Genomic DNA, 57671 nt, shown 5'->3' on the forward strand with positions numbered 1-57671 from the left:
TGACCATTGCCATCATCTATCTGCTGCCGCGCCTGACCACTATGATTCCTTCCTCGCTGGGGGCGATTTTGCTGGTGGCCGGTCTGGTCGCTGCCTTCGGCATCGAAACCAAGACCGTGGGCGACATGGGCTCGATTGCCGGCGGGCTACCGATGTTGCACCTGCCGCAGGTGCCGCTGAACCTGGAAACCCTGTACATCATCTTTCCCTACGCGCTGATCCTCGCCGCCATCGGCCTGATCGAAACCCTGCTGACGCTGAACCTGATCGATGCCATGACCGATACCCGTGGCAAGCCCAATCGTGAGTGCATGGCCCAGGGTCTGGCCAACATCACCGGCGGTTTCTTCGCCACCATGGGCGGCTGCGCGATGATCGGCCAGAGCATGATCAACATCAACAACGGCGCGCGGCATCGCCTGTCCGGCATAGTCGCCGCGCTGTTCCTGCTCGGCTTCATCCTGTTCCTCTCGCAATGGATCGAGATGATTCCGCTGGCGGCACTGATCGGCCTGATGTTCGTGGTTTGCGAAAAAACCTTCGCCTGGGGCAGCCTGCAGACCCTGCGCAAGATCTCCCGCGAGGACGCGATCACCGTGATCGGCGTCACCGTGATCACCGTACTGACCGATCTGGCCGTGGCGGTACTGGCCGGCGTGGTTTTCGCCGCGCTGGTATTCGCCTGGCAGCACGCCAAGCAGATCATCGCCCACAGCCGGATCGACGCCAACGGCTGGAAGGTCTACGAACTGCAGGGCACGCTGTTCTTTGCATCGGCGGCCAATTTTGCCGGCCTGTTCGATCCCAAGGGCGACCCGCAACATGTGGTGATCGAATTCCGTCAGGCACGGGTGGTCGACCATTCCGCCGTCGAAGCCATCGACGCGCTGGCGGCGCGCTACCTGAGCGAGGGCAAGATCCTGCATCTGCGCCATCTGAGCCCGGACTGCCTGGAACTGCTGGGGCGGGCCAAGGACATGGTCGAGGTCAACGAGTTCGAAGATCCGCACTATCACATCGCCGACAACAAGCTCGGCTAATAAGCCAAGGCAAAGGCTATGTATCAGTTACGTGCTGCCAGCTCTGCAGACGCTTTTGTGGGAGCGGCCTTGGCCGCGACAGGGCCTCAAGCAATGCATCGCGGGCAAGCCCGCTCCTACATGATTTGCACTTCGTCCATTCTTGCTTGCCTGACGTAGTCAATGAAACCCTAGCGACGTTGCTGCTCCGCAAACGCCTGCAGCTGCGGATAGAACGCGCGAAAGTCGCCGAGCAGCGGTTCATACAGCTGCTCCAGCTCGGCCAGCGCACCGTCCAGCCCTTCGGGGCGACTGAGGCGCCGCTGCATACCGGCCAGCACCAGTTCCAGCGTGGCGAATTCGCTGTAGCTGCCCAGCCAGTCCTGGGCGGCCATGCGCGGCGCGATCTGTGCCAGATGGCCGGGCAGGTTCGGCTCGTCGAGCAACACCTGATAGACCCGGCCAGTGAACTGCGGCAACGGCTGCTCGGCATAATCCTGCCAGTAGCGTGCCAGGCAGTGATCGAAAAACAGATCGAGCAGGATGCCGGAATAGCGCCGCCGCTCCACCGGAAAACGCGCCCGGGCCCGCGCTACCAGGGCATGCGTATCGGTAAACACATCCACGCGCCGATGCAGGCGAATGGCCGCTTCGATGTCTGCCGGCCACTGGCCCCTGAGCCAGCCCTTGACGAAATCGCCATACAAACTGCCAAGCAGTTGCGCCGGCTGCTCGCCGCCCAGATGCAGATGGGCCAGATAGTTCATGGCAGATTCTGCTGCGGCGCTGTTTCATCCCGGCTGGCACGAAAGGCATTCGGCGGCATGCCCAGCCAGCGGCGGAAAGTCCGGCTGAAGTTGCTGGTGTCGCTGTAACCCAGGCGCTCGGCCACCGCTTCGATGCTCAGCTCGGTATGCACCAGCAGCCAGCAGGCCAGTTCCTGGCGCACCTGATCGAGCAGTTCCTGATACTGGCTGCCTTCTTCGCGCAGGCGGCGGATCAGCGTGCGCGTGGACATATGGAATTCTTCAGCCAGCTCGTCCAGGGTCGGATAGCGCCCTTCCGCCGTGAGCAGGCGCTGGCGCACCCGGCCGCTCCAGCCATCGGTCTGGTTCAGGTGCTGCAACTGGTATTCGCAATCGCGCAAGGCCAGTCGCGCCAGCTCGGCATCGGCGGTCAGGCACGGCCAGTCGAGCCATTCCAGCGGCATGCTGAAGCGGTACACCGCTGCGTCAAACTCGATATTCGGCCCCAGAAAGCGGTGGTACTCCGCGGCCCATTGCGGCCGGGCAAAGGGAAAGGCAAAACGCAGCTGTTGCAGGTCGAGGGTGCCACTGGCAGTTTCCAGCAGACGCAGGGAAATCGTCGCCAGATTGCCATAGATAAACTCACTGATACGGCGCATCTCGAAGCGCTCCAGCGCAAGCATTTCAAAACGCTCGCCAGTCTCCGCACCCTGCAGGTGCAGCCCGCTCAGGCGCAACGGACTATAGCGCTGGATCACCCCGATCAGGCTGCGCAGGTCGGCACTGGCGACCGCCGCATAACCGAGCTGACCATGGGCGGCCACCTGGGTCATGGCGCCCACTTCCAGGCCCAGCCAGGGACAGCCGCTGAGGGTTTCCGCCTGCAGCACCAGCCGGCCCATCTGCTCCAGACTGAGCAGGCGGTTCTCGCTGTGCAGCGCCTGCCAGTCCAGCCCGCTGCCGGCCAGAATCTGCTCCTGACTGAAGCCGCGCTTGCGCAGATCCATGCACAGCAAACGGGCATAGACCGGATGCATGGTCGGTTGCAGGTAATCGGCAGCGCGCGGCATGGAGATTCCAGATAATTATCCAGCTGTCACAATATGACGATAAATTGCCCAGCACAACGGTGCTGCTGCATTCACTTCCGCGTTCTACTCTGAAAACAAGCAGAGCATCAGGAGATGCCCGATGAGTGAACTGACTGCAAGCTCCGGGGTTGGCGCGCCGGCCTACCGCGACCGCAAACGCTACCTGTGGCTGTTTTCTGTCCTGTCACCGGCGCTGGCCTTGGCCGGCCCGGCACTCTATGTGCTGGTCAGTCCGGAAATCTTCTGGCTGTGGATGGGCCCCGGCTTCTTCTACCTGATCGTGCCGCTGCTCGACTACCTGCTCGGCGAGGACCTGAGCAATCCGCCGGAAGCGGCAGTCCCGGCACTGGAAGCCGATCCTTACTATCGCCGGATCACCTATGCACTGGTGCCGTTGCTGTGGCTGAATTTCATCGTCAGCGCGGCTTTTGTCGGCACCCACGACCTGCCCTGGTACGGCGTGCTGGCAGTAATCCTGAGTGCCGGCGGCACCCTGGGTTACGGCCTCAATCTGGGCCATGAACTGGGCCACAAGAAACCGCAACTGGAGCGCTGGCTGGCCAAGATCACCCTGGCGCTGGGCTTCTACGGACACTTCTTCATCGAGCACAACCGCGGCCATCACCGTGATGTGGCGACGCCGGCAGATCCGGCTTCATCGCACATGGGGGAAAGCATTTACCGCTTCGTCTTCCGTGAAATGCCCGGCGGCTTCTTCCGCGCCTGGGATCTGGAAAGCGAGCGGCTGCAGCGTGCCGGCAAATCGTTGTGGAGTCTGGACAACGAAATTCTGCAGCCGGCGCTGATCAGCGTTGTGCTGTATGGCACCCTGATCAGCCTGTTCGGCCTGCAATTGCTGCCGTTCCTGCTGATCACCGCTTTCTGGGGCGCCTTTCAGCTGACCTCGGCCAACTACATCGAGCACTACGGCCTGTTGCGCCAGAAGCTGCCCAACGGCCGCTACGAACAGTGCCAGCCACACCACTCCTGGAACAGCAACCACCTGTTCTCCAACTGGGCGACCCTGCACCTGCAGCGGCACTCCGACCACCATGCGCATCCGACCCGGCGCTACCAGTCGCTGCGCGACTTCCCCGACCTGCCGACACTGCCCAACGGCTACTTCGGCATGTTCCTGGTCGCCTATATTCCGCCGCTGTGGTTTCGCGTGATGAACCCGCGGGTCATCGCGGCCTGTGACGGTGATGTGCGCAGGATTCATTTCGAGGCGGCCAAGCGCAATCAGCTGATGCGCCAGTACGGTCTCAGCGAAGAGTCGCCACAAGCCAGCGCCGCCTGAAGCGGACGCTGGCACCGGGGCGGCTTACTGCTTGCCGCTGATCTGCTGTTGCAGGGTCTGGATCTGACTCTGCAGGGTACTCAGGCTGCGCGTCATCTGGGCACGGAAGGCATCGAATTCGGCCGTGTTGTTGCCCTTGGCCGCCTGGTTGTCGAGCTGACTGCTGAGCACCAGCAGATCCTGCTCGAGCCGCGTAATGCCCTTGGCCTGTTGCTTGAGTGTTTCGATATCCGCAGCCTGCGCCTTGCTGCGCGCATCCACGGCAGCCAGTGAGGCTTGCGCGGCCTGCAGCTGCTCCTGCGCGGTTGCGAGTGTCTGCAGCTTGTCCGCGGACAACTTCAGCGCGGCCTGCTGGCTTTGCAGATCGGCGACCACACCGCTTATCTGTTTGGCCTGCCCGCTCTGCTGACCCTGGACACTCTGCTGCTGCTTGCCCAGTTCGGCCAGCTGGTTTTCCAGTTGCCTGACGCGCAGTTTGAGTGATTCGGTCTCGGTGGTTGCCGTGGACTCGGTGGCGACCACCTTGCCGGAGATATCCTTGATCCGCCCGGCGGCCTCTTCACTGATCTGTGCGAAGCTCAACTGGGTGGCCACCAGTTGCTGGTTGAGCAGGGCAATCTGCCGGGAGCTCCACCAGGCCAGACTGCCGAAGGCAATCAGTACCGCCACCAGCAGCGCCCAGAGTGGCGCAGTGCTGGCCTTCTTCGCCGGTGCTGCCGGCTTGCTGCTTGCGGCTGCAGCACGCTGCGCTGGTTCCGGCTTGGTGGCATAGCCGAAGTCGGCGCGATCGCGCGCATCGGTGGTCAGACTGGGGACGACTTCCAGCTCGTCGAGAGCATCGTTACGCATGAATAAACCTTCGGCCCGGGCCGGCAATCAGAAAGGCGCGCAGTATAACGGGTTGCCGCTGCAGACTGGCAGCTGCGCTACGGGCAGATGACGAAGGGACAATTCTGCGCCAACCGCCTGCCTGCGTGCCGGCAAGCGCTGACGAACTTGACCTGCCGACGCCCTTCCGGTCACGCCATGCAGACGCGGCTCAGCCCTTGATACTGTCGAGAAACGCCTCGTAATGTGTAGCCGTTTCTTCCGGACGCTCGACCATCGGCGCATGCCCGCAGTCCTGCATGATCACCACGCTGGGCTGTTTCAGCAGGGGCTTCATCACTTCGATACTCGAAACGTCGAATACTTTGTCCTGAGCGCCCCAGAGCAATAGAACCGGTACCTTTATACGCGCCAGCACCGGCTCCAGCGGGATGTAATGCTCAAGCAGTTGCGCAAAGATCTCCTGATTGAACTCATGACTGGCAATCGCCTTATCGATCACCAGCTGTTTGAGCGGGCCGGGCACCTGCGGCGGCTTGACGAATATCAGCGGCATCAGCCGGTCGAAATCCTCCGGACTACTGATCAGCAGCGGATTCGCCTCCCCGCGCTCCAGAATCAGCTGAAACTCGCTGGGTTGCGGTGAAGTGATCCCGGCATTATCGAACAACGCGACACTGCTCACCTGATCTGGATAGCGCGCCGCATGCAGTGCCGCGATCCAGCCACCCATGGAACTGCCGACAATATTCGGCTGGTGGATGCCCAGCTGCCGGATGAATGCAGCCAGCCGCTCGGCCTGCGCCCCGACATCATAAGCGGCATCGGGATTCTTGCTGTTTTCGCCAAAGCCAGGCAAATCCAGCGCAAGGACATGGTATTGACTGCTCAGCTGAAGGACGAAGGGTAACCATTGATCCTTGTCTGCGGCAAAACCGTGGAGCAGCAATACCGTTGGGGCAGCCTGCGATCCGCCTTCCAGATAATGAATAGTGCTATCGCCCACCTGCACCTGCTTCGCGGTCAGCCCAGCCATCTCACGCTGGGCGAACTGAATGGTGGTCAGCAGAGTGGCCGGTGACAGGTAGAGGGTCGCGGCGATGGCGGCGAACAGCAGAACAACACCGATCAGTAGCTTTTTCATGACGATACCTTGCAGACAATTGATTGTGCAGCGGGGAAAGTTAGCACGCTGCGGCAGCAGCGGTTGCCCAAACGAAGATTTGATCGCGCGCTTTACACACTCGCAGACTGACGATCCGGCTCAGCTACTAAAGGGGAATCAGTTTGCTGCGCGTGGCCCGGAGCAAATGGCCGGTGAGGCTGTCGAGCAATTCGCCGCCCTGACGCCAGTGGTGCCAGTACAGCGGCACATCCACATGCTGACCCGGCAGCAACTCGACCAGTTCGCCTCGCGCCAGCTGTTCCTGCGCCTGCAACGCCGGCACCAGCCCCCAGCCAAGACCGGCCAGCGCCAACTGCACGAAACCTTCCGACGAAGGACACAGGTGATGCACAAAGCCCCCGGTCACACCCAGCGCTTCCAGATAGCGGTGTTGCAGGCGGTCATCGGCGCCAAACACGATCGCCGGCACCTGCGGCAAAGCCGCCAGGGCAAAGCCATCCGGAAAATACCGGCGCATGAACTGCGGGCTGGCCAGTGCCAGATAACGCATCGCCCCCAGTGGCTCGCAGCGCGCTCCGCTCACCGGCACCTCTGCAGCGCATACGCACGCCGCCACATCGCCGGCGCGCATGCGCTTGAGGCCAACCGCCTGATCCTCCACCACCAGTTCCAGCAGCAGATCATTGCTCGCACAAAAATCCTCAACGGCCGGCGCCCACCAGGTCGCCAGACTGTCCGCATTCAGGGCAACCCGCAGCCGCTCGGGCAGGGCCTGGCTATCCAGCCCCGGCACCTGACCATGCAGGTTGCGCTCGAGTAAACGCACCTGTTGCACATGGTTGAGCAGACGCCGGCCGACCTCGGTTGGCTGCGGTGGCGAGATACGCAACAGCAGCGGCTGGCCGAGGCGCGCTTCAAGCAGCTTGATGCGTTGCGACACCGCCGACTGCGAAAGCCCCAGCACCTGTGCCGCCCGTTCGAATCCGCCCTGCTCCACCACGGCCGCCAATGCGCTCAACAGTTTGTAATCGAGCAAATAAGTTTTCCTTATGCAGGATCAGTAATATTTGTTTTTCTTATACACTCCGGATGGCCAGAATGGCCAGCAATTCAAACCCGTTGATCAACCAGGGAATATCGCCATGTGGCAAAGCTATTTGAATGGACTGCTGGTCGCGATCGGCCTGATCATGGCAATCGGCGCACAAAACGCCTTCGTGCTGGCACAGAGCCTGCGCCGCGAGCATCACCTGCTGGTCGCCGGACTGTGTGTGCTGTGTGACGCCTTGCTGGTCGCCGCCGGGGTCTTCGGTCTGGCCAGTCTGCTGCTGCACAGCCCGCTGCTGCTGGCCATCGCGCGCTGGGGCGGGGCAGCATTTCTGCTCTGGTATGGCGCCCGCGCCCTGTTGCGCGCCCTGCGTCCGCAGGGCCTGAACGAAGACGGCAGCACACCGGCACGCTCACGCCAGGCGGTATTGATGAGCGCGCTGGCGGTGACCCTGCTCAATCCGCACGTCTACCTGGATACCGTGCTGCTGATCGGCTCGCTCGGTGCCCAGCAAGCCGCCCCTGCGGCCTATGCCGCCGGTGCGGCCAGTGCATCGCTGCTGTGGTTCTTCAGCCTGGCTCTTGGCGCTGCCTGGCTGGCGCCCTGGCTGGCGCGTCCGGCCACCTGGCGGATGCTGGATATTCTGGTCGCCTGCATGATGTTTGCAGTGGCCGCGCAATTGATACTGGACTAGTACCCACGCCTGCCCCGTGCCGCCAGATCAGGCGCGGGGTAGCGCTCGCCAAGGGCCTGCAGTAACCTGACTACACAGTTGTTACATGGATATAGCCCCTTGCCGGGTGTATGATCTTGCCCTCGCGGCGGTCGAGGTTGTCCTCATTACCCGCTGCATGTCCCCGCACATCCAGACCTGCTTAGGAGATCAACCATGGCTTTCGAATTGCCAGCGCTGCCTTACGAAAAAAACGCCCTTGAGCCACACCTGTCGGCCGAGACCCTGGAATATCACCATGGCAAGCACCACAACGCCTACGTGGTGAACCTGAACAATCTGGTTCCGGGCACCGAGTTCGAAGGCAAGAGCCTGGAAGACATCATCAAGACTTCCTCCGGTGGCGTATTCAACAATGCCGCGCAAATCTGGAACCACACCTTCTACTGGAACTGCCTGAGCCCCAACGGTGGCGGTGAACCAACCGGCGCCCTGGCGGATGCGATCAACGCGGCCTTCGGCTCGTTCGACAAGTTCAAGGAAGAGTTCACCAAGACTTCGGTCGGCACCTTCGGCTCCGGCTGGGGCTGGCTGGTGAAGAAAGCTGACGGCTCCCTGGCGCTGGCCAGCACCATCGGTGCCGGCTGCCCGCTGACTTCCGGCGACAAGCCGCTGCTGACCTGTGATGTCTGGGAGCACGCCTACTACATCGACTACCGCAACATGCGTCCGAAGTATGTCGAGGCTTTCTGGAACCTGGTCAACTGGGATTTCGTGGCGAAGAACTTCGCCGCCTGATTACAGATAGCGCGAACGAAAAAGCCCCGCCTGTCGGGGCTTTTTTTTGCAGCCGGCATTACCTGCCCCAAGGTATTTGCCCTTATCCCGGCTGAAGCACTTTGACGAGCCGCCTAGCAGTACCGATACTGATACGCATTGTGCGCTCAACGGCATGAGGAATTCCTTTATTGAAGATGAAGCTCAAGCACAGCCTGTCGCTGAAGCTATTGCGTGTGGTGCTTTTATCAGCGCTGGCCGTGGGCGTGGTCATCAGCTTCGGGCAGATATTCTTTGATATTACCCAGACCCGGCAGCAGATAACCGAAGATGCCCAGCGCATTCTCGGCATGTTTCGCGACCCTTCGACCCAGGCGGTTTACAGCCTGGACAAGGAGATGGGCATGCAGGTTGTCGAAGGACTGTTCCAGCACGAAGCCGTCACCTACGCCGGCATCGGCAACCCGGACGGTCCGGCGCTCGCCGAAAAACAGCGCCCGCTGCGCACGTCTTCAAGCCGCTGGATAACCGACCGCCTGTTCGGCGAGCAGCAGAGCTTCAGCACCGAACTTTCCGGCCGCGGCCCTTACAGCGAGCACTTCGGTGATCTGCGCATCACCCTGGATACCGAGCCCTATGGCCAGCGCTTCCTGAATAACGCCCTGATCATCTTTACCTCCGGCCTGCTGCGTTCGCTGGCCATGGGCCTCATGCTGTATCTGGTCTATCACCTGCTGCTGACGCGGCCGCTGACGCGGATCATCGAACACCTGACCAACATCAACCCGGACCGGCCGGGTGAGCATAAATTACCCATGCTCAAGGGCCACGACAAAAACGAGCTGGGCATCTGGATCAACACTGCCAACGAGCTGCTCACCTCGATCGAGCGCAATACCAACCTGCGCGCCGAAGCCGAGTCCGACCTGCAGCACATGTCGCGGCACGACATTCTTACCGGCCTGCCCAACCGCAGGCAATTGCATGAACTGCTCGACCAGATACTCGTCGATGCGGCTCGCCACAAGCAGCGGGTTGCCGTGCTGTGCATCGGCCTGGATGACTTCAAGGGCATCAACGAACAGTTCGGCTATCAGACCGGCGACGAACTGCTGATCGCCCTGGCGGGACGCCTGCGCAGCCATAACGGCCAACAGACTGCCCTGGCCCGCCTGGGTGGCGACCAGTTCGTCCTCGTACAGTCAAGAATCGACCAGCCCTACGAGGCAGCCGAACTGGCGCAGCTACTTATCGACGACCTGGAACAACCGGTTGTGCTCGAGCAGTACTCCATACGCCTGCATGCCACCATCGGCATCACCCTGTATCCCGAAGACGGTGACAACACCGAGCAATTGCTGCTCAAGGCCGAGCAGACCATGACCCTGGCCAAGACGCGCTCACGCAACCGCTACCAGTTTTTCATTGCCAGCCTGGATAACGAAGTACGCCGCCGCCGCGAACTGCAGAAGCACCTGCGCGAAGCGCTGGCACGCAATGAACTGCATCTGGTTTACCAGCCGCAGATCGACTATCACACCCAGCAGATCGCCGGTGTCGAAGCCCTGCTGCGCTGGCAACATCCCGAACACGGGGCGATCCCACCCGAAGTGTTCATACCGCTGGCAGAGCAGAACGAAACCATCATCGCCATCGGCGAATGGGTGCTGGAACAGGCCTGCCGGCAGTTGCGCGAATGGTATGACCAGGGTTTCAGCGGCCTGCGCATGGCGGTCAATATGTCCACCGTACAGTTACGTCACGCCGAGCTGCCGCGACTGGTCAGCAACCTGATGCAGGTCTACCGGCTACCAGCCCGCAGCCTCGAACTGGAGGTGACCGAAACCGGCCTGATGCAGGATGTCAGCACCTCGCTGCAGAACCTGAAAAGCCTGCGCGGGTCCGGCGCGCTGATCGCCATTGATGATTTCGGTACCGGCTATTCATCCCTGAGCTATCTGCAAACCCTGCCGCTGGACAGAATCAAGATCGACAAGAGCTTCATCAGCCAGCTCAACCCGCAGGATGACGATGTCAGCATTGTGCGGACCATCATTCAACTGGCGAAAAACATGCGCAAGCAGGTCACCGCCGAAGGGGTGGAGACTGCCGAGCAGGAAGCCTACATCATCAATGAGGGTTGCGATGAAGGTCAGGGTTACTTCTACAGCAAGCCACTGACCGCCCATGAAATGGGCCTGTTCATCAAAAAAGCCCGACGCCTTGCCGGGCCTCATCGGCTGGCCTGAAGCCGGCCGCTGGCGGTGCAGCAGGGCCTGTTACAACTGGTTGTTGACCAGCCAGGCGCTCGCCAGCGCACCGCCCAGACAGAAAAGCGCACCTGCCAGTGCCTGCCAGCGAAACCCTCTGGCCAGCTCATCCTCGCCCTTGCTCGAGAGAATGAAAGGTTGCGCTTCGCTCGGCTTGCGCAGCTCGTTGCGCGCTGGCGCGGCAGCGGCCTGCCGGTGGCGCACGGCTGCCTCTGTTGCAGCCGCCTGGCGTACCCGCTGCCATTCGGCATCTTCCAGCTGACCGCTGGCGTCCTGGTCAAAGCGCTGCAGCAAACCGGCAAAATCGCTTTTCCATTCACGAATCACCGCACCCTGGGCAGCCGCCGGATCAAAGCCCTGCTGGCTGGCACCCGTCGTCCGGAATTCACCGATGGCATACAGTGGCTCGCCGGCATGCAGGCGCTCTTCGGTATAGCGATAACGCCGCCCGCTGTTGAGCAAACCGAGCAGGCGATTCTGCTGTTGTACCCGCAGCGGATGCCGCTGCTTGCCACTCCAGACCTCGCGGGTTGACGGCCGCACTTCAGCCCCATGCGGGTTGATCAGGCAGGCGCCGGTAGCATCTTCCAGTTCCAGCCAGGCATCGCTGCTGCCGCTCTCCAGCGAACGCCACTCGCGCTGCTTGCCATCACTGCGCTGTTCTTCGATCTTGAAACGCCACCAGACGCAGGGCTTGCCGGTCAGCGGACCGCGCACCTGGCTTTGCGGCAGCTCGCGCAAGAGGCCATAGAGCTCGGTATAGCCCTGGGCCGCAGAACGGATTTTCGAAGTCGGCGTGTCCAGCAGGAAGCGCAGCTGGGTCAGACGCCGCAGGCACCACCAGCCGCCACCGACAAAAGCGCCGCCACTGAAGGCCAGACTGATGGCCAGTCCGGGAACATCCATCAGTTAGCCGAACAGCTGCTTGATATTCACATCGGCCTTTTCGGCTTCGCTGAATTGCAACAACTCCGCCGCCTTGAAGCCGAAATGACGCGCCAGCAGCACATCGGGAAACTGCTCGATACGCACGTTATTCAGGTTGACCGCTTCGTTGTACAGCTCGCGCCGATCGGCAATGCCGTTCTCCAGACCACTGATGCGCTGCTGCAGGAACTGGAAGCTCTCGTTGGCTTTCAGCTCCGGGTAGTTCTCGGCCAGCGCAAACAGTTGCCCGAGGCCGGCACGCAGTCCGCTCTCGGCCTTGCCCAGGGCGCCCACATCGTGCTTTTCCCGGGCGCTGGATACCGCATTGCGGGCACTGATCACCTGTTCCAGGGTGCTGCGTTCGTGCTGCATGTATTGCTTGCAGGTTTCCACCAGCTTGGGCAACTCGTCATGCCGTTGCTTGAGCAGCACATCGATATTCGACCAGGCCTTGCCAATCCCGTGCTTGAGGCGCACCAGCGCGTTATAGATGATCACGCCATAGGCGAGGCAGAACAACAGGGCAACTACTAGCGCAACACTGACCAGGCTCATGACTTAGGTTTCTCCGTAGGGCTTGGCGCATTCTAGCCAGACCAGCCCCGCAGGCAAAGGCGCAGGCAAAACGCCGACTTGTTAATAGAAATGTTTCGCATTAACATTATTGTTAACTACAAATCAGCATGAACCCGCCAATCAAGGAATTCACCGATGCCGCGCTTACCCTTTACCGCCAGCCTGCTCTCCATTGCCTTGTTGCTCAGTGGCTGCGGTGACGAACAATCCGCCACCGGCAACGCCGCCACCAGCACCTCTGCAGCTACCGCTGCCACCCCGAGCGCGATGCCCGGCCCTGCGCCGGAACAGGCCGCCGCCGTGGTCAAGCAGTATGCCAACCTCGCCTTTGCCGTGTTCACTGATGCCCTGACGAGCGCCGAAGCGCTGCAAAGCGCAATCAACCAGCTTCTCGCCGAGCCCAACGAGGCCAACCTGCAACTGGCTCGCGAAGCCTGGCTGGTGGCCCGCAAGCCGTATATGCAAAGCGAGGTATTCCGCTTCGGCAACCCGGTGGTCGACGACTGGGAAGGCCAGCTGAATGCCTGGCCGCTTGATGAAGGGCTGATCGATTACGTGGCGGCGGATTACCAGTTCGCTCTGGGCAACCCGGGCGCGCAGGCCAATATCATCGCCAATGCACAATTGCCGATAGGCGAAGAGCAGCTTGATCTGCGCGTCATCACCCCGGAACTGCTGGCCAGCCTCAACGAGCTGGGCGGCTCCGAAGCCAACGTCGCCACCGGTTACCATGCCATCGAGTTTCTGCTCTGGGGCCAGGACCTGCACGGCAGCAATCCCGGTGCCGGCGAGCGCCCGGCCAGCGACTTCGCGCTGGATGCCAGCTGTACGGGCGGTCACTGCGAGCGCCGTCGTGAATACCTCAAGGCCGCCACCACCCTGCTGGTCAGCGACCTGCGCTACATGGTCGGCCAATGGCAGGCCGGCGTCGCTGACAACTACCGCGCCCAACTTGAGGCCGAACCGGCCAATAGCGGTCTGCGCAAGATGCTCTTCGGCATGGGCAGCCTGTCTCTCGGCGAACTGGCCGGCGAGCGCATGAAGGTTGCCCTGGAAGCCAACTCCACCGAAGACGAGCAGGACTGCTTCAGCGACAACACGCACAACTCGCACTTCTATGATGCCAAGGGCATCCGCAACGTGTATCTGGGCGAGTACCGCAAACTCGACGGCACTACCCTCAGCGGCCCCAGCCTGTCGAGCCTGCTGGCAGCAGTGGATGCCCCGGCCGACCAGCAGCTGCAAGCCGAACTGGCCGCCAGTGAAGCCAGCCTGCAGAAGATCGTCGACAGCGCCGAGCAGGACAACCAGCACTTTGACCAGTTGATTGCCGCCGACAACCAGGCCGGTCAGCAGTTGATCCGCGACGCGATTGCCGCACTGGTCAAGCAGACCACCAGCATTGAAAAAGCCGCCGGCAAGCTGGGCATCAGCGATCTGCAAGCCGATAGCGCAGACCACCAGTTCTGATCTGCTCCAGCGGTACAGCGCAAGAGCTGAAACTTTGCGCTGTACCGCTGACGCTGGCCTACTTCCCGCACACCAAGGCAAACCCGATATGCGTGCCAACCTGCACCGGCTGGCCCCACTACTGATCCTGCTGCTCACTGCCTGTGAGCCAGCCAACGACTTCTCCCGCGCCGAACCTGGCGAAGCCCTGTCCGGCGGTGCCACCAGCGTGCACAAGCACGATGCGCAGGCGTTCTCCCTGCCCTCGGCCAACCTCACGCCCAGCCGCCGTCTGGATTTCAGCGTGGGCAACAGTTTCTTTCGCAACCCCTGGGTGATTGCACCTTCCACCACCACGGCCCGTGATGGTCTGGGGCCGTTGTTCAATACCAATGCCTGCCAGAACTGCCACATCAAGGATGGTCGCGGCCATCCGCCGGCGGCCAACGCTGAAAGTGCCGTATCCATGCTGTTGCGCCTGTCGATCCCGGCCCGGCCCGGCGACGAGGAAATCTTGCGCACACAAGGCGTGGTCGCCGAACCCGTCTATGGCAGCCAGTTGCAGGATATGGCCATCCCGGGGCACGCCGCCGAGGGCAGGATTCGCCTCGACTGGCACTACCAGCAGGTCACCCTGGCTGATGGCAGCCAGGTAGAGCTGCGCCGGCCGGAGCTTGTGTTGAGCCAGCTGGGCTATGGGCCGCTGCACCCGCAGACGCAATTTTCCCTGCGCACTGCGCCACCGATGATCGGCCTCGGCCTGCTCGAGGCCATCAGCGAGGCAGACCTGCTGGCCAATGCCGACCCGGAGGATCTGGATGGCGATGGCATCAGCGGGCGCGCCAACCGCGTATGGGATATCCAGCGCCAGCAAAGCGTACTGGGCCGCTTTGGCTGGAAGGCCGGCCAGCCCAGCCTGAACCAGCAGAATGCCGCAGCCTTTTCCGGCGACCTGGGCCTGACCAGCCAGCTGATAGCCGTTGATGACTGCAGTGACAACCAGCGCGCCTGCCGCCAGCAAGCCAATGGTGGCGAGCCCGAAGTCAGCCCTGAAATTCTCGCCAGCATACTGTTCTACAGCCGCAATCTGGCCGTGCCAGCGCGGCGCAAGGTTGACGACCCGCAGGTTCTGCAAGGCAAGGCGCTGTTTCATCAGGCCGGCTGTGCCGCCTGTCACGTGCCCGGCTTCACTACCCGGAGCAACGCTGCGGAAGCGGAACTTAGTCAGCAGAAAATCCGTCCATACAGCGACTTGCTGCTCCATGATATGGGCGACGGGCTGGCCGACAATCGGCCGGAGTTTCTCGCCACTGGCCGCGAGTGGCGCACCGCACCGCTGTGGGGTATCGGGATGACCGCCACGGTTAGCGGGCATACGCAATTTTTGCATGATGGCCGCGCACGCAACCTGCTGGAAGCGATACTCTGGCATGCCGGCGAGGCCGAAGCGTCCCGGCAACAGGTTGCAGCATTCAGCGCCGATCAGCGCCAGGCACTGCTGGCCTTTCTCAATTCACTCTAAGGAGCTGTGTATGCTGCATCCAGTTCGCCTAACCCTGCTGACCTTCAGTCTGCTGCTGGCCGCCTGTTCTGCGCCGGACCCGCAAACCCGCACCAGCAGCGCCCTGGCCCAGCATGTATTCAAGCCGGCCTATGCCGCCTGGGCCGTCAGCAGCCAGCAACTGACCGGTAGCGCCGAAGCCTTGTGCGCCGGCAGCATTGAACTGGATGCAGCACGCAAAAAACTGCTGGTCACGCAAACCGCCTGGGCGGCCCTGCAGCCACTGCAGCTGGGCCTGATCACCGAGGGCAACCGCAGCTGGCAAGTACAATTCTGGCCGGACAAGAAGAACCTGGTCGGGCGCCAGATCGAAGCCCTGCTGGACAAGACACCGCAGCCCGGGCAGAACGATCTGGAGCAGGCCAGCGTGGTGGTGCAGGGCCTGAGTGCCTATGAATACCTGTTGTTTGATCCGGCCATTGACCTGTCCCGCAAGGCCGACAAGGAGCGCTACTGCACGTTGCTGGTGGGCATCGCCCGCCACCAGAAACTGCTTGCCGACGAAGTCTTCGAAGACTGGGAAGCTGCAGACGGCATCGCCAGCAAGCTGGAAAGTTTTCCCAACACGCGCTACGCCGACGCCCATGAGGCTATCGCCGACCTGCTGCGGGCCCAGGTCACCGGCCTGGACGTGATGAAGAAAAAACTCGGCACGCCCCTCGGCGTACAGAGCAAGGGCACACCACAACCCTATCAGGCCGATGCCTGGCGCAGTGGCGGCTCGCTGGGCAACCTCGCAGCCGGTCTCGCCAGTGCCCAGCAGGTCTGGCAGGGTGAGCCGGACAACGGACTGCGCAGCCTGCTGGATGACAGCCAGCAGCCGTTGGCCAGACAAATCGACCAGGCCTATGCCGACACCCGGCAACAACTGGAGATGCTGCAACAATCGCTGACCGAACTATTCGCCAGTGACCGGGCACGCAGCCAGTTGCAGGCGCTGTACAGCAGTCTTGATCAATTGCATCGCCTGCACGAACGCGATCTGGCCAAGGCGCTCGACGTGCAACTGGGCTTCAACGCCCATGACGGCGACTGAGGGGCGTCAATGCAACGACGTACATTTCTCGGCCTGAGTGCTGCACTGCTGGCCGCAGGCGGTCTGGGCGGCTGGAGTCTGGCCCACCATAACGGGCAGCCGCTGTTGTTGTCGGCCCGCGATGACAGTGCCGGACAGCACTATGCGGTCGGCTACCGGCTGGACGGCCGCCTGCAGTTCAGCACTGCGGTGGCGCAACGCTGTCATGACATCAGCGTGCACCCTGCCCTGCCGCTGGCACTGTTCGTCGCGCGCCGGCCCGGTACCCAGAGCTACCTGCTCGACCTGCGCGATGGCCGGCTGCTGCAGACCCTCGAATCACCGGCCGGGCGGCACTTTTACGGCCACGCCCTGTTCGACCGCAGTGGCAACTGGCTGTACAGCACGGAAAACGACACCAGTGACCCCGGTCGCGGTGTGCTTGGCGTCTATCAGCTGCAGGGTCGTCGCCTGCAGCGCCAGCAGGAGCTGTCCAGCCATGGCATCGGCCCGCACCAGCTGGCCTGGATGCCGGATGGCCAGACCCTGGTCGTGGCCAATGGTGGCATTCGCACCGAGGCCGACAGCCGCACACCGCTCAATCCGCTGGAAATGGAATCCAGCCTGGTGCTGCTCGATCGCAACGGCACGCTGCTGGGCAAGGACCTTCTGCCGCAGCGGCTGAACAGCATCCGCCATCTGGCGGTGGCCAGTGACGGCACTATCGTCACCGCCCAGCAGTATCAGGGCGAGCTGACCGACAACGCCGCGCTGCTCGCCATCAAGCGCCCCGGACAACCCCTGCAGGCGTTTCCGCTGGCCGATGCACAGCGCCAGACCATGCAGCAGTACTGCGCCAGTGTGGCGATCCACAGCGAACTGCGCCTGATCGCGCTGAGCGCACCGCGCGGCAACCGCCTGTTCATCTGGAACATGGATAACGGCCGCCTGCTTCTGGAGGAGCATCTGCCTGACTGTGCCGGCGTGGCCAGTTGTGCCGACGGCTTTGTCGCCAGCTCCGGCGTCAGCGGTTGTCGGGCTTACGACTGCCGTGGCAGCAGCATCGCACGCCAGCCGCTGCAACTGCCGGCAGGACTCTGGGACAACCACCTGCGGCTGGCCTGAGTCCGCCCCGGCTGAACAGGGTCCAGACCGGCAAGGCAGTGGCCATACTGACGCAACAGATTGTTGCAGGAATGCACCCCGCCACGCGTTGCCTGTCCGCGCTGGTGCCGCCCGCTGCGCTCCGCCGGCAAAGCGCACCCCTTGCGGGACGCGGCCTGTAGCGCCGGTCCGGAGCAATTGCAGTCGGCGGCTGGCAGAATGCCCGGGGGCAAGGCCCGGCGCACCTGCGCCACGCACGCCGAACAGGCCCATGCAGATTGGCGTCTGGACGTTTATCATCCGCCACAGATCGGCGCAGCACACGGGTTAGCCGTGCATTTACGGCCTCAGCTGCCCCTACCCCATCTGCATTTCGCCTGTTAGCCAAGGAACCGGATCATGTTGCGACGCCGCATGCTGATCATGTTGGGCACCACACTGCTTGTTGTAGTGGCGCTCGGCTCGTACAAGGGTTACTCGATATACCAGCAGCTGCAAATGCTGGCCGCACCACCCAAGCCGGTGTATGTATCGGCAGTCGAGGCCAACAGCCAGCCCTGGCAATCACAGCTGGCCACCGTCGGCAGTCTGACCGCCTTTCAGGGCGTCGAACTGACCTCGGAAACCCGCGGCCAGGTCAAGCAGGTGCTGTTTGATTCCGGTCAGCGCGTCGAGCGCGGCCAGCCGCTGGTGCAGCTGAAAAATTCCGTCGAGAAGGCCGCACTGGCAACTGCCGAAGCGTCCCTCGGACTGGCCCGTATCGAGTTCAAGCGCGCCCAGGATCTGCTCAAGCGCCAGGTGCTGGCCAAGAGCGAGTTCGACCGGCTGGCGGCCGAGCTGGCTAAATCCGAAGCCGTGGTTGCCCAGCTCAAAGCGGTGCTGGCGAAGAAGGAAATCCGTGCGCCGTTCGCCGGCACCATCGGCATCCGCAAGGTCGATGTCGGCTCGCAACTGTCCTATGGCACCCCCTTCGCCACCCTGCAGAACCTCGACAAACTCTATCTGGACTTTTTCCTGCCGGAACAGAATCTGCCGTTACTGAAAGTCGGGCAGACCGTGCTGACAACCGTTTCGGCCTATCCGGGTGAAGTTTTCCAGGCGCAAATCGTTGCCATCAGCCCCAAGGTGGAAACCAACACGCGCAACGTGCAGATCCGCGCCAGCCTGGATAATCCCGGCGAACGGCTGCTGCCCGGCATGTTCGCCGGACTGGCAGTGCAATACGGCGAGCAGCAGGACGCCGTGGTGGTTCCGGAAACCGCCGTGACCTTCACCCTGTATGGCAATACCGTGTTTGTGGTGGCGCCCAGGCTGGATGCCGACGGCAAACCGCTGCTGGATGCCGATGGCCAGCCTGAACTGATTGCCCAGCGGCGCAACGTGGAAGCCGGCGAGCGCCGTGACGCCCGCGTTCACATACGCAGCGGCCTCAAGGCCGGCGAGCAGGTTGTCACCAATGGCCAGCTGAAGCTGGATGACGGCACCCTGATCAAGCTGACCAAAGACCCCGCACAGCGCAAAACCGCTGCCCAATGATTGCGACTGCAAGGACCTGATCCCGATGGCCTTTACCGATCCGTTTATCCGCCGTCCGGTGCTGGCTACCGTCATCAGCCTGCTGATCGTGCTGCTCGGTTTCCAGGCCTTCAAGAATCTGGCCGTGCGCGAGTTTCCGGAAATGGAAAACGCGCTGATCACGGTCACCACCGCGTACCCCGGCGCCAATGCCGAAACTATCCAGGGTTACATCACCCAGCCATTGCAGAACAGTCTGGCCAGTGCCGAAGGCATTGACTTCATGACCTCGCAGAGCCGCCAGAACGTTTCCGTGATTTCGGTCTATGCGCGCATGGGCAGCGACAGCGACAAGCTGCTCACCGAACTGCTGGCCAAGGCCAACGAAGTCAAAAGCAGCATGCCGCCCGCGGCGCAGGACCCGCTGCTGGAAAAGGAAAGTGACGGTCACGCGCTGATGTACCTGAGCTTTTCCAGCAAGGAAATGAGCCCGCAGCAAACCACCGACTACATCTACCGCGTGGTTCAACCCAAGCTCGCCACCCTGCCCGGCATGGCCAAGGCCGAGGTCATGGGCAACATGGTCTTTGCCATGCGCATCTGGCTGGAGCCGGCACGACTGTCGGCCTACGGCATCACCGCCAATGATGTGAACACCGCCATTCGCCAGTACAACTACCTGTCCACCGCCGGTGAAATCGAAGGCGAACTGGTGGTTACCAGCCTGAACGCGCAGACCGAGCTGAATAACGCCGAGGATTTTGCCAACATACCGATCAAGGTCAGTGGCGACAGCCGGATCCGCCTGGGTGATATCGCCCGCGTCGAGCTGGGCTCGGAAAGCTACGACATGGTGTCGTCGATGAACGGGGTGCCCTCGGTATACATCGGCATCAAGGGCACCCCCAGCTCCAACCCGCTGGAACTGATCAAGCATGTTCGTGACCAGCTGCCGGGAATTGAGGCCCAGTTACCGGAGAGCCTGCACCTCGATGTGGCCTACGATGCCACCAAGTTCATCCAGGCCTCGATCGACGAAGTCATCGGCACCCTCGCCGAAGCCGTGATCATCGTGATTGCCGTGGTGTTCCTGTTCCTCGGCTCGTTCCGCTCGGTGCTGATTCCGGTGATCACCATTCCGCTGTCGATGATCGGCGTACTGTTCTTCATGCAGCTGATGGGTTACTCGATCAACCTGCTGACCCTGCTGGCCATGGTGCTGGCGATCGGTCTGGTGGTGGATGATGCGATCGTGGTGGTGGAGAACATCCATCGGCACATCGATGAGGGCAAGACGCCCTTTGATGCCGCCATAGAAGGTGCCCGCGAGATTGCCGTACCGGTGATCTCGATGACCATCACCCTGGCCGCCGTATACGCTCCGATCGGTTTTCTCAGTGGCCTGACCGGCGCCCTGTTCAAGGAGTTCGCGCTGACCCTGGCCGGCTCGGTGATCATCTCCGGCATTGTCGCGCTGACCCTGTCACCAATGATGTGCAGCCAGCTGCTGGAGCCGAAAAGCACCGGTGACGGCGGCCTCGCGCACAAGCTGGACCAGATTTTCGAACGGCTCAAGCAGCGCTACCAGCGCGCCCTGCACAACAGCATGGAGACGCGCCCGGTGGTACTGGTGTTTGCCTTGCTGATCCTGCTGCTGATCCCGGTGCTGCTGACCTTCACCAAGAAGGAGCTGGCGCCGAGCGAAGACCAGAGCATGATCTATCTGTTTTCCAGCTCGCCACAGACCAACAACCTCGAATACCTGAATGCCAACACCGATGAGTTCATCGAGATATTCAAGAGCATTCCCGAGTACAGCCGCACCTTTCTGGTCAACGGATCGGATGGCGTGCATAGCAGCTTTGGCGGCTTTGGCCTGGTGCCCTGGAATGAACGCAGCCGCAGCCAGATGGAGGTGCTGCCGGAGCTGCAGGCCAAACTCAACACCATCCCCGGCATCAAGGCGTTTGCCATCAACCGGCCGTCACTGCCCGGCGGCGGCAGCGGCCTGCCCTTCCAGTTCGTGATCAATGCACCGGCGTCGTACGAGTCCCTGCTTGACGTGGCCGAACGCGTCAAGGCCAGGGTTGCTGCGAGCAACAAGTTTGCCTTTGTCGATACCGATCTGGACTTCGACAAACCGGAACTGGTGATCGATATCGACCGCGAGAAGGCCGCGCAGATGGGCGTCTCCATGCAGGACATCGGCCAGACCCTGGCCACCCTGCTCGGCGAAAGCGAGATCAACCGCTTCACCATCGAAGGCCGCAGCTACAAGGTAATCGCCCAGGCCGCGCCCGAGGCGCGCAATTCGCCGAACTGGATCGGCAACTACTCGGTACGCAACGCCAAGGGCCAGATGGTTTCGCTGGCAACCCTGGTGACGGTCAGCGAGCGGGCGCGTCCGGCCCAGCTCAGCCAGTTCCAGCAGCTCAACTCGGTGACCATCAAGGGCTTCCCGCTGGTCAGCATGGGCGAGGCGATTGACAGCGTCATGGCAATCGCCAAAGAGGAGTCCCCCAAAGGCTTCAGCTTTGACTATGCCGGCGCCTCGCGGCAGTTTGTCCAGGAAAGCGGCGCACTGGCCACTACCTTCGGCCTGGCCATGGCGGTCATTTACCTGCTGCTGGCCGCGCAATTCGAGAGCTTCCGCGATCCGCTGGTAATTCTGGTCACGGTGCCGCTGTCGATCTGTGGTGCTTTGATACCGCTGTTCCTCGGCTTCGCCACGCTGAACATCTACACCCAGGTCGGGCTGGTCACACTGATCGGCCTGATCAGCAAACACGGCATCCTGATCGTCGAATTCGCCAACCACCTGCGCCTGGAGAAAGGCCTGAGTGCGCGCGAGGCCGTCGAGGAAGCGGCGGCGATTCGTCTGCGTCCGGTACTGATGACCACCGCTGCGATGGTCTTCGGCATGCTGCCGCTGCTGGTCGCCAGCGGCGCCGGCGCCGTCAGCCGCTTCGACATCGGTCTGGTGATTGCCACCGGCATGTCGGTGGGCACGCTGTTCACCCTGTTCGTGCTGCCGAGCATTTACACCTTGCTGAGCAAGCGCGACATCCACAGCGTCGCCACTGCCAGCTGAAACCTGCGCAGGACAAGCGCCCAATAAAAAGCCCCGAAACCGGGGCTTTTTATTGGGGCAAGATTCGACCCTGATCAGGCGTCATCATGCCTGTGCAGCAGGTGGCTGACCTGTTCCTTGGCCGCGGTCATGACATTGCGTGCCTTCACCACCGCCATGGCCATATGGATATCAAACAGGACCCATGGCACCTGTTCTGCCGGAACGCCTTCCAGGGCCTTGTGTTCTATCGCCCGGGTGACTATGGCCTCAGCCTTGTGCAGGAAGTCCGGATGATGCTCATCACCCAGCTTGGTGAGCGCCTCCTTTTGCGCTTCGTCCCATAGTTCAACAATTACTTCATCCGGAAGGCCGGAGATAGTCGCAAGAATATGCGCATTGGAAGGCCGAGCTTTGGAAGGCATTGATTTCTCCTTGTATTGGTGACCGGTTGGCAGGGTATGCACAGGACAGCAACGCCTGCGCGGGGAGGCATTTTTCAGCCTGACAGGCATCAAAGAAAAGCCTATTTCAGGGCTCTTGGCAAGCCGCCAGACCCATCCGGCAGATCTTCACCGGCGCTGCCACGCAATACCCTGCCGGGTAAAAACAGGGGCACCCCATGAAAAGGCAGCCCCTGCTCTTCAACTGACCCGGCACCGACTAGCCAGCACGTCCTTGTTCAACCCTCAAACCAGCGACATCAGTGCTTCGCGGCTGAACGGCAGGATGTCCTGCTGATTGCCGTCACGTACTTTCACCGCCCAGTCCGGGTCAACCAGCAGCGCGCGACCCACGGCTACCAGATCGAATTCGCGGTTGTTCAGACGGGTCAGCAATGCGCCCAGATCGGCCGGCTTGGCCACCTTGTCGGTATTGACCATGAACTGCAGGAACTCGCCATCCAGCCCTACGCTGCCGACGGTAATGGTCGGCTTGCCGGTCAGCTGGCGCGTCCAGCCGGCCAGATTGAGATCGGAGCCTTCGAACTCGGCTTCCCAGAAGCGTCGGGTCGAGCAGTGGAAAATATCCACACCGGCATCCGACAACGGCTGCAGGAACTCACCCAGTTCTTCCGGAGTCTGCACCAGACGCGCGGTGTAGTCCTGCTGCTTCCACTGCGAGAAACGCAGGATGATCGGAAACTCCGGGCCGACTGCCGCACGCACAGCCTTGATCAACTCAATTCCAAAGCGCGAACGGTTGGCCAGACTGCCACCGTAGCCATCGGTACGCTGATTGCTGCCTTCCCAGAAGAACTGGTCGACCAGATAACCGTGGGCGCCGTGGATTTCCACGCCGTCCATGCCGATCGACTTGGCATCGGCTGCAGCCTGGGCAAAGGCGGCAATGGTTTCGTCAATATCGGCCTGGGTCATGCCATGCACGATTTCCTTGCCGTCCTTGATTTTCTCCATCGGGCCATAGGCCGGAACATCACCATCCGGCTCGGTGCCGAGCTTGCGCACACTACCCACGTGCCAGAGTTGCGGCACTATCTTGCCGCCTTCGGCATGCACGGCATCCACTACTTTCTTCCAGCCGGCCAGCGCATCTTCACCGTAGAAGCGCGGCACGTTCGGGTAACCGTTGGACGCCTTGTGGCCAACCGTGGTGCCCTCGGTGACGATCAGACCAACACCTGCCGCGGCGCGGCGGCGGTAGTACTCGATGACCTTGCTGTTGGGCACGCCGCCCGGGGAGAACGAACGGGTCATCGGTGCCATGACCACACGGGTCGGCAACTCCAGGGTGCCAAGGCGGAAGGGTTCAAACAGGGCATTTACGGAAGCAGTCATGGGGTTTCCTCTGGATTAACTGTGATGCGAAGGGGTAGATGGATCAGGCCGCAAGCAGTTGCTCAAGGCGTTTGACGAACTCTTCAACGGGCCGGGTCTGGCTGCCGACCTTGAGGCGGGTCAGTACGCCCTGCCAGGCATTGGCGATAAAGGCGGCCAGGTTGGCGCAATCTTCTTCGGCAGGCAGTTCACCGGCAGCCTGCGCCTGTTCCAGACAGCGCTGCAGGATCAGCGCAGACTCCTGCAGGATCGCCTCGACCTGCTGGCCGATGGCTGGCAGCAGCTCGTTCATTTCGAAACTCAGGCTGCCGATAAAGCAGTGGTACTCCAGCCGTTCCTGCTGGCTGAAGTGCTGCAACAGCTCGCGGTAGTAACCAAGGATGCGCGCCCGCGGACTCAGGGCCGGATTAGCCAGTGCCTCGGCATAGCGCTGCAGACGTGGCTGATAGGTGAACTCCAGCGCCTGCAGGGCGAAGTCTTCCTTGCTGGCGAAGTAGTGGTAGAAAGACCCCTTGGGAATCCCCGCCGCCTGCACGATCTCCTGCACCCCGGTGCCGTGATAGCCGCGACGGGTCATCACTTGTGCGCCTTTGGCAAGGATCAGGTCACGCTTGTCGATTCGGATACTGGATTTCATGCCGGACAGAATATGACCGGTCGTCTCGCTTTCCCACCACTATTGATTGGAGTGATTAAGGTCTATCGGTGGAAATCGGCGCAACAGCGGCCAAGCGCCCGGGTTTTACAACCAGGTCACCTGCTGCTCCAGCGGAAAGCGCAAACGCGGGTTATAGATACCCTTTTCACCCTGACGACCCGCCGCCAGCAGCATGATCGGGATGGCCTGGCGCGGGATATCCAGCACCTTGCGCAGGCGCGGCTCGTCAAAGCCTTCCATCGGGCAGGTCGCGTAACCGTGGCTCTGGAAGGCCAGCATCAGGTTTTCTGCCGCCAGCGCCGTCGACTTGACCGCCCACAGGCGCATTTGCGCCTTGCTGTTGGGGCCGCGCATCAGCGGTTTGCGCAGAGCCAGCACCCGCACCAGCTGGCGCTTGAACAGGCCGAGCAGACCCAGCGGGCCCTGGTTGTACTGAAACGGGGCGGTCTTGGCGTAGAAGCTGCGGATGCGCTGCGGCACTTCCGGCTCGGGCCAGTAGGTGACGATATCCTTGCAGGCCTGCGCCCAGGTATCCGGACGCGCCAGTACGGCAATGATGAGCGGGGCCTGGGCCGCGTTCTGGCTCATGCAGACGGGGTGCAGCTGCTTGAGCAGCGCCGGATCACGCACTACCTGAAAACTCCAGGGCTGCAGGTTGCAGGAGTTGGGTGCGAGCACGGCCATTTCCAGGCAGTCGCGAATCACCTCGTCAGGAATCACTTCAGCGGTAAAACGGCGTACCGCACGACGGCTTTCGATCAAGGCCCGCAAGGCGGCGGGACTGGCGTGGACCGGGGTCTGTTCGCTGGTGAAGCTGTTCATCGTCTAACTCCCTGAGCAAGGAGCACGATTAAGCCGCGCTATGCACTGAAGAGCAAGCTGGCGAGCCGAAGCAGCCGCTGGCTTGGCAGTTACGGCCTGCTACAGACGCTTCAGCCCAGCGCCTGCTCGATGGCCTGCAGCAGTGCCGGATCATCCGGCGTGGTACGTGGCGAGAAGCGTGCGAGGACACGGCCATCCTTGCCGACCAGGAATTTCTCGAAGTTCCAGGTGATCTCGCCAGGAAACTCGGCACCTTCGCCGGCCAGCAGGGTGTACAACGGATGGCGCTCGGCGCCGTTGACCTCGATCTTGGCCGACAACGGAAAGCTGACGCCGTAGGTCGTGCTGCAAAAGCTCTGGATATCCTCGGCAGAGCCCGGTTCCTGACCGGCAAACTGGTTGCACGGCAAGCCCAGCACACTGAAACCACGGGACTGGAACTGCTGCTGCAGTTGTTCCAGACCTGCATATTGCGGCGTCAGGCCGCACTTGGAGGCCACATTGACCACCAGCAGGACTTTTCCGGCATACGGCGCCAGCGGCAGTTCCTGACCATCAAGACCCTGCAGGACCAGCTTGTGTATGGCACTCATGAACAACTCCTCGAACACGCTTTGATCACAGAGGGCACAAAGGTGCCCTCAGGCACCCTTGTGTCTACCGCTACGGCAACATCAGTGCTGATGACCGCCTTCTCCGTGGATATGGCCATGGGCCACTTCTTCGGCATTGGCGTCGCGCACATCAATTACCTTGACCTGAAAGTTCAGGCGCTGCCCGGCCAGCGGATGATTACCGTCGACGGTGACTTCATCGCCATCCAGATCACGAATGGTGACAATCTGCATGCTGCCATCGGGGCCGGAGGCATGGAACTGCATGCCGACTTCCAGCTGATCAACGCCTTCAAACATTTCGCGACCCAGTACGGCTACCAGCTCGGCGCTGTATTCACCGTAGGCATCTTCCGGTTCCACGGCTACGCTGAGCTCGTCACCGGCGCTTTTGCCTTCAAGGGCTTTTTCCAGCCCGGCGATGATATTGCCGGCACCGTGCAAATAGACCATGGGCGCAGCACCAGCGGAGCTGTCGATGACCTCACCGGCGTCATTGGTCAGGGTATAGTCGATGGAAACAGCCTTGTTGGCAGCAATCAGCATGGTGCAGGACCTTCGCTCTGGGAAATAAGAGCTTGCAAGTTTACCCGTGCAATCATCTGATTGCGAACCAGAGCCGGATAAACGGCCAGTCACAACCGGTGTCAGAGGGGGTTCTATGTCCGCGCGCCACATCCTGGTGATCAACTGCGGCAGTTCATCAATCAAGTTCGCCCTGATCAGAGAAGATCGCGAAGATACCCTCCTCAGCGGCATTGCCGAACGCCTGGGCAGCGCCGAAAGCGAACTGCGCTGGCAATCCGGCGAGCAGCAGCACAGCCTGAAAATCCCGCATGCCGGCCACCGTCAGGCGCTTGAGCAGCTGCTGCCGCAGGTGCAGCAGCACGCAGACGGAAAGCTCAGCGGTATCGGTCACCGGGTGGTGCATGGCGGCGAGCACTTTACCGCCGCGCATCTGCTCGACGCCGCCGCGCTGGCCGCCATCCGCAGCGTTTCCGCACTGGCACCGCTGCACAATCCGGCCTGCCTGCAGGGCATTGAAGCTGCCCTGGGCCTGTATCCCGAATTGCCACAAGTGGCAGTGTTCGACACCGCCTTTCACCAGAGCATGCCGGCGCAGGCATTTCGCTATGCCGTGCCGGAGCAGATCTACCGCGAGCACGGCGTACGCCGCTACGGCTTTCATGGCAGCAGCCATCGTTTTGTCGGGCGCCGCGCCGCCGAGCTGAGCGGGTTGCCGGTCAACGACAGCAGCTGGCTGGTCGCCCATCTGGGCAACGGCTGCTCCACCTGTGCCATCGTCAATGGCCAGAGTCGCGATACCAGCATGGGCCTGACGCCGCTGGAAGGCGTGGTGATGGGCACGCGCAGCGGTGATGTCGATCCGGGCCTGCACCTGTACCTGGGCCGCAAGCTGGGCTGGAGCCTGCAGGAAATCGACAACCTGCTGAACAAGCAGAGCGGCTTGCTGGGGCTGTCCGGCTTGTCCAACGACATGCGCACGCTGGAACAGGCGCGCAGCGAAGGCCATGCGGGCGCCACCCTGGCCATTGATGTGTTCTGCTACCGCCTGGCCAAATCCCTGGCAGCAATGAGTTGTGCGCTGCCGCGCCTGGACGGGCTGATCTTTACCGGTGGTATCGGCGAGAATTCGCCACTGATTCGCAGCCAGACCGTGGCGCACCTGCCGCTGCTCAATCTGGCCATCGATCCGCAAGCCAATGCCCGCAGCGTTGGCGGCCAGTTTGGCGAAATCCAGGCCGGCAATCATCCGCGCATTCTGGTAATACCGACCAACGAAGAACGCCAGATCGCTCTCGACACCCTGGCCCTGCTACCTGATTGACCTGACACGGAGCCCCGCATGCATACCTTTATCATCGTGCCGACCGCATTTGGCGTTGGCCTTACCTCGATCAGTCTGGGCATGGTCCGTGCCCTCGAGCGTAGCGGGCTGAAGGTCGGCTTCTGCAAACCGATTGCACAGAACAGTGCTGGCTACAACGGGCCGGAACGCTCCTCCGAGCTGGTCGCCCGCACCCATGCCTCCATCACTCCGCCAAAGTCGCTGGCACTGCCCGAGGTCGAGCGCATGCTCGGCAATGGCCAGCAGGACGAGATTCTCGAGCGGGTGGTGCACCTGTGCCAGCTCGCCCGCGAAGGCAAGGATGTACTGCTGGTCGAAGGCATGGTGGCCAACCGGCAGACCAGTTATGCCGCGGAAGCCAATGCCAAGCTCGCCCAGGCACTGGATGCCGAAGTCATTCTGGTTTCGGCGCCTGATGGCGAAAGTCTCACGCAGCTTACCGATCGCATCGATCTGCAGGCCCAGCAGTTCGGCGGCTGCGAGAGCCCCCGGGTGCTCGGGGTGATTTTCAACAAGGTACGCAGCGAAGACTTCAGCGCACAGGTGAAAAGCCAGTCACCGCTGTTCGATAGTGACTGCTTTCGCATCCTCGGCTGCATCCCGTGGAATGCCGAGCTGAATGCGCCACGCACCAGCGACATCGCCGAAATGATGCAGGCGCATATTCTCAACGAGGGCGAATACCGCCAGCGCCGGGTGCAGGAAATTCTGCTGTTTGCCCGCGCCGTGCACAACTCGGTGCACCTGCTCAAGCCGGGCGTGCTGGTCGTTACTCCCGGCGACCGCAACGACATCATCCTCGCCGCTTGCCTGGCGGCAATGAACGGCGTACCGCTGGCCGGCCTGCTGCTCAGCGGCGACTTTCCGCCCGACCCGCGCATACTCGAGCTGTGCCAGGGCGCGCTGCAGGCCGGTCTGCCGCTGATGACCGTAACCACCGGCTCCTATGCCACCGCGCATAACCTGCTGCAGATCAACCGGGAAATTCCGCTGGACGATCTGGAGCGCGCAGAGAAAGTCACCGACTTCGTCGCCGGCTTTCTGGATCACGCCTGGCTGCATGAGCGCTGCGGCACGCCGCAGGTCACCCGCCTGTCACCGCCGGCATTCCGCTACCGGCTGGTACAGCGCGCCCAGGCCGCCAACCAGCGTATCGTCCTGCCCGAAGGCAGTGAGCCACGCACCGTGCAGGCCGCCGCGATCTGTCAGGCACGCGGCATTGCCCGCTGCGTACTGCTGGCCAAACCGGAGGAGGTCGCCACGGTCGCCAAGGCGCTGGGCATCGAGTTGCCCGAAGGGCTGGAAGTGCTGGATCCGGAGCTGATCCGTCAGCGCTATGTCGAACCGATGGTCGAGCTGCGCAAGAACAAGGGGCTGAATGCACCGATGGCCAGCGCCCAACTGGAAGACACCGTGGTGCTCGGCACCATGATGCTGGCACTGGGCGAAGTCGACGGGCTGGTCTCCGGCGCCATTCACACCACCGCCAACACCATTCGCCCGGCCCTGCAGCTGATCAAGACCGCACCCGGCTACCAGCTGGTGTCATCAATATTTTTCATGCTGCTGCCCGAGCAGGTGGTGGTCTACGGCGACTGCGCGGTGAACCCGGATCCGACCGCTGCCGAGCTGGCCGAAATCGCCCTGCAGAGCGCCGCCTCGGCCGAAGCGTTCGGCATCGAGCCGCGGGTGGCGATGATCAGCTACTCGACCGGTAACTCCGGCAGTGGTGCAGAAGTCGAGAAAGTCCGTGAAGCCACGCGGCTGGCCCGCGAGAAAAACCCGCAACTGCTGATTGACGGCCCCCTGCAATACGACGCCGCCGCCATCGAAAGCGTCGGCCGCCAGAAGGCTCCGGACAGTCAGGTAGCCGGGCGCGCCACGGTGTTCATTTTCCCCGACCTGAATACCGGCAACACCACCTACAAGGCCGTGCAGCGCAGTGCCAGCGTGGTCAGTGTCGGGCCCATGCTGCAAGGCCTGCGCAAGCCGGTAAATGACCTGTCGCGCGGCGCGCTGGTGGATGACATCGTCTACACCATTGCCCTGACTGCCGTGCAGGCGACCAGCCCGGAGTGAGCCAGGCGGGCACGCGCCCAACTATGAAATCAGGAACCCCTTGCATGAATAGTTCTGTTGCCGGTCAGCCGCTGATCATCGAAGCCTCACTCAATGGCTCGACCCCCAAAGCGCGCAATCCATCGGTGCCATACAGTGATGACGAGATTGTCGAGCAGGCAGTCGCCTGCATGGCGGCCGGGGCAGCACTGATCCACAACCACACCAGCGAACCGATCATCGGCGGCTCCGGAGTGATGGATGCACAGCTGTATGCCGGCGCCTGGCGCAAATTGCTGGCGCTGCGCCCGGACGCAATTCTTACCCCGACCATGGCGGTTGGTCAGGAAGGCGTAAGCGTGGAAACCCGCTATGCCCACGTGGTGCAGCTGGCCGAACAGGGCATCATCGCCCAGGGCCTTTGCGACCCCGGCACCTTCAATCTGGGCATGCTCGATCAGGAAGGACTGTTTGCTCCCGGCACCTATCTCTACAAGAACGACATGCATGACTCGCGCTACTACGTGGAAACCTGCCGCCGGCTGAATATCGGCCTGAGCATTTCGGTATTCGAGCCAAGCTTCGTGCGTTTCATCATGGCCTATGTGCGTGCAGGCAAAATGCCGGCCGGCGGTCTTGTCAAATTCTACTTTGCCGCTGCCGACCTGCCCTTTGGCCTGCTGCCCACCGCCAGAAGTCTGGAGGCCTATCTGGAGCTGATCGAAGGCTCCAACCTGCCGTGGCTGGTCTCCAGTTTTGGCGAGGACTGTGTCGGGTGCGGCATTGCCGAGGAAGCGATCAAGCGCGGCGGGCATGTACAGGTCGGCCTGGAACCCTTTGCCGATCCTGCCAACCGGCGCAGCCGCGTACCGAGCAATCTGGAACTGGTAGAAGAGGTCGTGCAGCTGGCGAAAAAATATGACCGGCCAATCGCCACGCCGGCCCAGGCTGCAAAAATCCTCAACCTGCCAACCCACCCTGTCGCCTTCCGGCAGGCATAGCCGGGCTACACACAGGAAAATACCGGGTTCCTCCCGCACTGCTGCAACTGCGACCAGCCGGTCACAAACAAGGCTTGCAGGTCGGTGAACAAAGGTTACCCTTGGCCACTAAACCCGCCTGCCCCGACGGCCGGCTTTTTTCCTCCCGAATGAGGCTGCCGCCCCATGTTGCGTTTTCTACCTGCCCCGCTGCGCGGCGTTATTGCCACCCTTATGCTGATCAGCAATACCCTGTTGTTCTGCTGGCCGCTGTTTTTCGGTGCGCTGATCAAGGCCGCCCTACCCTTTACCGGCGCGCGCAAGGTAATCAACCATGTCATGCACCGCTGTGCCGAAAGCTGGATATCAGTGAACAAGTTCTGGATGGATCTGGTGCAGCCGATCCAGTGGGACGTGCAGGGTCTGGAAAGCGTCGACATGCGCCATTCCTACCTGATCACCAGTAACCACCAGAGCTGGGTAGACATTCTGGTGCTGCAATACCAGCTCAACCGCAAGGCACCCTTTCTCAAGTTTTTCCTCAAGCAGGAACTCATCTGGGTACCGGTGATCGGCCTGTGCTGGTGGGCACTGGAGTTCCCCTTCATGCAGCGTTTCAGCAAGGAATACCTGGCCAAGCACCCGGAAAAACGCGGTCAGGACATGCTCACCACGCGCAAGGCCTGCGAGCGCTTCAAGGCCAATCCGGTGTCGGTGTTCAACTTCCTCGAAGGCACCCGCTTCACCGAAGCCAAACACGAGCAGCAGGACTCACCGTTCCGCTACCTGCTCAAGCCCAAGGCCGGCGGCATTGCCTTCGTGCTGGACGCCATGGGCGATCAGCTCAGCGCCCTGCTCAACGTGACCATTCACTATCCCGGCGGCAAGCCGAGCTTCTGGGATCTGCTCAGCGGCCGGATCAAAAAGATCGTGGTGCGCTTCGACAAGATGGAAATTCCTGCCCAGTTCATCGGCCAGAGCTATGACCAGAGCGACGAGTACCGTCTGGCCTTCCAGCAATGGGTCAACCAGCTGTGGGAAGACAAGGATGCGCAGCTGGTCAGGCTGCATGCCGAATATCCGGCCTGAGTCCGGCGGCACTTGCGCCCGGCGGCCGGCTGGCCTGACCAACGGGCGCTTCAGCAGTTTCAGCTCGACAGATAGGAAGAGCGTGTCAGACCCAGACGCAGGGCATCCAGATACTGGGTGCGCTCGGCGGCGCTGATCCGCGCACTGGCGACCTTGTCGCGATAGTGGGTCATCAGCTCCTCGGGTGACAGGTGCACATAGCGCAGCATGTCCTCGATGGTGTCGTGGGTTTCGATACCGGCGTGGTAGGCGCTGCCATCGCTGTTCTGGTAGATATTCACCGAGTCGGTGTCGCCGAACAGGTTGTGCATGTCGCCGAGGATTTCCTGGTAGGCACCGACCAGGAAGATCGCCAGCACATAATCCTCGCCCTCGCGCAGCTCATGCACCGGCAGGCTGGTCTCGATACTCTGCTCATCGACGTACTGGCGGATCTTGCCATCCGAATCACAGGTCAGATCCTGCAGCACGGCACGGCGCATGGGCTCCTCGTCCAGCCGGTGCAGCGGCAGGATCGGCAGGATCTGGCCGATCGCCCAGGTATCCGGCAGGCTCTGGAACACCGAGAAATTGCAGATGTACTTGTCCGCCAGCTTGTCGTTGAGTTCGTCGAGCACCGCGCGGTGCGAACGCTGGCGCGCTTTCAGCTGGTTGTACAGGCGCCGGCAGATGGCGAAATAGCATTGCTCGGCCAGGGCTTTCTGCGGCAGGTCGAGCTTGCCGGCTGAATACTGGGCGGCTACTTCACTGATGTAGTGGGTGGCCCGCCAGTAGGTCTCGGCGACCATCTCCGCATCGGTATCACCGAGCAGCTCGATCAGCACCTGCAGCACTTCCGGCTGCTCGAGCGCCGGATCGATCTGCGGTATCGCATCGTTATGCTTTTCGACATCGGTGACCTGCACCAGCAGCACCGCATGGTGCGCAGTCATCGCCCGCCCGCTTTCGGAAAAAATGTGCGGATGGGGGATTTCCTGGCGGTCACAGAACTCCTTGAGCATGTCGACCACCGTGGCGGCATAGTCTTCCATGTCGTAGTTGATCGAGCTGTCATTGCGCGAATGGGTACCGTCGTAATCCACACCCAGACCACCACCGACATCCACATGATCGACCGGCAGACCCAGTGCACGCAGTTCGCCGTAATAGCGGATGGCTTCACGGAAGCCCTTGCGATAGTCGGCAATATTGGCGATCTGCGAGCCCATGTGAAAATGCAGCAGGCGTATGCCCTGATCCAGTCCGGCACCCTTGAAGCGTTCGACCACCGCCAGCAACTGTGCGGCCGACAGGCCGAACTTGGACTTTTCGCCACCGGTATCCGCCCACTTGCTCGACGCCAGCGAGGACAAACGCACACGCAGGCCGACCTGCGGCGCCACCTTGAGGGCAGCCGCCTCGTCGATCACCAGCTGCACTTCGGATTCTTTTTCGATGACGATGAATACATTGTGCCCGAGCTTCTGGCCGATCAGCGCCAGGCGGATGAATTCGCGGTCCTTGTAGCCGTTGCAGACGATGGTGCCACCCTTGGGTGCCATGGCCAGCACAGCCATCAGTTCCGGCTTGGAACCGGCTTCCAGACCGATGGAAACGTTCTGCGTGGCAATGATGTTTTCCACCACTGCCTCCTGCTGGTTGACCTTGATCGGGTACAGGGCGGTGTAGCGATTCTGGTACTCCAGCCGCTCGATGCTGGCATCGAAGGCGCCGGTCAGCTGACGCACCCGGCTTTGCAGGATGTCCGGGAAACGTACCAGCAATGGCAGGCTCAGGCCGCTCTGGCGCAGCTGCTCGACCTGGGCATGCAGATCAATCGGCGCACTCTGCGGTCCGTTCGGCCGCACTTCGACACGCCCTTGTTCGTTGATCGCAAAGAACCCGGCCCCCCAGTGGCGAATGCCATAAACACTGCGGCTGTCTGCCACTGTCCATTGGCTGCCGTCATCCTTGCGTGTGCGTCGTACTGGCATCATGGTGTCCTCTAAAATTGGTTATGTGCTGTGGGCCCTGCTTGCGGGGTAGGCGTAGGATGGGTTTCAGCCCACCATGACAACTGCGCCTGTTTGCGGTGGGTTAAAGCCCACTCTACGGATTGATCGCATCCAGCTTAACCCCCGGACTTCTTCGCCCGAAAGCCGCGTGCCGTCAGCTCGGCCAGCAACAGTTCGACGTGATCGCCCTGGATTTCGATCACTCCCTCCTTCAGTGCCCCGCCACAGCCACAGCGTTTTTTCAGTGCGGAAGCCAGGGCGCCCAGCTCTTCCGCTGCCAGTGGCACGCCGCTGATGGTAGTCACTGTCTTGCCTCCACGGCCCTTGCTTTCACGCCGCACCCGGGCAACGCCATCGCCCTGCGGCAGCTGGCCTTGCTTGCACGTGCAGGCCGTCAGCGGCTGGTTGCAGTCCGGACAATGCCGGCCGGTTTCGGTGGAGTAGACCAGACCACCCAGGGCAGCCAGGGAAACAGCTTTCTTGACCACGTGGCGAGTCCTCGCAAGCGTCTGAAGTTGCACCTGCTGCAATCCGCAATCAGGCACTTATACCGGTAAATCGAAGGCGCGCAGTGTAACGGCAAACAGAGCGGGCGCTACCAGGGCAATTGCGCCAACTGCCTACAGATCGGCGACCTCCCGCTGTGCGCAGCCCAGACAAAACAGCCGGATTAACCTGCCAGATAACGCCGGAGTGCCCGCAGTGAATCGGCACAGTAAGGCCGGACAAGTGAATCGGCCAGCGCCTGGTCAATGCTGATGAAGCGTGCCTGCAGGACTTCTTCGGGCTGTAATTGCAAGGGCGCATCCGAGATAGCCGAGAACACCCCGCACCACAGGCGGTTGTCCGGCTGGTCAAAGAAGAAACTGCCGTGCGCCTGCAATGCCACGCCGGCAATGCCCAGCTCCTCCTGCAACTCGCGCTGCGCCGATTCGGCATAACTTTCGTCCGCCTGCACCATGCCACCTGCGGCGACATCCCAGTAACCGGGATAAACCGCCTTGCTCAGGGTGCGCTGGTGTACGCAAAGCTCGCCGGCCGAATTGAACAACAGCACGAAAGAGCCACGACCGATCAGGCCGCGACGGCGCAATTCCGCACGCGGCAGGCTGCCAAGCAGCTGATCGGCCTCATCCACCCAGGCAATCAGCTCGGCATCCGAGGCTTCGCGATGGGCGCACTCGCTCTGCGTAACCGTCACGCCTCAGCCCTGACTCAACAGCGTACGCAAATCGATGATCGCCGCGTTGGCCCGCGAGATGTAGTTGGCCATCACCAGCGAATGGTTGGCCAGCAGGCCATAACCGCTGCCGTTGAGCACCATCGGACTCCACAATGGCTCCTGCGCCGCCTCCAGCTCGCGGATAATCTGCTGCACACTGACCGTGGCATTCTTCTTGGTCAGTACATCGGCAAAATCCACCTCGATCGCGCGCAACAGCTGGGACAGTGCCCAGGCCTGACCGCGCGCCTCATAGAAGACGTTGTCGATCTGCAGCCAGGGCGTCTCGACAATTTCCTCACTCAGCAACGGCACCTGACCGTTGTTGGCGACATCGGCATTCAGGCGCACCCGCCCGACACTTGCCGACAGGCGCTGCGACAAGGAGCCCAGGCGAGTATTGACATCACCCAGCCAGTTATTCAAGTTGTCCGCACGGGTATAGAACTGCGCAGTGGACTGCGCCGAATCGGATAACTTGGCCTGATAGCGCTCCAGATAGCGGATGCCCTCGCGGTACTCCGACTCACTGGCGGGCAGTGCCCAGCTCTTGTTATCAAAGTTGAAACGCGGCTCGGCCTTGGCCAGGTCAGGATCCTCGGTGGACTGCGACTGTGAACGGGAAAAGTCCTTGCGCAACGCCCGCGCCATGTCACGCACCTGCACCAGCACGCCATATTCCCAGCTCGGCATGTTGTCCAGCCACACTCCGGGCGGCGCGATGTCGTTGGACAGATAGCCACCGGGCTTGTCCAGCAAGGTACCGGCAACGGTCTTCAGGGTTTCCACCGTGGTGTAACCGGTAACCAGTTGCCGCTGGGCTTTCTCGGCCGCAGCCCGGGCATTCTGTTGCACCGGGAAGAACTCCGGTTCCTGGCTCCAGAACCAGCCCACCACCAGAGCAGCCAGCAAATAAAGACCAAACAGCATGCCGGCAGCGCGCCAGGCACTGTTTCGATAGCTTTTTGGCTTGCCTACCGGCCCATCCGCAGGCACTTGCACACTCTTGTCACGATTCTTCCAGTCCAGCATGGCTATCTCCTTGCGCAAAGCATCAGTCCGGAAGCCCCGGGCAACTACTCAGACGTTCACTATAACAGGCCGTATGGTCAAAATTGCGTCAGCAAAATAAGGCAACACCTTGCAAGCGCAGTGCGGAGCGCAGGACACCCAGAGCATGCACAGGCGTTTTGCCATCAACGCAAAGCCCTGTCCTCGCAGCAGGTAACAATCCCTTGCAGTCTTATCCCTGCAGGTGACAGCCAGCTTGGTTATCATGCAGGCCGCCCTGCCGTTCCGAGACCCTTCATGCGCCGTTTGTTGCTTGTATTTTTCCTGCTGTTCAGCGTCAACGCTGCGGCCGGCATTTTTGACCAGCGCCCGAATGCCGATCTCGGCCTGGGCTCGGCGCTGAATAACAGCAAGGACTTCCTGCCGGTCGGCGAGGCCTTCAAACTCAGTCTGGTCGAGCGCACCGACACGCTGATCCGCCTGCGTTTCGTCAATGCCGAAGGCTACTACCTCTACCGCCATCGCTTCGCCATCAAAAGCCAGCCAGCAGATGTGGCGCTGGGCGAACTGCAACTGCCGGCCGGCAAGCCCAAGCAGGACGAGTACTTTGGAAAGGTCGAGGTCTACTACGGCATTCTCGACCTGAACATTCCCCTGCAAGCGCCACAGGAGCAAGCCTTTACCCTGCTGGTTACCTATCAGGGCTGCGCCGACAAGGGCTTGTGCTACCCGCCGGAAACGGCCCGGCTGGCGATTCCCGGCATCGGCGAATCCAGCGCCAGCCCCGCCGGGGGTAATGCCGCTACCGCTGCGACCGAGGGCCTGCTGTGGCACGAACTGCTGCTGTTCTTTCTCGCAGGTCTGGGACTGACCTTTACCCCCTGCGTGCTGCCCATGCTGCCGATTCTCTCCGGCGTGGTGTTGCGCGGACAGATCGGCGGCATGCGTGGCTTCAGCCTGGCACTGGCTTATGTGCTGCCGATGGCCGTCTGTTTTGCCCTGCTCGGAGCCCTGATGGGGGTATTCGGCGCCGAACTGAATCTGCAGGCGCGACTGCAATCCCCATGGATACTGGTACCGTTCGCCATCTTCTTTGTTGCCTTCGCCCTGGCCATGTTCGGTGTCTACGAACTACGCCTGCCCCATGCCCTCAGCGACCCGCTGGATCGTCTGGCCGGCAAGACCCGGGGCGGCTCCCTCCTGGGCGCGGCAATGCTGGGCGTGGTGTCCAGCCTGCTGGTCTCACCCTGCGTTTCTGCGCCGCTGGCAGGCGCCCTGCTGTATATCAGCAGCAGCGGTGATGCGCTGGGTGGCGGATTGAAGCTGTTCAGCCTGGGCCTTGGCATGGGTGCCCCGCTGGTGCTGTTCGCCGCCGGTGGTGGCGCCTTGCTGCCGAAAAGCGGCACCTGGATGGTCGGCGTGCGCAATGCCTTTGGCGTGCTGTTGCTGGCGGTGGCCATCTGGATGCTGGAGAGGGTGATTCCCGGCCCCCTCAGCCTTGCTCTCTGGGGACTGCTGGCCGCAGGCGTTGCGCTGAGCATCGGCACGCTTGAGTTCGGCAGCAAAACCCTGGCACAGAAAGCCCTGCAACTGTTTGGCCTGATGCTGCTGGTGTATGCCATGGCCAGCTGGGTTGGCGCACTGCGCGGCGCCTCGGATCCACTGCGTCCGCTGGCCTTTGCAGGGCAAAGTGCCCTGACCGGCACGACAAACTCCAGCGATGGCTGGACTACCCTTGAACAACCCTCAGCCCTCGCCGCAGCCCTGCAGGATGCGAAAGCTGCCGGGCAACCGGTGCTGGTGGATTTCTATGCCGACTGGTGCATCAGCTGCAAGGTGATCGAGCGCGAGGTTCTGCCTGCCGAAAGCGTTCGCCGCCAGCTTGCGCACTTCCGCCTGATCCGCTTCGATATGACCGAAAGCAACCCGGAGCAGCGCGCCCTGCTCGACAGCTACAAGCTGTTTGGCCCCCCCGCCATCCTGCTGTTTTCCGGCGCGGGACAGGAGTGGAGCGACTTGCGCGTGGTTGGCGAAACAACTGCGGCCGAGCTGGCCACACAGTTGACGGCCGCCCTTGAGCGGCAAAAGCAATAAAATAAGCAAATGAGGCAATAAAGCCGGCATCTTGCAGGCTTTGGCAGACAACTGGACAGCGCCTGGCACTTTCCTGCATAGTTTTAAGTATGCCTATCTAACAAGGAAAACCGGCATGGCCACCCTACTGGTGCTGCACGGCCCGAACCTGAACCTGCTGGGTTCCCGCGAACCTGCGGTTTACGGTGCCACCACACTTGAAGAAATCAACCTCGATCTGGAGCGCCGCGCCCGCGAGGCTGGTCATCACCTGCTTTATCTGCAAAGCAATGCCGAATACGAATTGATCGAACGGGTGCATGCCGCCCGCAGCGAGGGTGTCGATTTCATCCTGATCAATCCGGCGGCTTTTACCCACACCAGCGTGGCATTGCGTGACGCGCTGCTGGCGGTGAGCATCCCATTCATCGAAGTTCACCTGTCCAACGTACACAAACGGGAACCATTCCGGCAGCACTCCTACTTCTCGGATGTAGCAGTGGGCGTGATCTGCGGCCTCGGTTCCTGCGGTTATCGCTTGGCACTGGAAGCTGCACTGGAACAAATTGCCGCCAGAAATGGCTGATAACTGACTATCTTGGCCTCAACAAATCGGGAGTCGAAGCAAACATGGATATTCGCAAAGTCAAAAAACTGATCGAGCTGCTGGAAGAATCCGGTATTGACGAGCTGGAAATTCGCGAAGGCGAGGAATCCGTGCGTATCAGCCGGCATGCCAAACAGGCACCTGTCAGCCAGCCGGTGTATGCCGCTGCGCCGGCGCCGGTTGCCGCCGCCCCGGCGCCCGCCGCTGCGGCTCCGGCTAGTGCTGCTGCCGCACCGCAACTGAATGGCCATGTGGTGCGCTCACCCATGGTCGGCACCTTCTATCGCGCCTCTTCACCAACCGCGGCCGACTTTGCCGTCATCGGCCAGACCGTGAAGAAGGGCGACATTCTGTGCATTGTTGAAGCCATGAAGATGATGAACCACATCGAGGCAGAAGCCAGCGGTGTGATCGAGTCCATCCTCGCGGAGAACGGTCAGCCGGTAGAGTTCGACCAGCCATTGTTCACCATCGTTTGAAACGCACGGAGCCTGTGATGCTGAATAAAGTCCTTATCGCCAATCGCGGCGAGATTGCTCTACGCATCCTGCGTGCCTGCAAGGAACTGGGTATCAAGACCGTGGCCGTGCATTCGACGGCCGACAAGGACCTGATGCACCTGAGCCTGGCAGACGAGTCCGTGTGCATCGGCCCGGCACCGGGCGCGCTGTCCTACCTGAATATTCCCGCCATCATTTCCGCCGCGGAAGTTACCGGTGCCAACGGCATTCACCCGGGTTACGGCTTCCTGGCGGAAAATGCCGACTTCGCCGAACAGGTGGAAAACTCCGGCTTTGCCTTCATTGGCCCGAACGCCGAAACCATCCGCCTGATGGGCGACAAGGTTTGTGCAAAAGAGGCCATGATCAAGGCCGGCGTGCCGACCGTCCCCGGTTCGGACGGGCCGCTGCCGGAAGACGAAGAAACGGCCCTGGCGCTTGGCCGCAAGGTGGGCTACCCGGTGATCATCAAGGCCGCTGCCGGTGGTGGTGGCCGCGGCATGCGCGTGGTGTACAAGGAAGAGGACCTGATCAGCTCGGCGAAACTGACCCGCACCGAAGCCGAAGCCGCCTTCGGCAATGGTATGGTCTATCTGGAAAAATTCCTGATGAACCCGCGCCACGTCGAGGTACAGGTGCTCTCCGATGGCCAGGGTCATGCGGTCCACCTGGGTGATCGTGACTGCTCACTGCAACGCCGCCACCAGAAAGTTCTGGAAGAAGCACCCGCGCCGTTCATTGACCCGAAATCCCGCGAAGAAGTCCTCAAGCGCTGCGTCGATGCCTGTATCGATATCAACTACCGCGGCGCCGGAACCTTCGAGTTCCTCTATGAAGATGGCAATTTCTACTTCATCGAAATGAATACCCGGGTACAGGTTGAACACCCGGTAACGGAAATGGTCACCGGTATCGACATCGTCAAGGAAATGCTCAGCATCGCCTCCGGCAATCCGCTGTCGTTCACCCAGGATGACGTGGTAATCCGCGGTCATGCCCTGGAATGCCGGATCAATGCCGAAGACCCGAAGACCTTCATGCCCTGTCCGGGCAAGGTCACCCACTTCCATGCCCCCGGCGGCAACGGCGTCCGCGTCGATTCGCACCTGTACAGCGGCTATACCGTGCCCCCCAATTACGATTCGCTGATCGGCAAGCTGATTACCTACGGCAAGGATCGTGAGGAGGCGCTGGCGCGCATGCGCAATGCCCTTGAGGAAGTGGTGGTGGATGGCATCAAGACCAATATTCCGCTGCACCGTGATCTGGTGGTAGATGCCGGCTTCTGCAAAGGCGGCATCAATATCCATTATCTGGAAAAGAAACTGGGCATGGACAAGCACTGAGTACTGCCCGCCACCCCCCAAAGGGCTGCCATAGGCTCTTTACAGCACAAAATTGTACTAAAACTCTGTGAGTGAGTGAGTGAGAGGCCTTCAGGCCAATTTGCTTTTTAGTACATGTACCATTTAGGTTTACTACTCCCAGTTGGCTCAAGCCGCTGGGAGTTTTCTTTTTCAGGCAATCAGCTGCGAAATTGCATGGATTCGACCACCCATTTGCATTCGACTTGACCAGTGCGAGGCCAGGTGGCAACCGGTAGAAAGTGCCAGAAGCGATCTTCGAGCGTTTAGATAGTCGGAGGCAATTCAATGGCGGCGTTCAGGACTTGGCCAAGCTGCGGACTTTTTACTTCTGCTTGTTGCATCGAATCCGAATAAGCCATAATCTGAGAACGGTTTCGGAAGCCCCTGCCTCCCCCATCGCACGCAAGTGCACGGTAAATAGCTTCCCAACTTCCGCTGCTGCGGGGGTGCGAAAAAGTCATGCAAGGCCCTAAATCAACTCGATCTAGTGTCTGTAACAGGGGGAACCAGATGCACATGGATCGTTAGTCTGGTGCCTCGTATGTCTACTCTCTCCGCTTCCCAAGTAAAACTGCTTTCGCAGATTCTTCACACTACCTCCAAATCTCTTGGTCGCCCAAGCAAGCTCGCGTCTCAGCGGGAAATGCTCAGCCATCTGCTTGGCTTTAACGATTGGAATGGGGCGTGTGCCCTGTTGCCCGACCACATTTCAGATACCACACATGTAGCAATTTCCTTGCTTGATGTGCCCCAACAAACCCCCAAGACAATCATGTGCACTGGCAATGATGCGCCATGGCGACTGCCTGAGGAGGTGCGTAATTATCTGATCAAGCAGTCCTTAAATTCGTCAGGCTTTACGGTGTCCAGTTGCTCAAGGCCAGACCTAGTCGGGGTTGCGAAACCTAGGAGCCAGGAATATGTGGTCGCCAGATCCATTGAGGATGTCACAACGTACAGGGAGGGGCTGGACCCAAACGAACCCGATTACAGAGGCCGCGATCACACCCCCATCGTGATGACATTTGCCAACGCGCAGGGCCGCTCCGCTTTCACACTCACAGTCTGGTTGATCAGTCTGCATCCAAGAACCAACACGGCAACGAACTTCACTGGCGCGGTGTCTATGCCCCTGTACAACACGCTCATCGAATCAATCACCGGCCACTTACCAGAGCTTCGCCAGGGCTATTGCCTAGTAGGCAGTAGGGATGAAATTAACCCCTACGCGATCGTCAGGTGTGATGAGAGGGGGAGCGAGCTCGAACTAGTCAAAAGCCTCCCCCACTTGCCTAATGAAGAACTCTGGGCGCACCTGAAGCAGTACAACAGCGCCCTAGGTCTATCCCTTCTGGACGTAGCAGACATCACCGCGACATGTTCTTACAGGGACAGTGAAGACATTGGGGAGACTTGGTAACAGTCGTCGATACTATTGGCCAGTTCCTGACTGATGCAATTGACGGGAACCGGCCAAAAACTGTCCCTAACTACTCGCCCAAAAGCACAGCTTTGAATTACTGATGGCTGCTAAAACTTAGCCCTTTACACTTGATCAGGCCAATCGAAGTATTTAGATGCTACCTCCAAATTGCATGATGCCGCTTATGATATTAGTAGTGATAAATTTGGCCGCCTGCTCTTTAGGTTACGCCAATAAAACTGGGGAGTGCGTAAGAGATGGATGTCTTGGTTAGCAAGGCGATGAGTTCGATTGCCTCTGCTCTGTTCGAGCCGATATTAAAATTTGTTTGGGGTAGAGCGTATACGCAGCACCTTTGGAAGGATTGCTTCAAGGTCGCGGCTAAAAGCTCCGATTTCGATCAAGACCTTGCAGTCCACCTAGCATCCGCCCCTGCACTTGAACGACTTATGATTAATACATTTAAGGCTGATCGTTCAGTTCCGTCGGCATCAGATTTTGCTATAGCAATCCTGTTCGAGTTGCTTGATAGAGGAGAAAACTCAAACAGCCAATTTTCTCCCGACCAGATTCGCCATCTCGCAGTCGGCATCCGTAGGCATTGGCTAAATGGAATCATCAATAGTTCAGCATTACAAAAGCGATTTGTCTCGATTAGGGACTTACATCCGGCAAAATTGATCGGTTTAGATGCTTCGTGTCTTAACGATGAAAATAGGTTGCTGGGTGACTATAAAGAGATTGTTAAACGCTACTTTTCCAGCTTCTCAACATCGGACTCCACTGAAACGGTCAGGGTCTGGCTGCCAGATGAGGAAGGAGTAGTTCACTACGATGAGTGCCTGAGAAGATTTGTCGAGGTCAAGCTAAACACTTCTGTCGGGGCTGACAGAGGTTTTTTTAGAGCCGGTTTTGACTATTCAATTGAGCGTACTGGAGATAGATTGCACGTGTGCTTCCTTAACACTAAAACCAGTATGGAGTCAGGACATTTCGGCAGGTATTCTGTTGGTCGGGCAACTTCACACGTCTTGTGGGCGCGTTAAATACTAGAGTTCTGCCGAAATTGCCCAGCAAGAGAAATACTTCACATCGCGCTTCTGATTTATCACTGGCGACTATTCTTTCAGAATCAGTATGGCCGCCGATCGCGACCGGCCGCAGTCGACCGATTCTGTTGAAAAGTCGATTTTCCCGAACGACCCATATCGTGATTTGTGAAAATGCCATTTTTGCACGCTGCTACGTGAAATCGAAACCCGGAAGCCTCTGCCGAAAGTAAGGATTTCAATCTCCCCAAATTCGCGGGGCATTAAAGTTTGTAGGGTGATCTGCATAGCTGGTCCCACTTGCCTGTAATATGCAGGGCCTCAATTGAATGTCCTTAGATATATTTGTGGGAGCTAGGAATGAGTATCGAAGTCGTGATGGGGGAGCTAGATGAAGAATCGGAGGCGCTGGCCCCAGATGCCCAGCAGATGGACCCAGACGTTTTTTTTGCAAAGAACGCTTTTCGCATCATCTATCAGACTAACAATTTCTTCTTGCCACAACTCAAAGACCTAATCGACAAGGGTGAGGTTCTAAATCTGCGGCCGGAATATCAGCGGCGCTTGAGGTGGTCAACTGCCCAGAAATCCAGACTGATAGAGTCATTGCTTTTGAATATTCCGGTACCGCCAGTGTTCCTGTATGAAAGCGACGCAGCGCGGTATGAGGTAATGGACGGCCAGCAACGGCTGAATGCTGTGCGAGAGTTCATAGCCGGTGACTTTCCCCTTACGTCTTTGCAAGTGCTCAAGCCACTCAACGGGCTCCGTTACTACCGATGTCCGCCACGCATAAAACGGGCACTTGATCGTGCAACCCTTTCGGCCATCGTATTGCTCCTTGAAAGCGAGACTGAAAAGCCCGAAGGGCACCTCACACTTACTGATATCCGCAGGTTCATCTTCGACCGACTGAACACGGGTGGCACAAAGCTGAACCCACAGGAAATCCGTAACGCGCTCAATACTGGCAAATTCAATAAGGTCATCGTCGACTTGACGCGATTTCATCTCTTCACGGAGGTTTTTGACATCCCGCCCTACCTTGAGGCCGATCCGAGCGAGTATTACGAAAATCCCCAGCGGCAAAAGAATAATCTCTACTCGACAATGGGCGACTGCCAGATCGTCCTTCGCTATTTCGCTCTGAAGGACGATGGCAACATCCGCGGGTCGATGAAATCGATGCTGGATCGCGCTATGGAGCGTGATGTTACGGAAGAGGAAAGCGAATCGCTTAAGAAGGAGTTCCAAGAACGGTTCGCGTTCCTTTACCAACTGTTCGATGGAGCCCCCTTTGTACTTCCGTCGGACGATAAGGGTCGTTCCCGCGTGTCTGCGGCTATATACGATGCCTCTATGGTCGCTATCAACGATCTGTGGGCCGTAAAAGGCGACATCATGAATGATGCGCCAGCAGTAAGGGAGCGGATGCTGGGGGAACTCAGCACGGCCGAAGGAATGAAAATTCTGACCGGCCAAGGCAACACGGCCAATGCTGTGAAGGAAAGGATCAACCTCATGCGGAATATTTTTCGCCCGGAAGTAGGTCAGTGACCAGCAGCTTCGAAATTATTACTGAAGAGTTCTTCGACGACATGGAGGCTATTCGGTCGCTGGTCGTGACATTCAGCGATCAGAAAAAACCCGTAAAAGCCCGCATTGCCGCTGCGAATTCAGCGACGCTTCTAGTCGCCGCAACCTTCGAGGAGTTCGTGCGAGAGATGGCTAGAGAGTATGCGCGTGCAGTCGTCACTAGTACCGAGTCGTTCGAAAAGCTGCCTCGCAAGCTTGCCGCCACGGCTTGGAAGCGGACGATGGACGGACTTTCGAAGGTACGCTTCGATAGTGATCAGGCTGCTGGGGCTGAGAACGTATTCGGTGCTGCTCAGACTCGATTCACAGTAATCCATGAATTCTGCAAAGGCGACCTTACGCAGGACATTTACCGTGAGCTGATACACAACGATAACAACATGCGGACTAGTGAAGTGAACAGCCTCTTCAAAGTAAGTGGGTTAGACAACGTTTGCCAAAGACTTTCAGACAAGCAGTCGATACTCGAAACGTTCGGCGAGACGGAACCCGGCAAGGCCCACGGCAAGCTCGTATCTGGGCTAGAGGATTTTTTCGAGCGCCGCAATGGCATTGCCCACGCACTGAACCCAGGACAATCTAGCGGCCCTGACCAGATCATCAAGGACCTGAAAATGCTGGAGTGCTTTGGAAAAGCGCTTTGCGAAACCCTCGATGCCGAAGCGCCGCGGCCGTTAGTCAGACAGGCAGAAAAAGTGGAGGCTGAAGCAGCCGCGTCGATGGCTACTTAGCCTTCTTGGCGCTATGGGAACTGGTGTTCATGTCTACGTAACCATTACTTTAAGAAAAGGTGACAAGGTTTATATGCACATGAGTACTTGAATCGTTACACCAGGAAAAGGGTACTGGATCGTCCCGGGTTACGTGGAGGCTGTTTCGTTTAAGTCAGGCCGCTATGGCCTGAACTACTTGTTGCCGATAGAAGTTTGCCTCAGCTTCTGCCGGCGGGATATAGCCAATAGAGCCCAACAAGCGCTGACGGTAATAGGGTACAGACCACGGTTTACTAAGACAAAGGCGCGCGAGCAGGTTTGCTTCAAACACTAATGGATTCGTATGAACTATGTCGAATGCGAATGGCCGCTTCAGCACTTTGCAGCCCTTCATTGCTGGCTGACGAATAACCTCCGAGTGTCGCCCGCTATCCCCTATCAGCTTCAAACAAATGGTCAGGTTGAATGCAAAGGCTGGTCAGGGCCCATGCAAATGGGCGGTCAAGTCAGATGCAATTTCGCAATAAGCATCTCTGATAGCCCAACCTGCCGGCCAAATGCCTTCGGCGGCAGCGCAACAGCTTCTCTTACCGCATCGGCATTGCCCACGAGGATCACCTGCATCTGCGCCCGCGTGACTGCGGTGTAGACGAAGGTGCGATCAAGCACCCGCGACTTGCGTACCGGCACGATCACCCGCTTGAACTGACTGCCTTGGCTCTTGTGCACGGTGATCGCGTAAGCGTGCTGTATCACATCCACGTCACTGTCGAGGACATAGTGCTCGACCCGCTCGTAGACGGCTCGGCCCAACGCAATTCGCATATCGGGATTCTCATCGTCGCCCAAGTTGACCGTTTGTGGCCGCTCGAAAACCTCAGTGAGCTTTCCCAAGCAGCCGTTTTGCAGGTTCCGATCCCAGTTGTTGGCGGTGTATAGCAGCAGATCGCCCTCGCAGAAGCCTGTGGCTTCGACCTCGCCGGTTTCAGGATTGGTAACCATCAGGTGCCGCCCCTGGCCGGCGTAGCGCACATGGCAGACTCGATTCATAGTCTCCACCCCGGCGAAATAGCAGGAACGGGTGGCACCAAGAATCTGGGTATTGTCGCGATCCCGCTCGTACAGCTCGATCACGGTCGGGATGATCTGGTCGTCGGCGCAAGATAGGAACACGACCTCACCCGCTGCATCCGCTGAGAATGCCGGCCACTGCCCCTCGCGGATCGCTAAAGATGCCGCAGGAATGGCCGACTCCTTGGCCTGGCGCTTGACCTCGGTGAGTTGCGTAACCGGGATGCCTGACAGATCACACAGCACATGAAGGACAAGGCCCGCGCCAATCGGCGGAAGCTGATAAGGGTCGCCCACCAGGATAAAGTGGGTGCCGGTAGGCAGCTTGCAGACCAGCCGGTGGAAGGTCACCAAATCAAGCATTGAGGCTTCGTCGATAATGATGATCGGCGCAGGTCCCATTTCCTCGGTGCTGACACGCTTAAGGAAGCCCGCAATGGTCATGGCCTCCTGTTGGGTCGCTTCCATCATTCGGGCCGTTGCACGGCCCGAAAGGGCCATTTGGAAGCGAGGCCGGCCCAAGGTATCAAGCGCTCGGTAAAGCGCCTTAAGTACCGTGGTTTTTCCGACACCGGCACCGCCGGTGATGATGCTGAAGCGGTTTTCAAACGAAGTCCTGACCGCTGCCCGCTGGGCGTGGTTCAGCGCAAAAGCTGGGATGCCCAAGTGCAGTCGCTCTTCGCGCTCGAACTCGCCAATCACGGCGTCAATATCGGTCGGGAATAACAGCTGCTGAGTGTCGGGGTTGCGCAACAGTTCGTGGATGAACTCGGCGCACTGACGTTCCATCAGAAAAGTGCCGGGGGCGTGCAACATCAGGTCGCCGCTGGCGGTTGCGCGGCTGACGAACTGACCGATTTTATTGCCCTGAAGCAACCCCTTTGCCAGCGCCGCATCGGGTGCTCGATAGGGCTTGACCAACCGGCCAACTGTATCTTGCAGGTCATTCAGGGTAGCGCAGGTATGGCCTTTATCGGCCACTCGGTACAACGCTTCTTCCAGCGCAGCGGCCAGCCTACGCGGGTCGTCCAAGGCAACGCAGAACTTGTCTCGGGCGATGCCGTCAACGCGTTGCCAACTGCCCTCGAAGGACAGCAGTCGGTAGGGGTCGTCGGTCAGCGCAGAGATAGTGTTCTTCTTGTGGAACCTGATGACCTTGCGGGCCAGATCCAGCGGTATGTCGAATTCTTGTACGAAGCGCAGCGTCTTGGCGTCGCCATTCTCAGTCCATTTTTTGAACAGAACATCACGGACTTCACGAGTCGGAATTAGCCCCTCGATGGCTGAGTGCTCTGCGCTATCAAGCACCTCATACAAGCGCTCACCCAAGGTGTCCCATAGCCTTGTAGCTTTGACTTCGCCTATGCCTTTGGCATTGTCGGCCAGCCACTGAATCAATTGGCTGCCAGACGGACGAACTAGGCGAACATCCTGCACCTCTACCTGAGTTTCCGATACGGTGAAGGAGCCATAGGTGCGCTGGGTGATATGGGCTTCGCCGTAGACCTCGTAGATCCCGCCAACAATGATATTTGCGGGCTCCGCAATGGCATCCGCTACGCTGATTACCAGCGCACTGGCGCGGTCGTTAATGCCTGTAGTTAGGTCAACACGATGGCCGAATGCAATGCAGCCGTGTCGGCTTTTAGAGCGTATGCGAGTGATGCGAACGGTGGCTGTCAGCAGATTGGGCGGAGAGGCACTCATCGCGGCAGCCGTCCGGTTTCTTCCATAAACGAGGACAACAGCTTGTAGCGTTCAAGCATGGCCTTGGCCTGAGCAAGCTCCGCTCGCAGGGCCGCGTTCTCCTGCTCCAGAGCGTTAAGCCGCTGGCCGTCATTGCGGCGCTGCTTGGCTTCCCTGTCGCGCATCGGTGGCTCTTCGTGAGGCGGTTGAGTGGCTGCAACCAGAGGGGGCAATACGCCAGTACTTCTTAGTCGACACTCAAGCGTTTCCAGCGCGTTTTTAATCGAGGGATTCTGTACCAGTGCGCTTTTGCCGAAACCGCATTCAGCGGCGACTTCTGATCGTTTGAGCTTGCCTCGGTGGACGTACTCACGAAAGTCATCATCCGACTTCGATACCGACCAGGCGATGAACGCTGCCAGATTCTGCTCGGCTGTCTGCTGTCCGTTAGCCATGGTTAGACTTCCTTGAGAACCTTCTTGATGGCATTCACATAGCCATGCTTGTAAATCTCGCGTCCGTTTTCGTCCTTGACCCGGCCTGCCGCATTGACAGTCCAATCCCGCTGTTGGAAGAGCTCATCCGAAACGGCTGCCTTCAGCGCATCGATCTCCATGTCGTTGAGGTTCAGTGCGGGCAATAGCTGCACAGCACCGTTCTCTGAGGTTTGCTCGAATTGCCGTACCGGGCGCATATCGACAATCAATTCGCTGTGCGCCTTTAGGGTATTGAGTGCATTGCGGTAGCGGTTGCGCTCGGCAATGATCTGACCAAACAGCGCCCGCAATGCCGGGTCTGTGATCCGCCCAAGCAACTCGTTGTCCTTCGGCACTCGGTTTGCTTTGGCAAGCGGATTGATAGGAGCTTTCATCGACCCCCCGGCTTGGGCTGCCCACGCCTCGATTAGCTGGCGGAAGACCAGCCCCGTCTTGTTACGAATGGTCTGCGCACTGGGGCCGCCCCGCTCGGCTGACAGGCGCGCAATCTCTGCAATCGAGAAGTTTCGCTCGCCAGCGACGTACTGCGCCTTGAGCACTTCATTGAGAACCGTCAGCGACTTGGCCTGCCGCGTTGAGGCCTGTTCTTTGAGGTCTTCAAAGATCGCCTGAGCATCAATCATGGCTGAACTTCAGAATAGCTTTCGCTGAGGTGGCGATCAGGTCGGAAAGCTTGATCACTGGGCCTTGGTAGACCTCTTCCAGGGCCTTGATGCCGTCCGGGAGCAGTTTCAGATGTTGACCGGCTTCCAGTGCCCCGGCGACGTAGCTGAAACCTTCTAGTTGGTCGTTGGGCGAGGCTTGTCGCGCCATCGCCCGCAACATGGCGTTGCCGGCGATCAACTGCATGCACTCGTCCATCTGCATGAAGACGGGGCTGTAGCCATTGCGCATCAGTAAGTTGTTGAGCGCCCGCGAGCGTTTTTCGATGGCCGGCGTTTTGCGCAGGTCATCAGCCAGATCTGGGTAGATCTCGGCGTCCTCGCAGATTTGCACCAGCTGCAGTAATTCCGACCGAGTTTCGATGAAGCTTATCGGCTGATGGATGTCCTGCATACTGCCAACGGCCACCAATTTGGTGGCGTTGTCGCTTTCGGTGCGGCCTTCCTCGATGGCGATCAGGCGACCGATCAACTGGAAGCAGGCCACCAGATCCTTGGCATACTGGTCGGCGAGAACGATCTGCTTCTCGTAGCGTCGCTCTGCCTCCTGCAACTCATGCTGCTGGAGAAAGGGCAGGCCCTGCTCCGTGGCCAGATAACGCGCATCAAGCAAGTCGTCCCGCGCCTGCTCATGTTCAATTGCCAGATTGACGGCCAGAGACGCTTTGTAGCTGATGGTGTTGAAGTGCGCACGCAGGGCATCAAGATAGCTCGCATCAGTGACGAACCAGCGGCAGCGCACGCAGTTCTCCGGGCCATTTGGAACGGGGCCGTACTGTTGGAGGTCGTTCCCCAATGGCCGGATGTACTCACCGCCGTTCCAGCAGCCGCCGACGTTGCCCGTTTCGTCGGACTTGGCGCTGTTGCCGCCGACCAGACATAGACCGATGTGGCGATGTTCCCAACCGACGGGATTACGGTTCGCCAGCGCCGCTTGCAGCGAGGATTCCTCACGGTAGGCAACTTTGCAGGTGATTTGGCGCATGTCGGCATCGCGCAAGAAAGTTCGCAAGCTCTCGCTCTGGGCGGCATCCACCTTCTCGGTCGCCGCATCCAGCGCCTGGGTCATCATGGCCGGTGTCGGCTTGATGTAGTAGAGCGTCATCAGCAGCCGCGAGTGCCCGGCGATCAACTTGGACAGAACAGGAATCGGCACCTGGCCTTCCATCGCGTAGCAAGTCAGCAGGGATACCCGTAGGCTGTGCAGGGGGAATTCGGTTGCCGTTTGATTGCTGATGTGGCCATCAGGGTTCAACATAACGAAGCGCAGTCGCGAGCCGTCGCTGAGAGTCTGCCCGCGCGCCGCCACCCGGTCTTCCAAGGTGCTTAGCAGGCGAAACCAGAGCTTTTCCAAAGCATGCGCACCAATAGGCTTGCCCCGCTCCTGGACATTGGCGCCGGCGAAGCGGAACAGGAAGCAGATGTCACCCATCTCGCATTTTTGCTGCTCGGACTTGGTGTTGCCGAAATGCTTCGCTTCCAGGTTGGTACAAGGTGTCGGCGAGTCAATCGGGTTGTATTTCTCCTGCCAGTTGCGCAGCTTTTCCAGCCAGTACAGCACTTCGGCATGCTGCCAGGGGATGGTGTAGCCGCGTTCGCGCTCTTCCTTTTTTTGGTCAGCGGTCTTGTTGGTGTTGACGTACAGCCCGGTCATGATCTCGCCGATGTCGGGGCTGCGAATGCGGCAGAACACACCTCGGTTCCAAGGGTTTTTCTCGCTACCGCTCTTGAACGAGTGCTGCTGGTTGAGCACCCACTGACCTTTTTCATAGCGCCAAGTATCGGCTTCACCTGAGTCGAGAAAGCGCACCTGATAGGTGCGAAGCGGCAGGTGCAGCTTGATCAGCAGGGCCACGGAGCGCACAGGAGACCAAATTTGGTGGATTTTGACCGGCCCCCGCCAGTCTCGCGTAACGGTGCGGGTGCGCCATACGCAGTCGGGGTCGGCAGTGTCGATCCGGGCAGGGTCGATCTTGAACCAGTCACCGCCTTTTCCAGAACCCTTTCCATTAATCATCGCTTGAGGGAAAGCCTGGTGCGCCCAAGCCCAGTCGTTGAAGTCGCCAAAGGGTTGGGGGCAGAGAATCTCGCGCAACTCTTTGATGTAGGCATAGGGCAGCGGATTGCGCACCGTTTCCGTGAGGCTAATGCCCTTGTGGCTGGCCCTTTTGAAGGGGTTGTCCACCATCGGTATCATCCGCCCCTGGTCGTTCGGTTCACTAAAATGATGTTCAATCACCCAATCAATGAAATTGACGATGTAGTTTTGTATCTTGACAACCATTCTTTCGCTTTGGATCTCGCCAAGAATGCCTGCGAGGCATGGAATCGCCCCTTGCCTGGCGGCCTGGAACAACCCGGCAGGCTGGTGTCCGATGGGCACCTTGGGTAGATAGTGCATTGCAAATAAAGCGAGCCCGCTCAATTTCTGGGTAACACCTTGATGCTGATCCTTCATCCATCCCGCCATGAGCGTGCGCCAATCCTCCCACTTCTCGCCATGATCCTTCGTCAGCCAGCCCAGCGTCAGATCGCTAGCGCGTCCATTATTCTTGATTCCCTTAGCTGGCATGGTTAGCGCCTCCTGAGTTTTGGATGTGGCCCCGACAGCAGGCCGCGTGGATCAATGTCTTCGAATCCGGTCTTCAACAGCTCGTCCCAGTTGCTGAAGGGCTGGATGAGCCGCCCCCCCGCTGAAATCTCATCCAAACGCCCACTCGCCTGCTCCAGCGCTTGGTTGGTTTCGTCTATGGTGGGGGGCTGGATGAGTCGCCCCCCGGCTGAAACCTCATCTAAACGCCTGCTCGCTTGCTCCAGAACATGGCTGACTTCGTCTATGCCTGGAGTCGTATAGACGATTTGGGACTCTAGCGATGAATGGTGCATCGCCTTCATGATTATCCTGGGGTGAATACCGGCGCGGGTCAGTCGGCGGCCAAAGGCATGGCGGTGACCATGAGGCGAGCGCCCCTCGACCTTTGCGGCGCTCAGGCCCACGCGAGCCAGCGCGGCGGCGTAGTTCTTGTTGAAAGCATTCAGGGTGTAAGGCCGCCCTAAGACGCGTTTCTCATAGGAGACAAAGGCGTAGGGGTGATGGCGTTCAATGCTGGAAAGGTAATGCAGATGCTCGCGCCACAGCTTCCGAAACAGTCGGCCAAAATCGGTTGGAAACCAATGCATCTGGATATAACTGTCGAGGTGCTCTATTACACTCCCTTTCCAGCCCACGTTGTGGGTGCCTCTGAGCCGATTGCGCGGCGTAAGCGCATGAGCTTCCCGCAGATTGGCCGAGCGATTGGTCTTTCCCGTTTGACTTTTCCAACCGTCCGGCGCCTTGCCCTCTTCGGGGTGGTAGATACGGACGATGACCTTGGTCAGATCGTGCGGGTCGTCCAACACATCCTGTACCCACAGGTTCAGCGGCTCGCTTTCGCGCACACCAGCGCCGTGCATCAGGATCGTGATGAGTTGGTCGCGAACGGCGCAGCGCCGATCCCGAGCGCCGCCAAGTCCCTCTAGGAAGAAGCGCTCGAACAATTGCTCGGGAAAGGCAACAGCATCGCCGTCGGCCTTGCTCAATGCGCGCCGGCCCCTGACGTTGCGGGCTGTTCTGACCGTTTCGTTGACCGTCTTGTCTTTAATGTGACCGAGAAAATCGTTTTGGTTACTGCGATACCAAGCAGCGTAGTTCAGGCGCTGATCATAACTGCTGGCCATAACCAAGGGATTCATATGCTGAACGCCCTGGTGTTCGGCCAGATAATCAGTCAGCCCCTTGAGAGCATTGAGGTGCCGATTGGCAGTTGCGGTACTGGCAGGTATCCAATAGAGACCAGATGGATCAAGGCCATCATCGCCAACGGTGCCGGTAAAGAGCCGTGCTGCGAATGCCTGAAAAAGCGTGGCGGGGTCTGAAAAGTTGTGTTGATTTACCTCCATGTACTCAAGCAGCAGTTTCGCCGCACTGACCACATGGCGCTGCCAGTGCTGGCTGCGTTTGATTTGCATTTTCAGCAGATAGTCAAGCAGTGGCTGGACAACCCCTTTCTCGGTCAGCAAGACAGGAATTTCGCTACGGAATCCTGAGTCATCGACCACGACCTTCGCATAGGTATCTACCGCACTATGCGAGACGCTGCTGAGGCTCCCGATCATGCGATTTGAAAGGCCCGGACTTTCGACGAGGTGATCAATTTCACGTTGTTTATCGACAGGTATTTTCATAGCTCTCCCCAAGTTCCAGGCGAGGGCGTACCTCGCTTGTCACGATTAATGCTATTCATGGACGAATGGCAGGCAGCCGACTTGACTTCAGCTAGAGGGGAGTTCCAAGATATGGTTGTCAGGCGTTGCTACAACTGACTACTCCCGCAAAAGCTCAGGGCACCACCCCTGGGCTTTTGCATTTCTAGTACCTGCTTCACTTCAGGGTTCAGGTATGGCTCATGTGATGTCCTCCGCGATCTCATCTGTTGTGTTAATGCCAGTACCAGAATCTTTTGCTGGCAAACATAAATTTGGGGCACTCATGCGCTGCTCTGTAAGCCAAACAGCCACGTCTTTTGCAAGAGCGAATCGCCCACGGCGGTTCTGCACCTCAAACACTGCCAGATCCAAAGTGCCCCTTACCAACGCTTGGCGGAAAGCGCTAGGTGAGCGGAACCCGAGCTCACGCCAAAGATCTTTGCTGCCCAACATCACCCCATAACGGGTTGTCAGCAGCTGCTCCAGTTCGGCGGAAAGAGTTAGGAAGTCGGTCGGTTTAGGCATGATACGCATCGTGCTGTTCTGTTACGCATCATGTTAAAGAAGCCTGAAAGATTGCTCAAACCGTAATGATTAGCGTATTTTTTACTGTATATCTCGCTATAAATAAAATCTAAGTTTCTGATATTTATAGGCTTAATTGTGAATTCAGGTTTTGCACTAAGATTGTGTATCAGTGATGACCATGAGTACCCCTCTTGGCGTGAGCCTTTGAAAAGCGTGCGTATCCGCTATTGGTATGAAAGGCTGCGTCAACGTACACATCTCAATACGGCTTACCAGTTGGAGCAGTTATTTGAGCCGGACTCGTTCGTGCATAACTCAGATGGCACCATTCAGTATTACAAAAACAAGTGGATCGGTTACGAGCAGGGCCGCCATCTCCCACAAGAAGCCTTGTTGAAGAAGGTCGAACGGAAACTGTCCGGCTCAACACGCGACCTTAACCACCCTCTATGGAAGTCGTTAGACATCGCTAACAAACGTGTCATGCGTGACGATGCTTTCCTGCGCGAGTTGGCACCGGTTGTTCAGAATTTGCTGTACCAGCCTGCATTTGATGGAATGCAGAGTTTCGAGGTGCGAGCTCCGGTCACCAAGTCTTTATTGGAGAAACTCGAGCGTAGGGCATCCATGGACGTTCTTGCCTGCCTAGTTTGGCTCTTGCGGGAGTCTGCAGCGAAGCAGTCCAAAGACTCAGAAATGATCGGGCATGCACTACACAATGTTCTGATTATTATGACCTTGGAGTTTGAATCTTTGAAAATCGGGTTGCCCCTTCTACGTCTGTTCATTGATCACATTCTGCCGTTAGGGGTCCCGGCACATCACCGGATGTGGATGATTCCGACTGATTACTTGCATGCCTCCGTTAACCTAAACCTGTTAGCTTCCCGGAGGTCGAAACGTTGGCAAGATTCCGTGGCGTGGAGTAATAGGATCAAGATCATGCAGAGGCTATTGAAAGGGAGACTTGGTACTGATGTCCTTTATGCAATGAGGCCTCAATACCAACTCGACGAAACGAATGGCGAAATACCAACTGAGGTGATCGAGAACTATAAGCGTACCTGCAACCTTCGCGAATGGGGCTGGGAGAACATATGGTCGATCACGCCAGAGTCATTTCCACCCTTAAAACTTTTGTTAAGAGAGGAACGTTAGGTTACATACCGGGAATAGAAAACTTGAGCTGTTCGCGGATCAAAGCGTGATTTTGTCTAGGGTCGTTTAAGTTAGACTCATGTGTTGCATGCTTTCCAAGGAGTTGTTGCGTGAATACGGAGAACCATTCCCAGACGGCCGCTTTTCTTTGGTCTATTGCCGATCTGCTGCGCGGTGACTTCAAGCAGTCGCAGTATGGCCGCATCATCCTGCCGTTCACCTTGCTGCGGCGTATGGAGTGCGTGTTGGCGCCAACCAGGGATGCGGTGATCAGTGAGTCCTACGCTCAGGACGGACGGCCTGATCTGGTTCGTGAGCGTTTGCTGCTGCGTGCTGCCGGCCAGCAGTTCTTCAACGCCTCCAAGCTCACCCTGGCAACCCTGTCCGATACCCAGACCGCTGCCGACCTGATGAGCTACGTGCAGTCATTCAGCAAGGACGGCCGTGAGATATTCGAACACTTCCACTTTGAAGACTTCGTGCAGCAACTCGCTTCAGCCGATCTGCTCTATCAGGTGGTGCAGCGCTTTGCCGCTACCGATCTCAGTCCCGAGCGCGTCAACAACTTCGGCATGGGTATCATCTTCGAAGAATTGATCCGCAAGTTCGCAGAAAGCTCCAACGAAACCGCCGGGGAACACTTCACCCCGCGTGACATCGTGCATCTGACCACCTCGCTGGTGATCACCGGGCAGGACGACAAGCTCAAGCCCAACAGCATTGTCACCATCTATGACCCGACTGCCGGCACTGGCGGCTTCCTCTCCGAAGGCGACGAGTACATCCAGTCCATCAGCCAGAAGGTCACCGTTTCCCTGCACGGTCAGGAGCTGAACCCCGAGTCCTACGCCATCTGCAAGGCGGACATGCTGATCAAGGGCCAGGACGTAACCAGCATAAAGCTCGGCAACACCCTGTCCGACGACCAACTGCCGCATAACAGCTTCGACTTCATGCTCAGCAACCCGCCGTTTGGGGTGGAGTGGAAGAAGGTGCAGAAGCAGATCACCGACGAACACAACCAGAAGGGCTTTGACGGCCGCTTTGGCCCCGGCCTGCCACGGGTGTCTGATGGTTCGCTGCTGTTCCTCCTGCACCTGGTCAGCAAGATGCGTGACCCGCGTGAAGGTGGTTCGCGCATCGGCATCATCCTCAACGGCTCACCGCTGTTCACCGGCGGAGCAGGCAGTGGCGAGTCGGAGATTCGCCGCTACCTGCTGCAGAACGATCTGGTTGAAGCCATCATCGCGCTGCCCACCGACATGTTCTACAACACCGGCATCGCCACCTATGTGTGGATTCTCTCCAACCACAAGGCAGCCGAGCGCAAGGGCAAGGTGCAGCTGATCGATGGCAGCCAGCACTTCAGCAAGATGCGCAAGTCGCTGGGCAGCAAGCGTCAGTTCATCACCGATGAGCAGATAACTGACCTGGTGCGCCTGTATGGCCGCTTTGAAGAAACCCCGCAGAGCAAGATTTTCCCGATTGCAGCTTTCGGTTATCGACGCATCACCGTCGAGCGTCCGCTGCGCCTTAACTTCCAGGCCAGTGCCGAGCGCATCGACCGGGTTCTGGAAGACAAAGCCATACAGAAGCTGGGCACCCCTGCTCGTGTGCGTCTGCTGGCCGCTCTGCAGGCAATGGATGCCAATGTGCTGCACCGCAACCGCGAGCAGTTCAGCAAACTGCTGAAAAAGACCCTCAGCGCTCACGACATATCCCCCAGTGCGCCAGAATTGAAAGCCCTGCTCAATGCATTGAGCGAGCGTGACCCCGAGGCGGATATCTGCATGAGCAAGGGCCAGCCGGAAGCGGACAGCGGTTTGCGTGATAACGAAAACGTGCCGCTGGGCGAGTCGGTGGGTGACTACTTCGAGCGTGAAGTGAAACCGCATGTGCCGGATGCCTGGATCGACACCAGTAAGACTGATGACAAGGATGGCGAAGTCGGCGTTGTCGGCTTCGAGATTCCGTTTAACCGGCACTTCTACGTGTTCCAGCCACCGCGCCCGCTGGCCGATATCGACCGTGACCTGAAAGCCTGTACCGACCGCATCAAGCAGATGATTGAGGGGCTGTCGGCATGACGTTTCCAGCGTACCCGGCTTACAAGGACTCTGGCATCGAGTGGCTAGGCAAGGTGCCAGAGCATTGGGAGGAAAAGCCTTTTTTCAGTTTGGTCAGTGAGAGGTGTGAATCAAATTCCGGAATGAAGCAGGACAACCTGTTGTCGCTGAGTTACGGCTGCATAGTCAATAAAGACATCAATACGCTTGACGGGTTA

Annotated in this window: 48 protein-coding genes and 1 pseudogene (2 of these 49 running past the window's edge); 26 read left to right on the forward strand and 23 right to left on the reverse strand. The window is 59.5% G+C overall.

All coding sequences use genetic code 11. The features are described 5' to 3' along the window. Positions 1-1040: the 3' portion of a SulP family inorganic anion transporter gene (locus BLT89_RS12835; protein ID WP_090196039.1), read on the forward strand. The gene continues 481 nt to the left of window position 1, outside the view; 1040 of the gene's 1521 nt are visible here — the last part of the coding sequence; its start codon lies off the left edge, out of view; its stop codon occupies positions 1038-1040. A gap of 170 nt (positions 1041-1210) precedes the next feature. Here BLT89_RS12835 and BLT89_RS12840 read toward each other — a convergent pair whose 3' ends face one another. Together BLT89_RS12840 and BLT89_RS12845 are read right to left on the reverse strand one after the other, a co-directional pair. After that, positions 1211-1786 carry an acyl carrier protein phosphodiesterase gene (locus BLT89_RS12840; RefSeq protein WP_090196042.1) on the reverse strand — a complete coding sequence of 192 codons (576 nt, stop codon included), beginning with the start codon at positions 1784-1786 and terminating at the stop codon, positions 1211-1213. After that, positions 1783-2835 (reverse strand): AraC family transcriptional regulator, encoded by a 1053-nt coding sequence (locus BLT89_RS12845; RefSeq protein ID WP_090196045.1) that lies wholly within the window; start codon positions 2833-2835, stop codon positions 1783-1785. The genes BLT89_RS12840 and BLT89_RS12845 overlap by 4 nt, the downstream gene beginning before the upstream one ends. A 121-nt stretch (positions 2836-2956) precedes the next feature. On the opposite strand from BLT89_RS12845, the gene BLT89_RS12850 reads away from it, so the two are divergent. Beyond that, positions 2957-4156, forward strand: coding sequence for an alkane 1-monooxygenase (locus BLT89_RS12850; RefSeq protein WP_090196048.1), 1200 nt, complete (start codon positions 2957-2959; stop codon positions 4154-4156). Positions 4157-4180: 24 nt separating this feature from the next. On the opposite strand, the gene BLT89_RS12855 is transcribed toward BLT89_RS12850, so the two are convergent. The 3 genes from BLT89_RS12855 to BLT89_RS12865 form a co-directional block, all read right to left on the reverse strand. Then, complete coding sequence (locus tag BLT89_RS12855; RefSeq protein WP_090196051.1) at positions 4181-5005, reverse strand: ATPase; 825 nt, start codon at positions 5003-5005, stop codon at positions 4181-4183. Between the two features lie 190 nt (positions 5006-5195). Beyond that, positions 5196-6128, reverse strand: a complete 933-nt coding sequence (locus BLT89_RS12860) for an alpha/beta fold hydrolase (protein ID WP_090196053.1) — start codon at positions 6126-6128, stop codon at positions 5196-5198. Between the two features lie 127 nt (positions 6129-6255). After that, positions 6256-7146, reverse strand: a complete 891-nt coding sequence (locus BLT89_RS12865; RefSeq protein ID WP_090196056.1) for a LysR family transcriptional regulator ArgP — start codon at positions 7144-7146, stop codon at positions 6256-6258. Positions 7147-7252: 106 nt separating this feature from the next. Between BLT89_RS12865 and BLT89_RS12870 the strand changes: the two genes are divergently transcribed. The 3 genes from BLT89_RS12870 (at position 7253) to BLT89_RS12880 (ending at position 10857) form a co-directional block, all read left to right on the forward strand. Then, complete coding sequence (locus tag BLT89_RS12870) at positions 7253-7852, forward strand: LysE/ArgO family amino acid transporter (RefSeq protein WP_090196059.1); 600 nt, start codon at positions 7253-7255, stop codon at positions 7850-7852. A gap of 195 nt (positions 7853-8047) precedes the next feature. Next, positions 8048-8629, forward strand: a complete 582-nt coding sequence (gene sodB / locus BLT89_RS12875) for a superoxide dismutase [Fe] (protein ID WP_090196062.1) — start codon at positions 8048-8050, stop codon at positions 8627-8629. A gap of 170 nt (positions 8630-8799) precedes the next feature. Beyond that, on the forward strand, positions 8800-10857 hold the full coding sequence (locus BLT89_RS12880; protein ID WP_090196065.1) for a putative bifunctional diguanylate cyclase/phosphodiesterase: 2058 nt from the start codon (positions 8800-8802) through the stop codon (positions 10855-10857). A gap of 30 nt (positions 10858-10887) precedes the next feature. On the opposite strand, the gene BLT89_RS12885 is transcribed toward BLT89_RS12880, so the two are convergent. Next, positions 10888-11784: a GIDE domain-containing protein gene (locus BLT89_RS12885; protein ID WP_090196068.1), complete on the reverse strand. Its 897-nt coding sequence runs from the start codon at positions 11782-11784 to the stop codon at positions 10888-10890. A gap of 3 nt (positions 11785-11787) precedes the next feature. Continuing rightward, positions 11788-12360: a LemA family protein gene (locus tag BLT89_RS12890; RefSeq protein WP_090196071.1), complete on the reverse strand. Its 573-nt coding sequence runs from the start codon at positions 12358-12360 to the stop codon at positions 11788-11790. Positions 12361-12516: 156 nt separating this feature from the next. On the opposite strand from BLT89_RS12890, the gene BLT89_RS12895 reads away from it, so the two are divergent. The 6 genes from BLT89_RS12895 (at position 12517) to BLT89_RS12920 (ending at position 22116) form a co-directional block, all read left to right on the forward strand. Then, positions 12517-13851 (forward strand): imelysin family protein, encoded by a 1335-nt coding sequence (locus BLT89_RS12895; RefSeq protein WP_090196073.1) that lies wholly within the window; start codon positions 12517-12519, stop codon positions 13849-13851. Positions 13852-13939: 88 nt separating this feature from the next. After that, positions 13940-15352, forward strand: coding sequence for a di-heme oxidoreductase family protein (locus BLT89_RS12900; RefSeq protein ID WP_090196076.1), 1413 nt, complete (start codon positions 13940-13942; stop codon positions 15350-15352). A 10-nt stretch (positions 15353-15362) separates the two neighbouring features. Continuing rightward, the gene (locus tag BLT89_RS12905; RefSeq protein ID WP_090196079.1) at positions 15363-16427 is read left to right on the forward strand and encodes an imelysin family protein; all 1065 of its coding nucleotides are present in this window, start codon (positions 15363-15365) and stop codon (positions 16425-16427) included. Positions 16428-16436: 9 nt separating this feature from the next. Continuing rightward, entirely contained in the window at positions 16437-17531 is a 1095-nt protein-coding gene (locus tag BLT89_RS12910) for a DUF1513 domain-containing protein (protein ID WP_090196081.1), read from the forward strand. 378 nt (positions 17532-17909) lie between these two features. Next, the gene (locus BLT89_RS12915) at positions 17910-19046 is read left to right on the forward strand and encodes an efflux RND transporter periplasmic adaptor subunit (protein WP_090196083.1); all 1137 of its coding nucleotides are present in this window, start codon (positions 17910-17912) and stop codon (positions 19044-19046) included. Positions 19047-19071: 25 nt separating this feature from the next. After that, on the forward strand, positions 19072-22116 hold the full coding sequence (locus BLT89_RS12920) for a multidrug efflux RND transporter permease subunit (protein ID WP_090196085.1): 3045 nt from the start codon (positions 19072-19074) through the stop codon (positions 22114-22116). A gap of 74 nt (positions 22117-22190) precedes the next feature. On the opposite strand, the gene BLT89_RS12925 is transcribed toward BLT89_RS12920, so the two are convergent. The 6 genes from BLT89_RS12925 to BLT89_RS12950 all read right to left on the reverse strand — a co-directional run bounded on the left by BLT89_RS12925 (position 22191) and on the right by BLT89_RS12950 (position 26534). Further along, positions 22191-22520: a hypothetical protein gene (locus BLT89_RS12925; RefSeq protein WP_090196088.1), complete on the reverse strand. Its 330-nt coding sequence runs from the start codon at positions 22518-22520 to the stop codon at positions 22191-22193. A gap of 264 nt (positions 22521-22784) precedes the next feature. After that, positions 22785-23894 (reverse strand): NADH:flavin oxidoreductase, encoded by a 1110-nt coding sequence (locus BLT89_RS12930; RefSeq protein WP_090196090.1) that lies wholly within the window; start codon positions 23892-23894, stop codon positions 22785-22787. Between the two features lie 43 nt (positions 23895-23937). Further along, the gene (locus BLT89_RS12935; RefSeq protein WP_172829132.1) at positions 23938-24531 is read right to left on the reverse strand and encodes a TetR/AcrR family transcriptional regulator; all 594 of its coding nucleotides are present in this window, start codon (positions 24529-24531) and stop codon (positions 23938-23940) included. Positions 24532-24636: 105 nt separating this feature from the next. Then, positions 24637-25374 carry a nitroreductase family protein gene (locus BLT89_RS12940; RefSeq protein WP_090196095.1) on the reverse strand — a complete coding sequence of 246 codons (738 nt, stop codon included), beginning with the start codon at positions 25372-25374 and terminating at the stop codon, positions 24637-24639. 110 nt (positions 25375-25484) lie between these two features. Further along, a complete protein-coding gene (locus BLT89_RS12945) occupies positions 25485-25967 on the reverse strand; it encodes a glutathione peroxidase (RefSeq protein ID WP_090196098.1) in 483 nt (160 codons plus the stop codon). A gap of 81 nt (positions 25968-26048) precedes the next feature. Next, positions 26049-26534, reverse strand: a complete 486-nt coding sequence (locus BLT89_RS12950) for an FKBP-type peptidyl-prolyl cis-trans isomerase (RefSeq protein WP_090196101.1) — start codon at positions 26532-26534, stop codon at positions 26049-26051. A gap of 115 nt (positions 26535-26649) precedes the next feature. On the opposite strand from BLT89_RS12950, the gene BLT89_RS12955 reads away from it, so the two are divergent. The 4 genes from BLT89_RS12955 to BLT89_RS12970 all read left to right on the forward strand — a co-directional run bounded on the left by BLT89_RS12955 (position 26650) and on the right by BLT89_RS12970 (position 31985). Further along, positions 26650-27837, forward strand: a complete 1188-nt coding sequence (locus BLT89_RS12955; protein ID WP_090196103.1) for an acetate kinase — start codon at positions 26650-26652, stop codon at positions 27835-27837. A gap of 18 nt (positions 27838-27855) precedes the next feature. After that, positions 27856-29937, forward strand: coding sequence for a phosphate acetyltransferase (pta, locus tag BLT89_RS12960; protein WP_090196106.1), 2082 nt, complete (start codon positions 27856-27858; stop codon positions 29935-29937). Between the two features lie 44 nt (positions 29938-29981). After that, a complete protein-coding gene (locus BLT89_RS12965; protein WP_090196108.1) occupies positions 29982-30917 on the forward strand; it encodes a BKACE family enzyme in 936 nt (311 codons plus the stop codon). A gap of 165 nt (positions 30918-31082) precedes the next feature. Further along, the gene (locus tag BLT89_RS12970) at positions 31083-31985 is read left to right on the forward strand and encodes an acyltransferase (protein WP_090196111.1); all 903 of its coding nucleotides are present in this window, start codon (positions 31083-31085) and stop codon (positions 31983-31985) included. A 59-nt stretch (positions 31986-32044) separates the two neighbouring features. Here the strand turns inward: BLT89_RS12970 and speA are convergent, their stop codons facing one another. From speA to BLT89_RS12990, 4 genes and pseudogenes are all read right to left on the reverse strand, one after another. Beyond that, on the reverse strand, positions 32045-33958 hold the full coding sequence (speA, locus tag BLT89_RS12975) for an arginine decarboxylase (RefSeq protein ID WP_090199007.1): 1914 nt from the start codon (positions 33956-33958) through the stop codon (positions 32045-32047). Between the two features lie 137 nt (positions 33959-34095). Beyond that, positions 34096-34467, reverse strand: a complete 372-nt coding sequence (locus tag BLT89_RS12980) for a translation initiation factor Sui1 (protein ID WP_090196112.1) — start codon at positions 34465-34467, stop codon at positions 34096-34098. Between the two features lie 182 nt (positions 34468-34649). Then, positions 34650-35180, reverse strand: coding sequence for an NUDIX hydrolase (locus BLT89_RS12985; RefSeq protein WP_090196114.1), 531 nt, complete (start codon positions 35178-35180; stop codon positions 34650-34652). Positions 35181-35183: 3 nt separating this feature from the next. After that, positions 35184-36143, reverse strand: a pseudogene (locus BLT89_RS12990) (DUF2333 family protein); the annotation flags it as partial. A 366-nt stretch (positions 36144-36509) separates the two neighbouring features. Here BLT89_RS12990 and BLT89_RS12995 point away from each other — a divergent pair. The 8 genes from BLT89_RS12995 to BLT89_RS13030 all read left to right on the forward strand — a co-directional run bounded on the left by BLT89_RS12995 (position 36510) and on the right by BLT89_RS13030 (position 45558). After that, positions 36510-38306: a protein-disulfide reductase DsbD gene (locus BLT89_RS12995; protein ID WP_090196119.1), complete on the forward strand. Its 1797-nt coding sequence runs from the start codon at positions 36510-36512 to the stop codon at positions 38304-38306. Positions 38307-38421: 115 nt separating this feature from the next. Continuing rightward, positions 38422-38871, forward strand: coding sequence for a type II 3-dehydroquinate dehydratase (aroQ, locus tag BLT89_RS13000; RefSeq protein WP_090196122.1), 450 nt, complete (start codon positions 38422-38424; stop codon positions 38869-38871). A 44-nt stretch (positions 38872-38915) separates the two neighbouring features. After that, positions 38916-39371 carry an acetyl-CoA carboxylase biotin carboxyl carrier protein gene (gene accB, locus BLT89_RS13005; protein WP_090196124.1) on the forward strand — a complete coding sequence of 152 codons (456 nt, stop codon included), beginning with the start codon at positions 38916-38918 and terminating at the stop codon, positions 39369-39371. Between the two features lie 17 nt (positions 39372-39388). Beyond that, positions 39389-40738 carry an acetyl-CoA carboxylase biotin carboxylase subunit gene (accC, locus tag BLT89_RS13010; RefSeq protein WP_090196129.1) on the forward strand — a complete coding sequence of 450 codons (1350 nt, stop codon included), beginning with the start codon at positions 39389-39391 and terminating at the stop codon, positions 40736-40738. 562 nt (positions 40739-41300) lie between these two features. After that, complete coding sequence (locus BLT89_RS13015) at positions 41301-42179, forward strand: hypothetical protein (protein ID WP_090196132.1); 879 nt, start codon at positions 41301-41303, stop codon at positions 42177-42179. Between the two features lie 260 nt (positions 42180-42439). Beyond that, a complete protein-coding gene (locus BLT89_RS13020; protein ID WP_090196134.1) occupies positions 42440-43228 on the forward strand; it encodes a hypothetical protein in 789 nt (262 codons plus the stop codon). Positions 43229-43591: 363 nt separating this feature from the next. Next, positions 43592-44788, forward strand: a complete 1197-nt coding sequence (locus tag BLT89_RS13025) for a DUF262 domain-containing protein (protein WP_090196137.1) — start codon at positions 43592-43594, stop codon at positions 44786-44788. After that, positions 44785-45558, forward strand: coding sequence for a HEPN domain-containing protein (locus tag BLT89_RS13030; RefSeq protein WP_090196141.1), 774 nt, complete (start codon positions 44785-44787; stop codon positions 45556-45558). The genes BLT89_RS13025 and BLT89_RS13030 overlap by 4 nt, the downstream gene beginning before the upstream one ends. A gap of 483 nt (positions 45559-46041) precedes the next feature. Here the strand turns inward: BLT89_RS13030 and BLT89_RS13035 are convergent, their stop codons facing one another. The 6 genes from BLT89_RS13035 to BLT89_RS13060 form a co-directional block, all read right to left on the reverse strand. Then, a complete protein-coding gene (locus BLT89_RS13035; protein WP_090196144.1) occupies positions 46042-48318 on the reverse strand; it encodes an ATP-dependent DNA helicase in 2277 nt (758 codons plus the stop codon). Next, positions 48315-48752 carry a VPA1267 family protein gene (locus BLT89_RS13040; protein ID WP_090196147.1) on the reverse strand — a complete coding sequence of 146 codons (438 nt, stop codon included), beginning with the start codon at positions 48750-48752 and terminating at the stop codon, positions 48315-48317. Before BLT89_RS13040 ends, BLT89_RS13035 begins: the two co-directional genes overlap by 4 nt. Positions 48753-48754: 2 nt before the next feature. After that, on the reverse strand, positions 48755-49417 hold the full coding sequence (gmtX, locus tag BLT89_RS13045; protein ID WP_090196149.1) for a gamma-mobile-trio protein GmtX: 663 nt from the start codon (positions 49415-49417) through the stop codon (positions 48755-48757). Then, the gene (gmtZ, locus tag BLT89_RS13050) at positions 49410-52028 is read right to left on the reverse strand and encodes a gamma-mobile-trio integrase GmtZ (protein WP_090196150.1); all 2619 of its coding nucleotides are present in this window, start codon (positions 52026-52028) and stop codon (positions 49410-49412) included. The genes gmtX and gmtZ overlap by 8 nt, the downstream gene beginning before the upstream one ends. A gap of 2 nt (positions 52029-52030) precedes the next feature. Then, positions 52031-53680, reverse strand: a complete 1650-nt coding sequence (gene gmtY / locus BLT89_RS13055; protein ID WP_231975017.1) for a gamma-mobile-trio recombinase GmtY — start codon at positions 53678-53680, stop codon at positions 52031-52033. 219 nt (positions 53681-53899) lie between these two features. Then, positions 53900-54226 (reverse strand): hypothetical protein, encoded by a 327-nt coding sequence (locus tag BLT89_RS13060; protein WP_197673510.1) that lies wholly within the window; start codon positions 54224-54226, stop codon positions 53900-53902. A 216-nt stretch (positions 54227-54442) separates the two neighbouring features. Between BLT89_RS13060 and BLT89_RS13065 the strand changes: the two genes are divergently transcribed. From BLT89_RS13065 to BLT89_RS13075, 3 genes are all read left to right on the forward strand, one after another. Next, entirely contained in the window at positions 54443-55387 is a 945-nt protein-coding gene (locus BLT89_RS13065; protein WP_157718870.1) for a hypothetical protein, read from the forward strand. 110 nt (positions 55388-55497) lie between these two features. Next, positions 55498-57474, forward strand: a complete 1977-nt coding sequence (locus BLT89_RS13070; RefSeq protein ID WP_090196154.1) for a type I restriction-modification system subunit M — start codon at positions 55498-55500, stop codon at positions 57472-57474. Next, positions 57471-57671, forward strand: partial view of a restriction endonuclease subunit S gene (locus BLT89_RS13075; protein WP_090196157.1) — the 5' end (the start) only. Its footprint extends 1137 nt past the window's final position; only the first 201 of its 1338 coding nucleotides appear in the window; its start codon is at positions 57471-57473; its stop codon lies off the right edge, out of view. The genes BLT89_RS13070 and BLT89_RS13075 overlap by 4 nt, the downstream gene beginning before the upstream one ends.

The sequence above is a fragment of the Pseudomonas pohangensis genome (assembly GCF_900105995.1).
GTDB classification, from domain to species: Bacteria; Pseudomonadota; Gammaproteobacteria; order Pseudomonadales; family Pseudomonadaceae; genus Aquipseudomonas; species Aquipseudomonas pohangensis.

Coding starts and splice junctions, on each gene's coding strand:
- BLT89_RS12840 (WP_090196042.1), bottom strand. CDS start 1,786: ATGAACTATCTGGCCCATCTGCATCTGGGCGGCGAGCAGCCGGCGCAA.
- BLT89_RS12845 (WP_090196045.1), bottom strand. CDS start 2,835: ATGCCGCGCGCTGCCGATTACCTGCAACCGACCATGCATCCGGTCTAT.
- BLT89_RS12850 (WP_090196048.1), top strand. CDS start 2,957: ATGAGTGAACTGACTGCAAGCTCCGGGGTTGGCGCGCCGGCCTACCGC.
- BLT89_RS12855 (WP_090196051.1), bottom strand. CDS start 5,005: ATGCGTAACGATGCTCTCGACGAGCTGGAAGTCGTCCCCAGTCTGACC.
- BLT89_RS12860 (WP_090196053.1), bottom strand. CDS start 6,128: ATGAAAAAGCTACTGATCGGTGTTGTTCTGCTGTTCGCCGCCATCGCC.
- BLT89_RS12870 (WP_090196059.1), top strand. CDS start 7,253: ATGTGGCAAAGCTATTTGAATGGACTGCTGGTCGCGATCGGCCTGATC.
- sodB (WP_090196062.1), top strand. CDS start 8,048: ATGGCTTTCGAATTGCCAGCGCTGCCTTACGAAAAAAACGCCCTTGAG.
- BLT89_RS12885 (WP_090196068.1), bottom strand. CDS start 11,784: ATGGATGTTCCCGGACTGGCCATCAGTCTGGCCTTCAGTGGCGGCGCT.
- BLT89_RS12890 (WP_090196071.1), bottom strand. CDS start 12,360: ATGAGCCTGGTCAGTGTTGCGCTAGTAGTTGCCCTGTTGTTCTGCCTC.
- BLT89_RS12895 (WP_090196073.1), top strand. CDS start 12,517: ATGCCGCGCTTACCCTTTACCGCCAGCCTGCTCTCCATTGCCTTGTTG.
- BLT89_RS12900 (WP_090196076.1), top strand. CDS start 13,940: ATGCGTGCCAACCTGCACCGGCTGGCCCCACTACTGATCCTGCTGCTC.
- BLT89_RS12905 (WP_090196079.1), top strand. CDS start 15,363: ATGCTGCATCCAGTTCGCCTAACCCTGCTGACCTTCAGTCTGCTGCTG.
- BLT89_RS12910 (WP_090196081.1), top strand. CDS start 16,437: ATGCAACGACGTACATTTCTCGGCCTGAGTGCTGCACTGCTGGCCGCA.
- BLT89_RS12915 (WP_090196083.1), top strand. CDS start 17,910: ATGTTGCGACGCCGCATGCTGATCATGTTGGGCACCACACTGCTTGTT.
- BLT89_RS12920 (WP_090196085.1), top strand. CDS start 19,072: ATGGCCTTTACCGATCCGTTTATCCGCCGTCCGGTGCTGGCTACCGTC.
- BLT89_RS12925 (WP_090196088.1), bottom strand. CDS start 22,520: ATGCCTTCCAAAGCTCGGCCTTCCAATGCGCATATTCTTGCGACTATC.
- BLT89_RS12930 (WP_090196090.1), bottom strand. CDS start 23,894: ATGACTGCTTCCGTAAATGCCCTGTTTGAACCCTTCCGCCTTGGCACC.
- BLT89_RS12935 (WP_172829132.1), bottom strand. CDS start 24,531: ATGAAATCCAGTATCCGAATCGACAAGCGTGACCTGATCCTTGCCAAA.
- BLT89_RS12940 (WP_090196095.1), bottom strand. CDS start 25,374: ATGAACAGCTTCACCAGCGAACAGACCCCGGTCCACGCCAGTCCCGCC.
- BLT89_RS12945 (WP_090196098.1), bottom strand. CDS start 25,967: ATGAGTGCCATACACAAGCTGGTCCTGCAGGGTCTTGATGGTCAGGAA.
- BLT89_RS12950 (WP_090196101.1), bottom strand. CDS start 26,534: ATGCTGATTGCTGCCAACAAGGCTGTTTCCATCGACTATACCCTGACC.
- BLT89_RS12955 (WP_090196103.1), top strand. CDS start 26,650: ATGTCCGCGCGCCACATCCTGGTGATCAACTGCGGCAGTTCATCAATC.
- pta (WP_090196106.1), top strand. CDS start 27,856: ATGCATACCTTTATCATCGTGCCGACCGCATTTGGCGTTGGCCTTACC.
- BLT89_RS12965 (WP_090196108.1), top strand. CDS start 29,982: ATGAATAGTTCTGTTGCCGGTCAGCCGCTGATCATCGAAGCCTCACTC.
- BLT89_RS12970 (WP_090196111.1), top strand. CDS start 31,083: ATGTTGCGTTTTCTACCTGCCCCGCTGCGCGGCGTTATTGCCACCCTT.
- speA (WP_090199007.1), bottom strand. CDS start 33,958: ATGCCAGTACGACGCACACGCAAGGATGACGGCAGCCAATGGACAGTG.
- BLT89_RS12995 (WP_090196119.1), top strand. CDS start 36,510: ATGCGCCGTTTGTTGCTTGTATTTTTCCTGCTGTTCAGCGTCAACGCT.
- aroQ (WP_090196122.1), top strand. CDS start 38,422: ATGGCCACCCTACTGGTGCTGCACGGCCCGAACCTGAACCTGCTGGGT.
- accB (WP_090196124.1), top strand. CDS start 38,916: ATGGATATTCGCAAAGTCAAAAAACTGATCGAGCTGCTGGAAGAATCC.
- accC (WP_090196129.1), top strand. CDS start 39,389: ATGCTGAATAAAGTCCTTATCGCCAATCGCGGCGAGATTGCTCTACGC.
- BLT89_RS13015 (WP_090196132.1), top strand. CDS start 41,301: ATGTCTACTCTCTCCGCTTCCCAAGTAAAACTGCTTTCGCAGATTCTT.
- BLT89_RS13020 (WP_090196134.1), top strand. CDS start 42,440: ATGGATGTCTTGGTTAGCAAGGCGATGAGTTCGATTGCCTCTGCTCTG.
- BLT89_RS13025 (WP_090196137.1), top strand. CDS start 43,592: ATGAGTATCGAAGTCGTGATGGGGGAGCTAGATGAAGAATCGGAGGCG.
- BLT89_RS13035 (WP_090196144.1), bottom strand. CDS start 48,318: ATGAGTGCCTCTCCGCCCAATCTGCTGACAGCCACCGTTCGCATCACT.
- BLT89_RS13040 (WP_090196147.1), bottom strand. CDS start 48,752: ATGGCTAACGGACAGCAGACAGCCGAGCAGAATCTGGCAGCGTTCATC.
- gmtX (WP_090196149.1), bottom strand. CDS start 49,417: ATGATTGATGCTCAGGCGATCTTTGAAGACCTCAAAGAACAGGCCTCA.
- gmtZ (WP_090196150.1), bottom strand. CDS start 52,028: ATGCCAGCTAAGGGAATCAAGAATAATGGACGCGCTAGCGATCTGACG.
- gmtY (WP_231975017.1), bottom strand. CDS start 53,680: ATGAAAATACCTGTCGATAAACAACGTGAAATTGATCACCTCGTCGAA.
- BLT89_RS13060 (WP_197673510.1), bottom strand. CDS start 54,226: ATGCCTAAACCGACCGACTTCCTAACTCTTTCCGCCGAACTGGAGCAG.